General features: G+C 45.4%; 51 protein-coding genes, 1 tRNA gene and 1 pseudogene (2 of these 53 cut by a window edge). 38 read left to right on the forward strand and 15 right to left on the reverse strand.

Annotation, left to right across the window (positions count from 1 at the left end):
- Positions 1-760 carry the 5' end (the start) of a translocation/assembly module TamB domain-containing protein gene (locus L5M40_RS18615; protein WP_263176352.1) on the reverse strand. 3,230 nt of this gene lie to the left of the window's left edge, so the window shows 760 of its 3,990 coding nt (coding positions 1-760); it begins with the start codon at positions 758-760; its stop codon lies off the left edge, out of view.
- A complete protein-coding gene (locus tag L5M40_RS18620; protein WP_219252679.1) occupies positions 757-2,607 on the reverse strand; it encodes an autotransporter assembly complex protein TamA in 1,851 nt (616 codons plus the stop codon). Before L5M40_RS18620 ends, L5M40_RS18615 begins: the two co-directional genes overlap by 4 nt.
- 120 nt (positions 2,608-2,727) lie before the next feature.
- Between L5M40_RS18620 and L5M40_RS18625 the strand changes: the two genes are divergently transcribed.
- From L5M40_RS18625 to L5M40_RS18675, 13 genes are all read left to right on the forward strand, one after another.
- On the forward strand, positions 2,728-3,759 hold the full coding sequence (locus tag L5M40_RS18625) for an isoaspartyl peptidase/L-asparaginase family protein (RefSeq protein WP_263178582.1): 1,032 nt from the start codon (positions 2,728-2,730) through the stop codon (positions 3,757-3,759).
- Between the two features lie 387 nt (positions 3,760-4,146).
- Positions 4,147-5,151 carry an isopenicillin N synthase family dioxygenase gene (locus tag L5M40_RS18630; RefSeq protein WP_263257040.1) on the forward strand — a complete coding sequence of 335 codons (1,005 nt, stop codon included), beginning with the start codon at positions 4,147-4,149 and terminating at the stop codon, positions 5,149-5,151.
- An 18-nt stretch (positions 5,152-5,169) separates the two neighbouring features.
- On the forward strand, positions 5,170-6,330 hold the full coding sequence (locus L5M40_RS18635; RefSeq protein WP_173496602.1) for a trans-sulfuration enzyme family protein: 1,161 nt from the start codon (positions 5,170-5,172) through the stop codon (positions 6,328-6,330).
- A 287-nt stretch (positions 6,331-6,617) separates the two neighbouring features.
- Positions 6,618-6,977: a DUF4118 domain-containing protein gene (locus tag L5M40_RS22635; protein WP_411569090.1), complete on the forward strand. Its 360-nt coding sequence runs from the start codon at positions 6,618-6,620 to the stop codon at positions 6,975-6,977.
- A gap of 12 nt (positions 6,978-6,989) precedes the next feature.
- Positions 6,990-8,471 carry a TrkH family potassium uptake protein gene (locus L5M40_RS18640; RefSeq protein WP_263160957.1) on the forward strand — a complete coding sequence of 494 codons (1,482 nt, stop codon included), beginning with the start codon at positions 6,990-6,992 and terminating at the stop codon, positions 8,469-8,471.
- Positions 8,472-8,523: 52 nt separating this feature from the next.
- Positions 8,524-9,522 (forward strand): FAD:protein FMN transferase, encoded by a 999-nt coding sequence (locus tag L5M40_RS18645; protein WP_263160959.1) that lies wholly within the window; start codon positions 8,524-8,526, stop codon positions 9,520-9,522.
- Between the two features lie 225 nt (positions 9,523-9,747).
- Positions 9,748-9,828, forward strand: a complete 81-nt coding sequence (locus L5M40_RS22640; protein ID WP_105252297.1) for a potassium-transporting ATPase subunit F — start codon at positions 9,748-9,750, stop codon at positions 9,826-9,828.
- 8 nt (positions 9,829-9,836) lie between these two features.
- Positions 9,837-11,561, forward strand: coding sequence for a potassium-transporting ATPase subunit KdpA (gene kdpA / locus L5M40_RS18650; RefSeq protein ID WP_263160961.1), 1,725 nt, complete (start codon positions 9,837-9,839; stop codon positions 11,559-11,561).
- Positions 11,562-11,563: 2 nt separating this feature from the next.
- Positions 11,564-13,582 carry a potassium-transporting ATPase subunit KdpB gene (gene kdpB / locus L5M40_RS18655; protein WP_131525163.1) on the forward strand — a complete coding sequence of 673 codons (2,019 nt, stop codon included), beginning with the start codon at positions 11,564-11,566 and terminating at the stop codon, positions 13,580-13,582.
- Positions 13,583-13,591: 9 nt separating this feature from the next.
- On the forward strand, positions 13,592-14,191 hold the full coding sequence (gene kdpC / locus L5M40_RS18660) for a potassium-transporting ATPase subunit KdpC (protein WP_168824074.1): 600 nt from the start codon (positions 13,592-13,594) through the stop codon (positions 14,189-14,191).
- Positions 14,192-14,225: 34 nt separating this feature from the next.
- Positions 14,226-14,987, forward strand: a complete 762-nt coding sequence (locus tag L5M40_RS18665) for a TorF family putative porin (RefSeq protein ID WP_168824076.1) — start codon at positions 14,226-14,228, stop codon at positions 14,985-14,987.
- 2 nt (positions 14,988-14,989) lie between these two features.
- Positions 14,990-17,650: a sensor histidine kinase gene (locus L5M40_RS18670; RefSeq protein ID WP_263171263.1), complete on the forward strand. Its 2,661-nt coding sequence runs from the start codon at positions 14,990-14,992 to the stop codon at positions 17,648-17,650.
- A 49-nt stretch (positions 17,651-17,699) separates the two neighbouring features.
- Positions 17,700-18,383: a response regulator gene (locus tag L5M40_RS18675; RefSeq protein WP_028760150.1), complete on the forward strand. Its 684-nt coding sequence runs from the start codon at positions 17,700-17,702 to the stop codon at positions 18,381-18,383.
- Between the two features lie 171 nt (positions 18,384-18,554).
- On the opposite strand, the gene L5M40_RS18680 is transcribed toward L5M40_RS18675, so the two are convergent.
- The gene (locus L5M40_RS18680; RefSeq protein WP_263185144.1) at positions 18,555-18,734 is read right to left on the reverse strand and encodes a hypothetical protein; all 180 of its coding nucleotides are present in this window, start codon (positions 18,732-18,734) and stop codon (positions 18,555-18,557) included.
- A 215-nt stretch (positions 18,735-18,949) separates the two neighbouring features.
- Here L5M40_RS18680 and L5M40_RS18685 point away from each other — a divergent pair, with 215 nt between their 5' ends.
- From L5M40_RS18685 to L5M40_RS18720, 8 genes are all read left to right on the forward strand, one after another.
- Positions 18,950-19,366: a CBS domain-containing protein gene (locus L5M40_RS18685; protein ID WP_028760149.1), complete on the forward strand. Its 417-nt coding sequence runs from the start codon at positions 18,950-18,952 to the stop codon at positions 19,364-19,366.
- 122 nt (positions 19,367-19,488) lie between these two features.
- The gene (hrpA, locus tag L5M40_RS18690) at positions 19,489-23,364 is read left to right on the forward strand and encodes an ATP-dependent RNA helicase HrpA (protein WP_411569089.1); all 3,876 of its coding nucleotides are present in this window, start codon (positions 19,489-19,491) and stop codon (positions 23,362-23,364) included.
- A gap of 604 nt (positions 23,365-23,968) precedes the next feature.
- Positions 23,969-24,127 (forward strand): nitrate reductase, encoded by a 159-nt coding sequence (locus L5M40_RS18695; RefSeq protein WP_028760147.1) that lies wholly within the window; start codon positions 23,969-23,971, stop codon positions 24,125-24,127.
- A gap of 43 nt (positions 24,128-24,170) precedes the next feature.
- On the forward strand, positions 24,171-24,428 hold the full coding sequence (locus L5M40_RS18700) for a chaperone NapD (protein WP_028760146.1): 258 nt from the start codon (positions 24,171-24,173) through the stop codon (positions 24,426-24,428).
- 2 nt (positions 24,429-24,430) lie between these two features.
- Positions 24,431-26,920: a nitrate reductase catalytic subunit NapA gene (gene napA / locus L5M40_RS18705; RefSeq protein WP_263257077.1), complete on the forward strand. Its 2,490-nt coding sequence runs from the start codon at positions 24,431-24,433 to the stop codon at positions 26,918-26,920.
- Between the two features lie 10 nt (positions 26,921-26,930).
- Complete coding sequence (locus L5M40_RS18710; RefSeq protein ID WP_105252303.1) at positions 26,931-27,416, forward strand: nitrate reductase cytochrome c-type subunit; 486 nt, start codon at positions 26,931-26,933, stop codon at positions 27,414-27,416.
- An 8-nt stretch (positions 27,417-27,424) separates the two neighbouring features.
- Positions 27,425-28,012: a cytochrome c3 family protein gene (locus L5M40_RS18715; protein WP_028760143.1), complete on the forward strand. Its 588-nt coding sequence runs from the start codon at positions 27,425-27,427 to the stop codon at positions 28,010-28,012.
- Positions 28,013-28,213: 201 nt separating this feature from the next.
- Positions 28,214-28,585, forward strand: a complete 372-nt coding sequence (locus L5M40_RS18720; RefSeq protein ID WP_263257042.1) for a DUF1801 domain-containing protein — start codon at positions 28,214-28,216, stop codon at positions 28,583-28,585.
- Between the two features lie 124 nt (positions 28,586-28,709).
- Here the strand turns inward: L5M40_RS18720 and asnS are convergent, their stop codons facing one another.
- On the reverse strand, positions 28,710-30,110 hold the full coding sequence (gene asnS, locus L5M40_RS18725) for an asparagine--tRNA ligase (RefSeq protein ID WP_105252305.1): 1,401 nt from the start codon (positions 30,108-30,110) through the stop codon (positions 28,710-28,712).
- 150 nt (positions 30,111-30,260) lie between these two features.
- Here asnS and L5M40_RS18730 point away from each other — a divergent pair, with 150 nt between their 5' ends.
- Positions 30,261-30,596 carry a hypothetical protein gene (locus L5M40_RS18730; RefSeq protein WP_263257043.1) on the forward strand — a complete coding sequence of 112 codons (336 nt, stop codon included), beginning with the start codon at positions 30,261-30,263 and terminating at the stop codon, positions 30,594-30,596.
- 67 nt (positions 30,597-30,663) lie between these two features.
- On the opposite strand, the gene L5M40_RS18735 is transcribed toward L5M40_RS18730, so the two are convergent.
- Both L5M40_RS18735 and pabB read right to left on the reverse strand, forming a co-directional pair.
- Complete coding sequence (locus L5M40_RS18735) at positions 30,664-31,251, reverse strand: CoA pyrophosphatase (RefSeq protein WP_028760139.1); 588 nt, start codon at positions 31,249-31,251, stop codon at positions 30,664-30,666.
- A 31-nt stretch (positions 31,252-31,282) separates the two neighbouring features.
- The gene (pabB, locus tag L5M40_RS18740; protein ID WP_263257044.1) at positions 31,283-32,695 is read right to left on the reverse strand and encodes an aminodeoxychorismate synthase component I; all 1,413 of its coding nucleotides are present in this window, start codon (positions 32,693-32,695) and stop codon (positions 31,283-31,285) included.
- A gap of 119 nt (positions 32,696-32,814) precedes the next feature.
- On the opposite strand from pabB, the gene L5M40_RS18745 reads away from it, so the two are divergent.
- The 4 genes from L5M40_RS18745 to L5M40_RS18760 all read left to right on the forward strand — a co-directional run bounded on the left by L5M40_RS18745 (position 32,815) and on the right by L5M40_RS18760 (position 38,493).
- Positions 32,815-34,359: a fumarate hydratase gene (locus tag L5M40_RS18745; RefSeq protein ID WP_028760137.1), complete on the forward strand. Its 1,545-nt coding sequence runs from the start codon at positions 32,815-32,817 to the stop codon at positions 34,357-34,359.
- A 317-nt stretch (positions 34,360-34,676) separates the two neighbouring features.
- On the forward strand, positions 34,677-36,728 hold the full coding sequence (locus tag L5M40_RS18750; RefSeq protein WP_263257045.1) for an alpha/beta hydrolase family protein: 2,052 nt from the start codon (positions 34,677-34,679) through the stop codon (positions 36,726-36,728).
- Between the two features lie 224 nt (positions 36,729-36,952).
- Positions 36,953-37,411, forward strand: a complete 459-nt coding sequence (locus L5M40_RS18755; RefSeq protein ID WP_263257047.1) for a GNAT family N-acetyltransferase — start codon at positions 36,953-36,955, stop codon at positions 37,409-37,411.
- A gap of 146 nt (positions 37,412-37,557) precedes the next feature.
- On the forward strand, positions 37,558-38,493 hold the full coding sequence (locus L5M40_RS18760) for a M14 family metallocarboxypeptidase (RefSeq protein WP_263257048.1): 936 nt from the start codon (positions 37,558-37,560) through the stop codon (positions 38,491-38,493).
- Between the two features lie 237 nt (positions 38,494-38,730).
- On the opposite strand, the gene adhE is transcribed toward L5M40_RS18760, so the two are convergent.
- Positions 38,731-41,334: a bifunctional acetaldehyde-CoA/alcohol dehydrogenase gene (gene adhE, locus L5M40_RS18765; protein WP_263257049.1), complete on the reverse strand. Its 2,604-nt coding sequence runs from the start codon at positions 41,332-41,334 to the stop codon at positions 38,731-38,733.
- A gap of 318 nt (positions 41,335-41,652) precedes the next feature.
- On the opposite strand from adhE, the gene L5M40_RS18770 reads away from it, so the two are divergent.
- The 12 genes and pseudogenes from L5M40_RS18770 to L5M40_RS18825 all read left to right on the forward strand — a co-directional run bounded on the left by L5M40_RS18770 (position 41,653) and on the right by L5M40_RS18825 (position 53,178).
- Positions 41,653-42,285 (forward strand): YchE family NAAT transporter, encoded by a 633-nt coding sequence (locus tag L5M40_RS18770; protein WP_006081420.1) that lies wholly within the window; start codon positions 41,653-41,655, stop codon positions 42,283-42,285.
- Positions 42,286-42,563: 278 nt separating this feature from the next.
- Positions 42,564-44,558: a methyl-accepting chemotaxis protein gene (locus L5M40_RS18775; RefSeq protein ID WP_263176381.1), complete on the forward strand. Its 1,995-nt coding sequence runs from the start codon at positions 42,564-42,566 to the stop codon at positions 44,556-44,558.
- Between the two features lie 213 nt (positions 44,559-44,771).
- Positions 44,772-44,859: transfer RNA gene (locus L5M40_RS18780), tRNA-Ser, on the forward strand.
- 357 nt (positions 44,860-45,216) lie between these two features.
- A pseudogene (locus tag L5M40_RS18785) lies at positions 45,217-46,452 on the forward strand (tyrosine-type recombinase/integrase).
- A gap of 128 nt (positions 46,453-46,580) precedes the next feature.
- Entirely contained in the window at positions 46,581-47,411 is an 831-nt protein-coding gene (hepT, locus tag L5M40_RS18790) for a type VII toxin-antitoxin system HepT family RNase toxin (protein ID WP_263177392.1), read from the forward strand.
- Positions 47,412-47,718: 307 nt separating this feature from the next.
- Positions 47,719-48,030: a hypothetical protein gene (locus L5M40_RS18795; protein WP_263177394.1), complete on the forward strand. Its 312-nt coding sequence runs from the start codon at positions 47,719-47,721 to the stop codon at positions 48,028-48,030.
- Positions 48,031-48,133: 103 nt separating this feature from the next.
- Positions 48,134-48,781: a hypothetical protein gene (locus L5M40_RS18800; protein ID WP_263177396.1), complete on the forward strand. Its 648-nt coding sequence runs from the start codon at positions 48,134-48,136 to the stop codon at positions 48,779-48,781.
- Between the two features lie 118 nt (positions 48,782-48,899).
- Complete coding sequence (locus L5M40_RS18805; RefSeq protein WP_263257050.1) at positions 48,900-49,112, forward strand: helix-turn-helix transcriptional regulator; 213 nt, start codon at positions 48,900-48,902, stop codon at positions 49,110-49,112.
- A 39-nt stretch (positions 49,113-49,151) separates the two neighbouring features.
- Complete coding sequence (locus L5M40_RS18810; protein WP_263257052.1) at positions 49,152-50,594, forward strand: DUF3987 domain-containing protein; 1,443 nt, start codon at positions 49,152-49,154, stop codon at positions 50,592-50,594.
- A 351-nt stretch (positions 50,595-50,945) separates the two neighbouring features.
- Positions 50,946-51,623, forward strand: a complete 678-nt coding sequence (locus L5M40_RS18815) for an inovirus Gp2 family protein (protein ID WP_263257054.1) — start codon at positions 50,946-50,948, stop codon at positions 51,621-51,623.
- Positions 51,624-52,048: 425 nt separating this feature from the next.
- On the forward strand, positions 52,049-52,396 hold the full coding sequence (locus tag L5M40_RS18820) for a hypothetical protein (protein ID WP_071939734.1): 348 nt from the start codon (positions 52,049-52,051) through the stop codon (positions 52,394-52,396).
- Between the two features lie 38 nt (positions 52,397-52,434).
- Complete coding sequence (locus tag L5M40_RS18825) at positions 52,435-53,178, forward strand: hypothetical protein (protein WP_263177399.1); 744 nt, start codon at positions 52,435-52,437, stop codon at positions 53,176-53,178.
- 183 nt (positions 53,179-53,361) lie between these two features.
- On the opposite strand, the gene L5M40_RS18830 is transcribed toward L5M40_RS18825, so the two are convergent.
- From L5M40_RS18830 to radC, 8 genes are all read right to left on the reverse strand, one after another.
- Positions 53,362-53,646 (reverse strand): CopG family ribbon-helix-helix protein, encoded by a 285-nt coding sequence (locus tag L5M40_RS18830; RefSeq protein WP_011920070.1) that lies wholly within the window; start codon positions 53,644-53,646, stop codon positions 53,362-53,364.
- Positions 53,647-53,936: 290 nt separating this feature from the next.
- On the reverse strand, positions 53,937-54,659 hold the full coding sequence (locus L5M40_RS18835; RefSeq protein ID WP_263177400.1) for a lecithin retinol acyltransferase family protein: 723 nt from the start codon (positions 54,657-54,659) through the stop codon (positions 53,937-53,939).
- 79 nt (positions 54,660-54,738) lie between these two features.
- Positions 54,739-55,305: a site-specific integrase gene (locus L5M40_RS18840; RefSeq protein ID WP_263177401.1), complete on the reverse strand. Its 567-nt coding sequence runs from the start codon at positions 55,303-55,305 to the stop codon at positions 54,739-54,741.
- A gap of 108 nt (positions 55,306-55,413) precedes the next feature.
- Positions 55,414-55,821, reverse strand: a complete 408-nt coding sequence (locus L5M40_RS18845; RefSeq protein ID WP_263177402.1) for a DUF2787 domain-containing protein — start codon at positions 55,819-55,821, stop codon at positions 55,414-55,416.
- Positions 55,822-56,016: 195 nt separating this feature from the next.
- Positions 56,017-56,430, reverse strand: coding sequence for a DUF2787 domain-containing protein (locus L5M40_RS18850; RefSeq protein WP_263177403.1), 414 nt, complete (start codon positions 56,428-56,430; stop codon positions 56,017-56,019).
- Between the two features lie 244 nt (positions 56,431-56,674).
- Positions 56,675-57,031 (reverse strand): type IV toxin-antitoxin system YeeU family antitoxin, encoded by a 357-nt coding sequence (locus L5M40_RS18855; RefSeq protein WP_263177404.1) that lies wholly within the window; start codon positions 57,029-57,031, stop codon positions 56,675-56,677.
- Between the two features lie 139 nt (positions 57,032-57,170).
- Positions 57,171-57,533 carry a hypothetical protein gene (locus L5M40_RS18860; protein ID WP_263177405.1) on the reverse strand — a complete coding sequence of 121 codons (363 nt, stop codon included), beginning with the start codon at positions 57,531-57,533 and terminating at the stop codon, positions 57,171-57,173.
- 40 nt (positions 57,534-57,573) lie between these two features.
- Positions 57,574-57,671: the 3' portion of a RadC family protein gene (gene radC / locus L5M40_RS18865; protein ID WP_263177406.1), read on the reverse strand. Its footprint extends 409 nt past the window's final position; only the last 98 of its 507 coding nucleotides appear in the window; the start codon falls outside the window, past its right edge; the stop codon is at positions 57,574-57,576.

Here is a 57,671-nt window from a genome sequence, read left to right on the forward strand (position 1 = left end):
TACTGGGATCTGCTGCATTCGTTACCGCTGCCGTGCTAGTTTGCGTTGCTACATCGGTTGATGCAGGGATCAGTACGAATAATCCTTCGCTGGATAGCTGTTTAACCGACAAACCTTCGGTAAACCATTGTGCTTCTGCGTTAAGACGATTAGCGGTAAATTGCATATCATCCACTTGGATATTAACGCCATTGAGTTCAGCAGAATCTAAAACAATATCAAAGGGTAATAGGAGCTCGCTGGGTTCTTCATCAAGTGGCGCGACTGGCGCTTCGTTTGAGTCTGCAGAAAGCGCTAGGGTATCAATAGTGACATCGACTTTAGCCGCAGATAAGCTATTCATGCATAAGCGTTTCTGCAGTAAACAGGCGGGCTGCCACAGTAAATGCAGATCCTCAAGTTGCACGTTCATTCCGGCCATAGACCAAGCCGCGTGAGATAGGGCTAAGTCTTTGTTAATGGAACCAGAGGTATAAGTCAGTTCAAGATCGGGTACAAATTGATCGGCTAAACCCACGGTAATGCGCGAGCCAAATTCAGTGCCGAGTAATAGGGCGATTAACACTAAAAGCCCTAATGGCACATAGATAATAATCCGAGTCCAGAGTTTGAACTGCCGCCACAGTCTTTGAATGAATGACACCGATGGGGTGACAGAGGTCACTATGGTTTCAGTGGCCTCGGCTTCATTGACTTCAGTGATGGGATTATCAACGATATCTTGTTCGCTTGGCTTATTATGCTCTGGGGGCTGGCTCATAGATCTGTCCCCATGGTTAGGTGAATTCGCCATGATCTTTCAATGGTCTCAGTTTCTTTCAATCCGACCCCTAAATCTAATTTGATTGGACCAATCGGGGAGATCCAATGGATACCGCCACCGACAGAGACGACAGGTTCAAATTGATTATTATCGAAGGCGTTACCCGCATCGATAAATGTGCCGACCCGCCAAGTGGGGGTCACATAATATTGATATTCCAAACTACCAACCATTAAATAGCGGCCACCGATAACCTCGCGATTGGTTTTTCCATCGTCAGCAACATAGTCTAAATAGGGGCCGAGTTCTTGATAACCATAGCCGCGCACACTCTGATCGCCACCGGCAAAATAGCGTAGTGATGGTGGGATAGAGGCAAGATCATTCTCGTTAGCTAAGTTGGCAGCTAAATCAATACGAGCAACGATTCTGTGGTTATCGAAGAAGGTATCAATCCATTTAAATTTAGCTTGCAAGCGGGCTAGGCGGGTTTCTGATCCTAAATAGGGATCGGCATAGTCTAGGCTGTAAATTTGTCTAAACCCGGATTTAGGATCCAGTGAGTTATCACCCCTGCTAGTCCGAGAAAAGTTAATTCCTGCCAGATAAAACGACGGCATATAATCGACGTCAGACTGAGTATATTCTTCGCGTATGGCCTCCAACGAATAACTCATTAGCCATTGATTTTCTAGTCTTTGCTGACGTAATAGTCCCAGAAGGTACTTAGTCGACTCGAGCTGGCCTGTGTTACTAAAATCACGATTCTCGGCATCATATACTTGAGTCACACCGTATTTGTCCCGCAGCAAACCGAGGCGGATCTTTAATTGATCGTCTAAGGGATGTGTGAGCGGAATCGTATAAGTGGTTAATAACTTTGGTCTATCGGGCGACCATTCGAGACTGGTTTCTTGGGAATGCCCGTATTTATTGATTTGTGGTGTACGCCAAGTCACGCGCACCCTCGGATCAAAGGCTTGATCTGTTTTGCCAATATCACCACCAAAACCGAGTTCAATTGCGTGACTTGCCTTAGGCGTTAATTCGACTCGCATTGGAATATGGTTATCTTCGACGTTATCGATTTGCGGGATCACTTTGATATTGGCGAAATAACCAGTATCTAATAACTGACGATTCAAGGCGCTTACACGGCGAGTTGAGTATGAAGCACCTTCTTTAAAGGGGATAAGATCCTCTAATATATCGGGTTCTAAGCTATGGCCATCGAAACTGACTTGGCCAAATCGGTAACGTTTGCCTGAATCAAAATGCAAACTTACCTGTGCGGTATTAATATCGCGGTTAACTTTAATTTGTGATTCAGTAAATTCGCCATCGAAGTAACCTCGTGCCAAGGCTAAGGTGACCAGTTGCGATTTTACGTCGCTGTAAACACCGTGATTTAACACATCGCCGGGTTTAATGTTGACCTTTGCGAGCCATTGATCGAAGGCTCGGTCATCAAGCATTTCACCACTAAAATTAATATCGACCCACTGAACAATGGTTGGCTCGCCGGGGCTGATTTCAAGTTTTAATTCCCACGGTCCCTTGTCATGCTCAATCAGCTTTTCTTCTACTTCACTGTGATAGTAACCCATGGATTCTAAGGCGGTGCTGATATTGTCATCGACATTAAACAAAAAGGCACGGCGCTGTACCTCTGATTCAGGTAAAGCGCCTAAGTGAGCAACTATGTTGCTTCGCAGCGCTTCATTCACGCCTGTAACAGATAATTTGATAAAATCATCTGCTGCCGCGACTGATGTGACTGAAATCAGACTCAGAAACAAGCAAAGACGAATGTAATGTGAGGTGATTTGCAAAAATGGCTGCACTTTATAGTCCCTGTGATTTGGCATCATTGTCGCCAGAATAAAACCAACAGGCAAGGAGATGATTGAAATTACACGATGAAATGGTTACAAAGGACGCTACTTTTTAAGGGGATGTAAAGAATGAAAACAAAATTAGCCACCTTTAGTTTAATTATTTCGGGCCTACTTTTTATGTCACATAACACCTTTGCCAATGATAAACCGTTCGCCATTGCGATCCATGGCGGCGCGGGGACGATTTCTAAAGCTAATCTCACCCCTGAACAACGCCAAGCCTACAAAGATAAGTTAAAGGAAGCGGTCGATAAAGGCTCAAAAGTCTTAGAGGAGGGCGGTGACAGCTTAGTGGCAGTACAAACCGCAATTAATATCCTTGAAAATAGTGCTCTGTTTAATGCTGGTATAGGTGCGGTTTATACCTATGACGGCGGACATGAATTAGATGCCTCTATTATGGATGGCAAAACCATGAATGCCGGCGCTGTCGCTGGAGTGCGTCATATTGCCAATCCAATTGACTTAGCCTTGGCCGTGATGAATAAATCTGAGCACGTGATGCTCTCGGGCGCAGGAGCGGAAGAATTTGCCCTGACTCAAGGCTTTACTTTAGTGCCAAACCGTCATTTTGATACTGACGAGCGTTATCAGCAATTACTCGATGCACGGCAAAAACTGCAAGTTGCGGCTAAATCTGAACAAGTTGCTAATGTTGAGATGAAGGACCTCGATTACAAATTTGGTACCGTTGGTGCTGTCGCCTTAGATAAAAAGGGTAACTTAGCTGCAGGTACATCGACCGGTGGTATGACGGCAAAACGCTTTGGTCGTATCGGTGACTCTCCTGTCATCGGTGCTGGCACTTATGCTGAAAACGGTGTTTGTGCCGTATCGGCAACGGGTCATGGTGAATTCTTTATCCGTTACCTCGTCGCGGGGGATATTTGTGCCAAGGTGAAATATCAGCAAAAATCCATCATTCAGGCTGCAGATGAAGTTATTAATCAACGTCTTATCACTGCTGGCGGTTCAGGTGGTGTGATTGCAGTCGATCAGCGTGGCAATATTGCTACGCCATTTAATACCGAAGGTATGTACCGCGCCACCCGTAGTAATGGTGAGCCAGCCCAAGTGCTGATTTGGCATGATCAATAATGTCATTTGTAGAAGTATCTAGGTTTATAACTGACATGACTTAGAAACGTTAAAACTTCGAAACCTTAAAAAGCGAGTGCCGCAAAAGTGGACTCGCTTTTATTTTTATATCTTAATGGTACTAATGTATTGAAAAATAACCAGATAAATATCATTAAACAGTATGGCTTATGATGTTTATCTGAGTGGTTCGGTTTGAGTTGGCCTAATAATTAGCGCTGTTTTACCCTTTGAAATTCAAATCTAGCAGTATAGAAGCCTAGATGTCTATATATCCAAATGATCTATTATTACCATTTAATATATCAAATAGTTATTAATTCATTATCCATCGACCCATAAAGGCATAGAATTCGGCTCAGACAATGCATTAAATGGGAGTCATTGATGGAACAATTACCGATATTGAATTTAAGTGATTGGCATGCCGGTGGACAACGTCGTAACGCTTTTATTACTAAGCTTGCCGATGCAGCCAGAAGAATAGGGTTTTTCTATCTCACCGGCCACGGCATTGAGCTTGCTAGACAGCAGCACGTACTTAAGTTAGCGGCAGATTTCTTTGCGCTGCCCGTCGTAGATAAACTTGCGGTGAAAATGGCTAATACACCGCATTTTCGCGGTTATACCCGTTTGCAAGGTGAATTGACCTTAGGGAAACCGGACTTGCGGGAACAGTTTGATATCATGCAAGAAGAAGTGGCTAACCCTCAGCAGTCTGATGTGCCTATATGGTGGCAGCTACAGGGGCCTAATCAATGGCCGTCACAATTACCACAGATGAAATCGACTTTATTGGCATGGCAACAGGATTTAGCCGATACCAGTGTCACACTATTGAGGGCTTTAGCTGTTGCGCTAGAGCAGCCAGAAAGCGCCTTTGATGCCACGATCGAAGCGGGTCCTTATCAGCATATGAAGCTTATTCGCTATCCCAGCGCGGATGGACAGACTTCAGGCCAAGGTGTAGGGGCACACAAAGATCCTGGCTATTTGACCTTAGTGCTGCAAGATAAGCAATCCGGTTTAGAGGTTCAGACTGACAACGGTTGGTTAAGCATACCGCCATTAGAAGACGCCTTTGTGGTGAATATAGGTGAATTACTTGAGTTGGCTTCTAATGGGTATTTAAAGGCAACCAACCATAGGGTGACTAGCCCGCCTGCTGGGGTCGAGCGCTACTCATGCGCCTTTTTTATGGCAGCGCAGTTGAATGCGATAGTCCCTTTGTTACCTTTGCCAAAGCATTTGGCGAACCAAGCTCAAGGACCGGCAAGCGATCCATTAAATCCACTTTTCCACCAAGTGGGCCAGAACGTATTAAAAGGGCGTTTACGCTCTCATCCCGACGTTGCTCAAGCACATTACGCCTCATTCGCTCATGCCATTTAATGGTTATTAGGATCTATTATGCAATTTAAAACTAAATTACTTCACACCCATTATGCCGCTGATAACTCGACGGGCGCTCTTACAACTCCTATCTATCAAAGTAGCACCTTCGCCTACGGTAGTGCCGAGGATGGTCGAGCCCGTTTTGCAGGTGAGCAACCGGGCTTTATCTACAGTCGCATGGCGAATCCGACAGTGCAGGCGCTTGAATATCAATTAGCACAACTGGAAGGGGCTGATGAATCACTCGTTGTTGCGAGTGGGATGGCGGCAATCAGCAGTATTTTCTATGCCTTAGCGAGTCAAGGTGATGAAATCGCATTTATCGACCCCGTATACGGTGGCACTGCGGCATTTTTAATCCAAACGTTAACCCGCGCGGGTATTACTGTGCGCCGTTATCAAGATGATGATCATTTATTGGCAGAGATTACCGCCGAAACAAAAATTATTTTATTTGAGCCCATCACCAATCCGACCTTAAAAGTCAGTGACTACCGTAAGGTTAAGCTTGCCGCCGAAAAAGTGGGCGCTATAACCATTTGTGATAATACGTTTTTAACCCCGTATTTATTCAAACCGCTGGAACATGGCATTGATATCGTGATGCACAGTGCCACTAAGTATTTAAGTGGCCATGGCGATTTAATCGCAGGTGTTGTCGCTGGACCTAAGGCATTAATGCAACCTATTCGCACTATAGCGCTTAAACATATCGGCGCCGCGATTGGGCCACAGGAAGCCTATTTATTACAGCGAGGCTTACGTACCTTAGCACTTCGAATGGATGCTCATCTTGCGGGCGCGGCTAAGGTCGCCGCTTTTCTTGCAACCCATCCGAGCGTTGCAAAAGTTTATTACCCAGGGCTAGCAGAGGATCAAGGTCATCAAGTTCTGAGTGAAACCATCAACGCCTTTGGCGGTATGGTGAGTATTGAGCTCGAAGGGGGCTTTAATCGAGCGGCGCAGTTTTTAGATCATTTGAACTTGTTTACTCAAGCGGTCAGTTTAGGCGACTTAGAGAGCCTTGCCTGCCACCCCGCTAGCACTACCCATGCCGCTATGGATGCTGCGAGTCGGCTAGCTTCAGGGGTGAATGACAACCTGATTAGATTGAGCATTGGCGTCGAAGATCCTCAAGATTTGATTGCCGATCTTGAGCAAGCCTTAGCCATTTAAGCATATTGATACTAGCCATCCCCAGTTAAATTGATTGGGGATTTCAAAAGTATAATGTTATTAATTTCGTCTATATAAAGTTAATTCCCGTAATTTTTTACGTTTTTTTTACGCGTCAGAATTGTTTTCGTCTGTTAAAGTGAAAATCTGTATGACATAACGACTTACATTTTGATGGACAAACTAAGTGTTTTTAAACTCTCTGTTAGGTTGAGCTTTATTTCTGAGTGCTTACTCGCTATTTGCTTGTATTTACCCTCTTGGAGGGTGTCATCTAAAGCATTATTATTGTACTCCAACTCGTTGTCGTTATGATTACACTTCAATGTTGTTTTCAATATGCGTATATGGCTGCATTTTTTGAAGCTATTCGTGTTCATTTTTTATTTAACGCTCCTTATTATTCCCTCCCAATGATAGATGTGGCTGTTTTTATCAATCTAATCGCTTTTATTGTCATAACCATTGTCGCGACGATAAGTCAACTTGCAATCCACCTTAGACGACAACAAAGAGTATTAGGGGAAGATCTATTTCCTAACCTAACTCTGTTATCGATTGCATATGATTTTAGAACAGGACGTGAGCGCTTGTATTTTATGATGCCTAATAAATTATTCATTAAGTCTTTCACGATAAATATCTAAAGGTGAGTTGGAATGATTGCAGTCAGTGGAATACAGAAATTTAGCTCTCGATTTCATACCATAATTCATCTATGTAGCTTTTTGATTGTCATATATAGCTTCACCATGTTGATGCCTATCGCTGTTGCATTATTTTATAAAGATGGATATATCACTCCATTTTTAATCACATTCCTCCTTTCCCTTTTTATTGGTGTGGTCGGTTGGAAGATTACAAGTGAGGAAAATAAAAATCTGCAAAAACGTGATGGCTTCATGGTCGCTTGTTTATTTTGGCTGATATTTTCCTTAATGAGTGCATTACCTTTTCTTCTTGATAGACGATTGGACTTGAGTTTAACCGATGCCATGTTTGAAGGTGTGTCTGGCATTACGACGACTGGAGCCTCGATTTTTTCAGATATTGATGAACTACCCAAATCGATTTTATTTTATCGAGCACAGCTTAATTTCCTCGGTGGGTTAGGGATAATTGTTTTGGCCGTTGCAATTATGCCATTTCTTGGTATTGGTGGCGCAAAATTATATCAGTCTGAGATGCCAGGTCCCATGAAAGAGGAAAAGATGACGCCCCGCCTTGCGGATACGGCTCGAAATTTATGGGGGCTTTATAGCGTACTTGCCTTAGGTTGTGCAGTTGCTTATAAACTTGCAGGAATGAATTGGTTTAATGCCATATGTCATAGTCTATCTACCGTTTCATTGGGTGGATTTTCCACACATAGTGACAGCTTAGGATATTATAACAGTGCTGCAATTGAGCTTGTGGGTGGTGTGTTTTCAATACTTGCAGCAATCAATTTCGCCTTATACTACATAGTGTTAGTTCGGCGAAGCTTCAAGCCTATTTGGTATAATGCGGAGGTTCGATTTTTTATTCTCATATTATCTATCGTTGTTGGGATCGCTTGTTTAGAGCTGAATCGTACTCAAACTTTTGATATTAAAGATTCATTGGTACATGGATTTTTTCAAACAGTTTCAGTTATGACGGACAATGGATTAGGCTCTGCAGGTTATCCTAATTGGCCCAGTCATATTGTGCTTTTATTATTAGGCGCGAGCTTTTTTGGTGGATGCTTTGGTTCTACTTGTGGCGGTATTAAAGCTGTCAGATTTTTACTTTTGTACCGTCAAGGGATCCGAGAAATTCATCAATTGGTTCATCCTAATGCCATTTTAACAACAAAGATCAGTGGTCAAGTCGTTTCAGACAGAGTCATTCGTTCAGTATGGGGATTATTTTTCCTGTACATATTTTTTACTTGCGTTTTTGTATGGGGATTGGTCGCCATTGGACATGATTTTGCCACCGCCTTTGGAACCGTCGCCGCGTGCATTAATAATATGGGGATTGGTTATGGTGACACTGCATCTGGATTTGGCACGTTAAAAGATGCGGCTAAATGGCTGATGTGTGTCGCTATGCTTTTTGGGCGATTAGAAATATTTCCTGTACTCATCATTTTCTCACGGGCATTCTGGCGATTTTAATTTTAAGTGTATTTTATGGTTAATTTGTCGAATTGACTGGGAGGGTCATTAAATGAAATGGTTATTGAGATGTATATTACTCATTATGCTAGTAGGGTGTCAGAAATCGCCAGTTTATACCAAGTTAGAAGGCCTTGCGCAGGGGACGAGTTGGCATGTGACATTTTGGAGTAAAGACAAGTTAAATAGTACAGAGATAAATCGCGAGATTGAGCGGCAATTGGCAGAAATAGATCTTTATATGTCTACTTATCGTTCAGATTCAGTGATTTCTCGTTTTAACAGTATGCACTCCGCTATGGCGGTCGGGGATGATATTTTAGGGCTCATAGGGATAGCCAAGGAGGTCACTTCAAAAACGGAGGGTTGTTATGATTTGACCATTAAACCATTATTCGATTTGTGGGGATTTACCCATAACCAATTAACCATTCCTACAGAAAGTGCACTTCAACAGACATTAACCTATGTAGGCTTACATCATTTAAGTATTGATAATCAAATGTTAACTAAAGATTTGCCAGAGGTACATCTTGATTTATCTTCGATTGGACAGGGATATAGCGTAGGCAAAGTTGCAGATGTGCTAAAGCGATACAATATCGATAATTATTTGGTAGAGATTGGCGGCGAAATGGTCGTACACGGCAGTAAGCTCGATGGTTCTGCTTGGAAAATCGCGATTGAAAAACCGCTGCCCGAACAGCGAACAATGCAAAAGGTTCTGCTTATTGATTTCCCTCAAGCGATCATGACATCGGGTACATATCGTCATTATTTTGATCATTTAGGGCAGCGTTATTCACATATTCTTGATGCGCGAACCGGTAAACCCGTAACCCATAACACAGTATCTGTAACTGTATTGGCAACGGATCCGGCTAGAGCAGATGCTTGGTCTACAGCGCTATTATGTTTAGGAAGTCAAGAAGGATTCGTCGTCGCTAATCAGAATGATATAAAAGCATTATTTATTGATGACAATAAAGGTGTACTTAAAGAGATTAAGACTGATAGCTATAATAAAATGAAAAATATAGAGCTTAATTAATCTACAATATCATCGCTTGGTCATGTGTTAATGCCAGTTAGTATTTCTAGCTGGCATTTTTATTTTACTTTTATAGCTAATGCCATGGTTTATTGTGGCCTTATTTACCACTGATTATGATGACTTTTACGTATTCTTTACGGGATTAGTCATTTGAACTCTAGAGACTTTACGCGGTTAATTCATATATTTGTCCTGTTACTCACTTTCTTAAGGACAAATTATATGGACTGGATATTTCTAATACTTTCCATAGCACTTTTCATCTACTTAGCAGTGGCAATGTTTGCCCCTAATAAGTTTTAGGAGTCGTTATGTTTGAAATTACCCTTATTTTTACTACTGCGCTTGGGCTCGCATGGCTGTTGGGATCCTATATGACAGGAGTTTTCTCTGGTCAGTCCCATTTTTCAGATCGTTTATTTAATCCCATTGAAAAGTGGATTTATCGGGCTATAGGCGTAAATGCCCATTCGGGGATGACATGGAAATCTTATGGTGCGGCGTTTCTTATCAGCAACTTGGTACTTGGCATTTTGGCGTTTCTTATCCTTAAATTCCAACATGTGTTACCACTTAACCCCGATGGTATAGGACCATTATCTTGGGATCTGGCGTTGCACACTGCGGTGTCATTCCTCACCAATACCAATCAACAGCACTATTCCGGGCAGGCTCAGCTCAGTTATCTATCCCAAGGATTTGTCATTGTCACGCTGCAATTTGTCACTCCAGCCATGGCGCTGGCTGTTTGTGTGGCGATTTTGCGGGGAATGTTAGGCGGGTTGAATAATGACAGCGCCAAAGAGGGCGAGGCTCGAAATCTGGGTAACTATTATGTTGACCTAGTGCGCGGTGTACTCAGACTTATGCTGCCATTAGCGGCTATTGTGGCGCTGTTACTGACTTGGCAAGGCGTACCGAGTAGTTTTGACGGTGCGCAAAAAGTGAACACCTTAGATTCTGCATCACCTATTACTGAGCAGGTCGTTCCGATTGGCCCCGTTGCATCTATGGTGGCCATTAAGCAGTTAGGTACTAATGGCGGGGGCTGGTATGGCCCCAACAGTAGTAACCCGCTAGAAAACCCAACGCCAGTCAGTAATGCAATCGAGACCATTGCCTTAGTGCTGATCCCTATGGCCGTCGTCTTTATGGCTGGTGGAATGCTAAGACGCAAAAAATTTACCTTGATGGCTCTGGTGGCTATGGGTTTATTAAGCGTCAGTTTTCTTGGGGCAACTGTGTACAGCGAGTTGCAACCCAACGCTGCCTTTGTGGGATTAAGCGCCCAAGGGCCTAATATGGAGGGTAAAGAAGTTCGCTTTGGACCTGAGCTATCGGCGCTATGGGCTTCTTTTACCACACAAACCTCTAACGGTTCGGTCAATGCCATGCACGATTCCTTCAATCCAATAGGGGGATTGATGACGCGATCAGGCATGTTACTCAATGCGATATGGGGCGGTATTGGCTGCGGTTTTGTTAACTTTATCGTTTATGTGTGGATTGCTGTTTTTTTATCGGGATTGATGATTGGCCGTACGCCAGAGATATTTGGTCGTAAGCTCGAAACCCGTGAAATCACCCTTTTGGGAAGTCTATTAGTTTTACCTACCTTGTGTGTCTTAGGTTTGACGGCGATCACTGTGGCTATCCCGAGTATTACGGGCAACAGCAACCCCGGCTTTCATGGAATTTCGCAAGTCTTTTACGAATATACCTCCGCTTTTGCTAATAACGGTTCGGGTTTTGAAGGTTTAGGTGATAACACGCCTTGGTGGAATATCAGTTGCGTTATCGCCTTACTGCTCGGTCGATACCTGCCGCTGTTTTTACCGCTGGCAATTGCGGGGATGATGTCGAGTAAAAGAGTGAGCCCCGATAGTAACGCGAGCTTGAAGCTCGAGAGTCCCACCTTTTGTTTCACCCTTATTGCCGTGATTTTAATCATTAACTTCCTGTCTTTCTTACCTGCAGCTGTATTAGGGCCTATTGGCGAAGCTTTAGAACTTGCCACTATGAGTCTGGAGAAATAGTCATGCATAAACCTGCTCAAATATTAGATAGCGCCGGCGTGAAGCAAGCTGCCTTTGGTGCTGTAAAGAAAATGTCCTTAGTGAGTATGGCTGGTAACCCTGTGATGTTCGTAGTGATGGTCGGCGCTTTACTTGCCGCTTTGATCACAGGACAAAAGTTCTTCAATGGCGAGACTGTTGGTTTTGAGCTAGCCACGACCCTTATTCTTTTGCTTACCGTGTGGTTTTCTAACTTTGCGGAATCCGTGGCAGAGGCAAGGGGGCGCGGACAAGCTGCTAGCTTAAAGTCGGCGAAAGAGGCCTTGCAGGCTCGGCGCATACGCCACGGTGAGTTGGAATCAGTATCCGCAACTTTGCTTGTCAAAGGCGATAAGGTGAAGGTTTTACAGGGTGATTATATTCCTGCCGATGGTGAAATCATTGAAGGGATAGCCACTATCAACGAATCGGCGATTACCGGTGAATCTGCGGCTGTGCTGCGTGAAGCAGGCACAGATCATTCCGGTGTGATTGGCGGCACTAAGGTACTTACGGGTGAAATTACCGTGCTGGTTGCCAACGATCCTGGGAATAGCTTTTTAGATCGTATGATAGGGCTGGTCGAAGGGGCGAAGCGTCAGAAAACACCGAACGAAACGGCGTTGACTGTGCTACTTGCATCATTGACTGCGGTTTTCCTTATCGTGGTGGTGACTTTGCCACCCATGGCGGGTTTCGTCGGTGCAAGCCTTGATTACACTATGTTAATTGCGCTGTTAGTGTGTTTGATCCCAACGACGATTGGTGGCTTGTTACCCGCCATTGGTATTGCAGGCATGAACCGCGCCTTAGCCGCCAATGTGGTCGCTAAATCGGGTAAAGCCGTGGAAGTTGCGGGGGATATCGATACGTTACTGCTGGATAAAACTGGCACTATCACTTTCGGTGATCGTCAAGCGACCGCATTTTTACCCGTGAAAGGCATTGCAGCTGAGATGTTGCGTGATGCGGCGGTACTGTCTTCCCTCGATGACCCCACCCCTGAAGGGAAATCTGTACTCAAATTGGCCATAGATTTGGGCGCGGTATTGCCCGTCAAACCTACGGATGCAACTTTTATCCCATTTACGCCGGAGACTCGGGTTTCTGGGGTGATTTTAACCGATGGTATTCAAGGCATTAAAGGCGCTGGCGATGCGATGCAGTTTTGGGCGCAGCAGCATCAAATTCACTGGCCTGAATCAGTTAACGCGCTTATCCGCAAAGTGGCTTTGCAGGGGGGGACTCCCTTAGTCGTCGCCAGTGGCACGCACATTTTAGGGGTTATAGCCTTAAGTGACGTGATTAAGCCAGGCGTTGCGGAGCGGTTTGCCCGTTTAAGAGCGCTCGGTGTACGGACCATCATGGTGACAGGGGATAATCCGCTAACGGCTGGCGTGATTGCCGCCGAAGCTGGGGTTGATGATTTTGTCGCTGAAGCTAAACCTGAGGATAAACTTGCCCTTATTCGCGCAGAGCAGGCCAAAGGTCGATTAGTGGCTATGGTGGGGGATGGTACTAACGATGCGCCGGCATTAGCGCAGGCCGATGTAGGTCTTGCGATGAACTCAGGTACCCAAGCCGCTAAAGAAGCTGGCAATATGGTGGACTTGGATTCAGATCCCACTAAATTACTGGCTATCGTTGAAGTCGGAAAACAATTGCTGATCACCCGCGGCGCCTTGACTACATTTTCTCTCTCTAATGATGTGGCTAAGTATTTTGCCATTATTCCAGCGGTATTTGCGGGGGCTTTGCCTGCGATTGGTGCACTGGATCTGATGCAGCTTCACAGCCCAACCTCAGCCGTACTCGCAGCGCTCGTATTTAACGCTCTTATCATTCCCGCCTTAATTCCATTGGCATTAAAAGGCATCAAGCTCAGACCCATAAGTGCAGAAAAATTACTGCGAAATAACATGCTGATTTATGGCTTAGGTGGGGTGATTTTACCCTTTGTCGGCATTAAAGCACTCGACTCAATCATTGCACTTATGCTCTAGGAGACAGTAATGAATTCAATCGTATATACCACTAAAACCCAGCATGCCGTTATGGGATTGAGAGCCAGTCTCGCCCTGTTATTTGTGTGTGGTGTTGTCTATACCGGCACTGTGACTCAGCTCGGTGGCGCTTTATTTCCCGTACAAGCTAAGGGCAGTGTGATCCACAGGGATAATGTTGCTATGGGTTCTGAGTTCATCGCTCAGCCCTTTGTTAATCCGGCCTATTTTTTTAGTCGGCCGAGCGCTGTCGGTTACGATCCTATGGCGACAGGTGGTAGTAACCTTGCGCCGAGTAACCCGGCGTTACGTGAACGTGTGATGGCAACAAGCCAAGAAATCCAAGCCAGAGAATCCGTTCAGGCCGCTGATATCCCTGTGGATTTACTCGCCACATCGGGCGCGGGACTGGATCCCCATATTTCACCCGCAGCGGCCAAACTGCAAGTTGCGCGCGTGGCTCAGGCTCGACAGTTAGCCGAACCACAAGTGTTGACCTTAGTGGCGCAATTTATCGAACCACCGCAGTGGGGCATTTTTGGGCAAGCGCGCGTCAATGTGCTCAAGCTTAACCTCGCTCTCGACCAGATTGCTAAACACGCTCAATAAAACAATATTCTACTGAATTTAAGGATAAATTTTTATGTTACCGATTAAGTCAGCTCCTTGTTCGCGCCTCTGTGCGAGTGTGATCATGGCATTATCTTCACTCTCTATGGGCGCGCTTGCCAGCACTGAGACTCATGGGGGCAATGCCTCTTGGCAGAGTCAAGGGAGTGTGATGCTCATAAGTGATTATGCGTTTCGCGGTATTTCTCAAACTGATGAAGGACCTGCAGTTCAAGCAGGGTATACCCTAAGCCATGATTCTGGCTGGTATGGCTCGCTTTGGGGCAGTAACATCGAATTTGGGGATGGAAGTTTAGAACTCGACTTGTCCGCTGGCTGGGCTAAAGATTGGGATAATGGCTTAACAACGGACCTAGGCGTGATACGTTACCAATACTCTCAGGACGATACCGACCTGAGTTATAACGAAATTTATGCTGTGGTAAGCTACGCCGATGCTAAGTTAGGGCTGGTTTATTCTCCTGATTATTTTGGCGAGAATGTGGACGATTTTCAGTATGTTTACGCCAGTTATGAACCGCAGCTGTTCTCTAATGTAAGTCTAGTACTGCATCTTGGGAGCAATTTTTTTGCTTCTCAGCAAGATATGGCACTGTTTTTAGGTTCTATGGCCGCTAGCAATAGCCACTATTTAGATTGGCGAGTTGGGCTGAACCTCAATATGACTGAGCAGGATGTGTTGAGTGTCGGTTATGTCGATACGGATTTATCGCAGAGTCAGTGCCAGTCCCTGTGTGATGCGCGCTGGATAGTGAGTCTTTCAAGGAGTTTCTAATCGTGGTACCAATCAGTCAAACACAGCAAGCCAATGCGCTCTTAAGTCAGATACAGCAAAATGATAAAGGTAAACTGACGGTTTTTCTTGGGGCGGCACCTGGCGTGGGCAAGACCTATGCAATGCTCAGTGCGGCAAGGGAAATGGCCCAGCAAGGTGTCGATTTGCTGGTTGGACTGGTGGAAACCCATGGGCGTGCCGATACCGAGGCCATGGTAGCGGGTTTTGAGGTATTGGCACGTAAACCCATTGATTATCATCATAATCGTTTAACGGAATTCGATTTGGATGCAGCGCTGCTTCGTCGGCCTAAGCTTATCTTAGTCGATGAGTTGGCCCACACGAATGTCCCCGGTAGTCGCCATAAACGGCGCTATCAAGACGTCGCAGAATTATTAGCTGCGGGCATTGATGTCTATACCACAGTCAATATCCAACATTTGGTCAGTTTGAATGATCTGGTTTTGCAAATTACTCAAGTGCGGGTACGGGAAACCGTCCCCGATCGCTTCCTTGATGAAGCCCATGAAATTATATTTGTTGATTTACCGCCATCAACACTCATCGAACGCTTACAGCAAGGCAAAGTTTATCTGCCAGAGTATGCTCGCTCGGCTTTAGATGCTTTTTTTTCGGTCTCGAATTTGACTGCACTGCGCGAATTGGCAATGAAAAAAGTCATAGAGCGAGTCGATGCAAAACTGATTTGTGAACTCGATGCCAAAGCACAGGGAACGGATTTTGTTCTCAAAGACAGATTGCTGGTTTTAGTGAGTAACAGCAGTGATCATCAGTATTTGATCCGCATAGGTCGGCAGATTGCCGAGCGGCGGCAAATTCCTTGGTTAGTGCTTTGGGTCGATACTGGCAAAGCGCTGGGCCTTTATCAGCGGAAAAGGCTAAATGAGGCCTTTGCTTTAGCGAAGGAACTTGGCGCGCAGACTGAAGTATTACGCGACACGAGCAGTTATCAGGCCATTTTACCTTACATAGCCCTGCATCGAATTAACACAGTATTAGTCGGCGCGGGTGTGAAACGCACCTATCCTTGGTGGCGTAAAAGGCTGTATCAACGTTTGATTGAGTCTGGTTTACCTGTTGAGGTGAGTGTCTATCACGCACCCGAAAACCAAATGCAAGTACGAGATCCCATTACGCCTAAAGCCAGTTTTGGTGATCTTCGAGGCCATATTCTTGGGCTGATTGGCGTGGTGGTTATTTTTCCGCTGGTGGCATTTTTAGATACTTGGCTCAGTAATGGCAATCTGGTGTTGTTATATGTTTTCTTGATTGTCAGCATTGGTTTAACCTATGGCGCTAGGCCTGCCATGGCAACCGCGGTGTGGTCTTTTTTCAGCTTTAATTTCTTTCTTACTGATCCCAAATTTACTATGAATGTAAATAGTCAGGATGATATTGCCACTTTAATCTTTTTGATGTGTATAGGGCTTATCAGTGGACCGGCGGCATCTCGGATCCGAAATCAGTTTATTTTGCTGCGTGAGTCAAATCGTTATGCTGAAACCTTAAAAGATGTTGCCCAAGAATTATCGGTCGCCGATGATGAAAAAGCCCTTTGGCAAACGATAGGGCGCAAGATTGCTGGTTCAGTGAATGCCGATTGTTATATTGTTTTGCAGCGTAAAGACGGTCAGCGATCCTATTTACCGCTGCTGAATACGCCATTTAACGACCTTGATTTAGCCGCAATCGATTGGACCTTGCGCCATGGGCAAGCGGCGGGGCGTTTGAGCGATACCTTGAGCGCATCGGGTGTGAGTGTGTTCCCCATTGAACTAGAAGGTACGACGATTGGCGCGGCGATTTTAGATTGGCAACCTACGGTCAACGAACTCAGTCCGTTTGATAGAGAGCTTATTCTGGCCATGTTACAGCAAGGCGCTAATACATGGCGGCGTATTCAGTTAGTGTCAGATCTTGAATCAGCACGGGTGAAAACAGAAATTGAGCAGTTACGTTCCGCATTATTATCGTCAGTGTCTCACGATCTAAAATCACCACTCTCAGCCATGATGGGGGCGGCGGAGAGCTTAAAACTATTGAATAAACAATTGCTAGAGGCTGACCGCAACGAGCTACTTGATACTATTTTGCAAGAAAGCCGTCGCTTGGACAGCTATATCCAAAATCTACTCGATATGACACGCCTGGGTCATGGCACTTTGAGCATAGAGCGTGATTGGGTTTCGGCAGATGACATTATTGGCAGCGTACTTGGCAGGCTTAAACGTTATTTCCCTAACGCAATCGTTGAATATCACAGAGAAAAAGAGCCCCCACTCCTATTTGTGCATGCGGCGCTGATTGAACAAGGATTATTTAACATTCTAGAGAATGCCGTTCGATTTTCACCACCAGAAGAGCCTATTTGTATTGAATTGACCATTTCTAATCACCGTTGCTGTATTGCCATTGAAGACAGAGGGCCGGGGATTCCCGCCAGTCATAGGGATCAAATTTTCGATATGTTTTATGTGGTTGCCGATGGCGATAAGAAAAAACAGAATACAGGTATGGGGCTGGCTATTTGTAAAGGCATGATAGCTGCACACGGCGGTAGTGTTCGCGTTACCGATTGCCTACAGGGGCAAGGCACTCGTTTTGAAGTTGAATTGCCGTTAGACTATCCCGTTCCTGGCTAATCATTTTTAGCCAAAATATTCTTAATAAACCACAGAATGGACTAGAGACGTGGCAATAAAAATCGTGGTTATCGATGATGAGACCCAAATACGCCGCATGCTGCGGATTGCACTCACCAGTGAGGGCTATGACGTTACCGAAGCTGAAAATGGTCAGCAAGGACTCGCGGCTGTCGCACGCCAGCAACCTGAATTAGTTATTTTGGATTTAGGCTTGCCGGATATGGAAGGCCATCAAGTGCTACAGGAGTTACGGGGATGGTCCGATGTTGCTGTGATTGTATTGTCGGTTCGCAATCAAGATAAAGAAAAAGTCGCAGCATTAGATGCAGGCGCGCAGGATTATGTGACCAAACCCTTTAGTGTGGAAGAGTTACTGGCAAGGGTGCGAGCGATTTTAAGGGACCATATCAAACCTGAAAAATTACCCATATTAGATGACGGCAAGTTGCAGATTGATTTAAGTCGCAGGCTGGTTAAAGTTGATCATCAAATTGTCGAACTCACACCCAAGGAATACGCAGTATTGTCTAAATTGGCGTCGTCACCTAACTGCGTTGTCACTCAGACTCAGTTGCTCAAAGAGATTTGGGGGCCCGCTCATACAGAAGACACACATTATCTACGAATTGTGGTCAGTCACTTAAGGCAAAAATTAGGCGATTCCCCGAGTGAACCTCAGTATGTGCGGACTGAGCCCGGTGTAGGCTATCGCTTTTATATCGACTTATAGCTTGTATCAATAGCGAATTAAAACGCGTTGGAATGACAAGTAAAATGATCACCGAAGACGGATGGCATTACCTGCCATCATTGAAGCTCAATCGGATACTTGCCTGATTTCAGTTTCTAGCATTCGCTTCAGTTAACTCTAAGTCGCTATTTCTGGCTGCCTTTGTTGACGCTATTTTTGTCCTGTTAGCTCTTGTTGACATAGGATTATACCAATCGTATTAAATATCTGTTCATTCAGCGGGAGTTCAACGCGCTTTAGACAAGGCGAAGGCTTGAAGGCATAGTGGTGCTCTGTCGAAAGCCTTAAACGCAGTATAAAGCGCGTTGAAACCCGCCCTTCGGGAGTCACACAGGCATCCCACTCCGGTGTTGCATTGACTTAAAAGGGAATAACCATTTCTGCGTCAATGCACCTTGGATTGAAATACCTGTGAGGCTCTGAACTGATTAGATATTTAATTTGATTGGTATTATGCACTAGATAAGCCCAATCGATATAAATCGCACATTCTTGCCGATATTTTGACTAGACTACAAACGTAGGGTTAATTCGAGGGAAAGACTATGGACTTAATTAAAATCCGCGACCATATGGATCGTCAGCCCGTGTTGCTGCGCGCTAATATGTCGCTCGCGACTGCGGTCGAAAAGCTGTTAGATAATAATAAAATGGGCGCAGCAGTGGTTGATGATACGGGCGATTTGGTGGGCTTTTTATCCCAGCAGGATTGTTTGGCTGTGATGATTAAAAGTAGCTATCACTGTGATATGACCTCAGTGGTGAAGGATTGCATGCGCACTGAAGTGCTGTTCGTTGGGCCAGATGACAGTATTTTGCAGCTCGCCGAACAAATGCTAGGGCCTAAACCTAAAGTGTATCCAGTGGTTGAACATGGCAAAGTAATTGGCACGATTAATCGCACCAATGTGCTCAAAGCCATGAATATCTATATGCAACAATGTTATCTGTCACCGGTTTAATCTAAGTCGAGCCAGTGCGAAACTGACACGCCATATACTGAGTGCAGAGTAAATTAGCAATACCATTACGCCACTTTCCTTGCTAGGATCGCCGTTTTTGATGCTAGCAATGGAATTTGGATTTGAACTCAGACAAACATCCGCTATCGAACGCCTTTCTTAATCTTTGTTATCAGAGCGACGCGTCGCGGATCCGTCGTCGTTTATTTAAGCTCAATAAAGAAGCCGACTCAGATAAAAAGACCCAAGTCTTAGCTCAGCTGAGCGAGCAAGCGCAGGCGGCGTTTGAGAAGGTTGAGCAGCGTCGTAACGCTCGGCCTAAAATCCACTATCCTGAAAACCTGCCCGTTTCCTTGATGCGCGATGATATTGCACGCGCGATTGCGGGCAATCAAGTGGTGATCATCGCCGGTGAAACGGGTTCGGGTAAAACGACCCAGTTACCTAAAATCTGTTTGGAATTAGGCCTAGGTTGCCGTGGCATGATAGGCCACACCCAGCCACGACGTTTAGCAGCCCGCAGTGTGGCGAGCCGAGTCGCCGAAGAATTACAAAGTCCGCTCGGTGAAGTGGTTGGCTTTAAAGTGCGTTTTGCCGATGCGCTTAAGAGTGACTCTTATATCAAGTTGATGACCGACGGTATTTTACTGGCGGAATTAACCTCCGATCGTAATCTTGATCAATACGATACCATCATCATAGATGAGGCCCACGAGCGCAGCCTCAACATCGATTTTATTCTGGGCTACCTCAAACAAATTCTCAAAAGACGCCCCGATCTCAAAGTTATTATCACGTCGGCGACCATAGACGTTGAGCGTTTTTCTAAGCATTTCAACAATGCACCTATTATCGAAGTGTCGGGCCGTACCTTTCCGGTCGAAACCCGTTACCGACCTTTAGTGCAAGATAGCGATGCCGATTTAGATCAAATCGAAGGCATTTTTGCCGCCGTCGATGAACTGGTGGCCGAAGGGCTGGGCGATATTCTGATCTTTATGAACGGTGAACGGGAAATTCGCGATACGGCCGAGCAATTGAGTCGGCGTAATTACCGCGATACCGAAATTTTGCCGCTGTACGCGCGTTTATCCTATGGCGAGCAGTCCAAAGTTTTCAGTAGTCACAGAGGTCGGCGGATTGTATTAGCGACGAACGTGGCGGAAACTTCGTTGACTGTGCCGGGCATTCGTTACGTTATTGACCCTGGTACGGCGCGTATCAGCCGTTATAGCTATCGCACTAAGGTGCAACGTTTACCGATTGAACCTATCTCGCAGGCGAGTGCCAATCAGCGCCAAGGCCGTTGTGGCCGTGTAGGGCCGGGTATTTGTATCCGTTTGTACGATGAGGCGGATTTTAATAATCGTCCGGCGTTTACCGATCCTGAAATCTTGCGCACTAACTTGGCTTCGGTCATTTTGCAGATGCTGGCCATCGGTTTGGGTGATATCGCCGGTTTCCCCTTTATCGAGCCACCCGATCCACGCCATATCCGCGATGGTTTCCTGTTGCTCGAAGAATTACAAGCGGTTGAGAGCAAACACGGCAAGCTAGTGCTGACACCACTTGGGCGCAACTTGGCGCAAATTCCTGTGGATCCGCGTTTGGCGCGTATGGTGGTCGAGAGTCAGCAGTTAGGTTGTTTGAACGAAGTGTTAGTGATTGCCGCGGGCTTATCGATTCAAGATCCCCGCGAACGTCCGATGGAGAAGAAGCAAGCCAGTGATGAAGCCCATCGCCGTTTTGCCGATCCCAGTTCCGATTTCGTCAGTTGGATAAACCTGTGGCAGCACTTAAAAGATCAACAAAAAGAGTTATCTGCTAGTCAGTTCCGTAAAAAGTGCCGCGATGAATATTTGGCCTATTTGCGCGTTCGCGAGTGGCAGGATTTATACGCCCAGCTTAAACAAGCCGTGCACGATTTAAAGTGGCGCTTAAACGATACGCCAGCTAATTATGACAGCTTGCACCGCGCGCTCTTATCGGGCTTATTGAGTCATGTTGGTTTTAAAGATAACAATAACGAGTACTTAGGTGCCCGTAATCGTAAATTCTTTGTGTTTCCCGGTTCGCCACTGGCCAAAAAAGGCCCTAAGTGGATCATGGCGGCTGAGCTTACCGAAACATCGCGCCTATTCGCTCGCTGCTGCGCCAAAATCGAACCCGAATGGCTAGAGCCCTTAGCGGCGCATTTGATCAAGAAAAGCTATGTGGAGCCCCATTTTGAGGCAAAACCTGGTAGCGTTATCGCCCTTGAAAACCAAGTGCTCTATGGCTTGACGGTGGTGCATCGCCGTAAAGTGCAATATGGCCCCATCGATCCCGTTGAAGCGCGGGAGATTTTTATCCGCAGTGCTTTGGCAGAAGGGCAGTTGCAAACTCAAGAAGCATTTTTTGTGGCTAACCAAAAGTTGCTTGAAGACATTGAGTCCCTTGAGCACAAATCCCGTCGCCGCGATATTTTGGTGGACGAGCAAGTGTTGGTGGACTTTTACGAGCCGCGGATCCCGGAAGGGATTTACAACGCCCAGCTGTTTTTTGGCTGGTGGAAGAAGGTAAAGCGCGAGCAACCGGATTTACTCGATTTCAGCAAAGCACTGTTAATGCAGCGCAATGCCGACCATATTTCGACCTTGGATTTCCCCGATACGTGGCACAAGGGCAATTTGCGCCTGCAGCTGAGTTATCATTTTGAGCCTGCCGCCAGTGATGACGGCGTGTCTGTACACATTCCGGTGGCGCTGCTTAATCAAATTGATGACAGTGATTTTGATTGGCTAGTGGCAGGGCTGCGGGAAGAAAAGTGCATCGCGCTGATCAAATCTTTGCCTAAAAGTTTACGACGTAACTTTGTGCCCGCGCCTGACTATGCCCGCGCTTGTGTGCAGGCCATGGTGCCTTTTAGTGCCAGTTTGCTTGAGGCTATGTGCAAGCAATTATTGCGCATGAGTGGCACGCGTATATCGCCGGAAGATTTTGATTTAACGCAACTGCCTGCGCATTTGCAGATGAACTTTAAAATCGAAGACGATAAAAACAACTTAGTGGCCGAAGGTCGGGTGCTCGATACCTTAAAAGCCGAGTTGCAGGGCGTGGTGGCGAAGGCCATTCGTCAGGTAGCGGATAAAGGTATAGAGCAAGAAGCGTTAACTGAGTGGTCCTTTGGCGATTTGCCGCAGCAGTATCAGCAGCAAAAAGGCAATTACCAAGTGCGGGCGTTTCCGGCGCTGATCGATAAAAAAGACAGTGTTGCGATCAAATTATTTGATGATGAATTTGAGGCCTTAGATACCCATCGCCAAGGTCTGCGACGGTTATTGCTGCTAAACATTCCATCACCGGTGAAACACTTACAGCAAGCTTTGCCGAATAAGGCGAAATTGGCGATGTATTTCAATCCCTTCGGTCAAGTGCAAATCTTGATTGATGACATTATTGCCGCCGCTGTGCAGCAATTGTTGGATGAAAAAGCCCTCGATGTGCGTAATCAAGCCCAATTTGAGCAGGCAAAGGATTGGGTTCGCCAAGAACTCAACCCGACCGCCGAGCAAATCGCCTTGAAGGTTGAGCAGATTTTGACCTTGTATCAGAGCATTAAAAAGCGTCTTAAGGGTAAAATTAGCTTAGATATTGCCTTTGCTATGAGTGATATTCAAAGCCAATTAGACAAGTTAGTGTTTAAAGGGTTTGTCGAATCCTGTGGTTGGAATCGTTTAGCTGATGTGGCACGTTACTTAAAAGCGATTGAAATCCGTGTTGAGAAGTTGCCCGTTGATCCGACCCGTGACCGTTTGCATATGCAGAGCATTAACAAGGTACAGGAAGCATTGAACGCACAACTGGCGAAAGTGCCACGTGCTATGCCGACACCACCTGCGTTAATCGAGGCGCGCTGGATGATTGAAGAGTACCGTGTCTCTTGTTTTGCACAGGTGTTAGGCACGGCATATCCGATATCTGAAAAGCGCATTTTGAATCATATTCAACAGGTTTAATAGACTGATTTAAAGGTCGAGCTGAGCGCCTTTGTCCGATTGATGTAACAATAACGCGATCAAGAAATGACTAAACAAACCGAGAAAACTAACCATTTTCTCGGTTTTTTATTTTCCCTATGCTTACGCTTCTCACGCGATATACCTCCAGTGGTGCGCCATAAAATGAGCGCTTTTTTGGGTGGCAGCGATGCTTTTATGCCGAATATCTTTCTTTTGGGATCAAGTCGTTATCTCGCATGTTTTTACACCTTTCTACTGCCTACTCCTTTATGAATACTCAGGTTTTTTTTGAGGGTTTTCTGTTGTTTTCTCGTAGTGATTTATCCATTTCAGTCGTTTGTTAATCATAAAATCAATTCAATAATCTGGCTTGTAATTGAAAAAAGCATTTAAAAACTGAGATCTGACGAATACTCACATCAAATTGATGATCTGGATCAAGCATCATCCGCTTTACCAATTTGGAGGTATACATTTTGTTAACAACTAAAAGGTATGATCGCTTCGTGATCCAAAGATGCAATAGATATACATAAAACCTGCCGCTGGCGATTTTTTGCAGCGCATTCAAAGTGGCAGGAACACACCTCTTGGAGGATGCATGAGTGCTAGCACCGCAGAAGAAAAATCCTTAGAACTGAAAATCTTTATCTTTTTAACCGTGTTTCTCGCACCGTTATTGTCCGTACTACTGGTCAGTGGTCTGGGCTTTGCTATTTGGTTCAGCCAAATTTTGACGGGTCCACCGGGCGCTGGTTAAACGTAACATCATCAAATAGTTAAAAATAAGAGTGGAATGTCGGATGAGCAAAGAACTCCATATCACCAGTTTAGTGGTGCAGGTCTTACCGCAGAAAATGGCAGATGTTAGACAACAGATAATGACCATTGAAAATGCCGAACTTTCCGTCAACAACGAAGTGAAATTGGTCGTCGTGATCGAAGGCGAGACGCAACGCGCCTTGATGGACAGTATCGAAGCGATCAATGCCATTCCGGGCGTGTTATCAGCCACTATGGTTTACCACCAGAGTGAAGTGCTCGAAGAGGGTGAAGAATGAATATGAACAGACGTGACTTTATCAAGGCCAATGCGGTGATTGCCGCTGCAGGCGCCGCAGGTTTAGCCTTGCCCGCAGGCGCAAGCAACTTAATTACCAGCTCAGAACAAACCAAATTAGAGTGGAATAAAGCCCCTTGCCGTTTTTGCGGCACGGGCTGCTCTGTGATTGTCGCAACTCGCGACGGCAAAGTGGTTGCCACCCATGGCGATGCCAACAGTGAAGTGAACCGTGGGCTCAACTGTATCAAGGGCTATTTCCTGTCGAAAATCATGTATGGCAGCGATCGCTTAACCACGCCTATGCTGCGGATGACAGATGGCAAATACGACAAGCACGGTGAGTTTTCGCCCATCAGTTGGGACAGTGCCTTCGACATCATGGCGCAAAAATGGAAAGAAACCATTAAAGCCAAAGGGCCAACTGCTGTGGGCATGTTTGGCTCGGGCCAATGGACTGTGTGGGAAGGTTATGCTGCCGTTAAGTTGATGAAAGCGGGTTTTGGATCGAATAATATCGATCCGAATGCGCGTCACTGCATGGCGTCAGCCGTGGTCGGGTTTATGCGCACCTTCGGTATCGACGAACCTATGGGTTGCTATGACGATATGGAAGCCGCCGATGCCTTTGTCCTTTGGGGCTCGAATATGGCGGAGATGCACCCGATCCTCTGGAGTCGAGTGACAGACAGACGTCTCAGTGCTAGCCATGTAAAAGTGGCCGTGTTGTCGACTTTTGAACACAGATCCTTCGATTTGGCCGACTTGCCGATCGTGTTCACCCCGCAAACCGATTTAGCCATTTTGAACTACATAGCTAACTACATCATTCAGAATGATAAAGTGAACTGGGACTTCGTGAAGAAACACGTTAACTTCCGTCAGGGCACAACAGATATTGGTTATGGTTTACGTCCGACACATCCCCTTGAGAAAAAAGCGAAAAATGTTAAAACGGCGGGGGATTCAACCCCAATTGATTTTGAGACATTTAAAGCCTTCGTGGCGGATTATAGCGTCGAAAAAGTCAGTAAGTTGTCGGGTGTACCTGAGGATAAACTGATTGCACTGGCCAAGCTGTATGCCGATCCCGACATCAAAGTGACCTCATTTTGGACCATGGGTTTTAACCAACATACCCGAGGTGTGTGGTGTAACAACCTGATTTATAACATTCATCTCTTGATGGGTAAAATTTCAACCCTAGGTAACAGTCCATTCTCTTTGACGGGTCAACCATCAGCCTGTGGCACGGCCCGTGAAGTGGGGACGTTTTCCCATCGTTTACCCGCCGATATGGTCGTGACCAATCCTGAGCACAGAAAGCATGCCGAAGACATTTGGAAGATCCCAAGCGGCATTATTCCACCTAAACCCGGTTATCACGCCGTCGAGCAAAACCGTCGTCTAAAAGATGGCGACTTAAATTGCTACTGGGTGCAAGTGAACAACAATATGCAGGCGGGCCCAAACATCAATGAAGAAGGTTTACCGGGTTACCGTAACCCTGCCAACTTTATCGTGGTGTCCGATGCCTATCCGACGGTGACGACTCAAGCTGCCGATTTGATTTTGCCCACCGCTATGTGGGTGGAAAAAGAGGGCGCCTACGGTAATGCCGAGCGCCGCACTCAGTTTTGGCATCAAATGGTGCAGGCACCGGGTGAGTCTCATTCGGATCTGTGGCAATTGATGGAGTTTGCGAAGCGTTTCACCACAGACGAAGTCTGGCCTAAGGATGTATTAGCGGCGAACCCTGAGTTCAAAGGGAAAACCCTATTCGAAGTCCTTTATCAGAACGGTAATGTTGATAAGTTCCCACTTGCGGATGCCGATCCTAAGTATTTGAACGATGAGGCTAAACACTTTGGCTTCTATGTCCAAAAAGGCTTATTCGAGGAATATGCGACCTTTGGCCGCGGCCATGGCCACGATCTCGCCCCATTTGATGTTTACCATGAGGCTCATGGTCTGCGTTGGCCTGTGGTCGATGGTAAAGAAACCAAGTGGCGCTTCCGTGAAGGCACAGATCCTTATGTTAAAGCAGGTAAGGGCTTTGAGTTCTACGGTCATCCCGATGGTCGTGCGGTGATTTTCGCGCTGCCCTATGAACCTGCCGCAGAAGCGCCCGATGAAGAATATGATATCTGGTTGTCGACGGGTCGAGTGTTGGAACACTGGCATTCGGGTTCTATGACCCAACGTGTGCCTGAGTTATATCGTGCTTTCCCCGATGCCGTATGTTTTATGCACCCCGAAGATGCGAAGAAACGCGGTTTGCGCCGTGGCGATGAAATTCGCGTGGTGTCCCGTCGCGGTGAAATTAAGACCCGAGTCGAAACCCGTGGCCGCAATAAACCGCCCGTGGGTTTAGTGTTCGTGCCTTGGTTTGATGCTAGCCAGCTCATTAATAAAGTCACTTTAGATGCGACAGATCCCTTGTCAAAACAAACTGACTTTAAAAAGTGTGCGGTGAAGATCGTCAAGGTTTAAGGAGAACACGATGAAAACCCTAAAATTAGTCTCAGCGATCGGTTTATTGGTATTTGGCTCATTCATCATGACAAGTGTGTCTGCCGCCAGTATTCCCGAAGATAAAATTGATACCCTGCGCCAAGCGCCTATCAATGTCGAGCCTACGCCACCTGCGATGCAAAGTGTGCGTAATACCGATGTGAAGGAAGTGCGCAGTTATCCCATGCAACCACCGGTGATCCCACACAAGATCGACGGCTATCAGCTTGATCTTAAAGTGAACAAGTGTATGGCTTGCCATGCTCGTAACCGCATTGGTGATTCGCAAGCGCCTATGGTCAGCGTCACGCATTTTATGGACAGGGACAATAACTTTTTAGCCGAGTTATCGCCGCGCCGCTATTTTTGCACTCAGTGTCATGTGCCGCAGTTAGATGCCAAGTTACTGGTCGAAAACGACTTTGTGGATATGGAACATCTGATCAAAGCCAACACTGAGCAGAAAAAACACTAGGAGTTAGCATGTTAGATAAACTGAAAAAAATCTGGCAGGTACTCAATCGTCCGAGTGTGCATTACAGTTTAGGTTTTTTGACCTTAGGTGGTTTTGTGGCTGGCGTGATTTTCTGGGGCGGATTTAACACTGCCCTAGAAGTGACCAACCAAGAAGCTTTCTGTATCGGTTGCCATGAGATGGAAAATAACGTCTATCAAGAGTTACAGACGACGATTCATTTCACTAACCGCAGTGGCGTGCGGGCGACGTGTCCTGATTGCCACGTACCGCATAACTGGACCGATAAAATTGCCCGTAAGATGCAGGCATCTAAGGAAGTGTGGGGTAAGGTTTTTGGGACGATTAATACCCGTGAGAAGTTTGAAGATAAGCGTCGTGAACTGGCAGAACATGAGTGGGCAAGGTTAAAGGCCAATGATTCGCTCGAGTGTCGTAACTGCCATAACTTCACTTACATGGACTTTACTCGCCAATCACCCAGAGCGGCGCAGATGCACTCAACGTCACTGGCAAGCGGCGAAAAGACCTGTATCGACTGCCACAAGGGGATTGCTCATCATCTCCCTGACATGGCCGGTGTGAAGGGGTTTTAATCTAGGGCGCAGTGTTTATCCGTGTGACTTAGCCTTGCTAAGTTGGACAACTCCAGCAAAAGGCCAAGCGTACTCCACGCTTGGCCTTTTTATTTGCACGTCACTATTTTTTAGGGATGCTTCAATAGGGTGTTATTCAGTCCGATTAGCGCGCTACAATCTGACTGAGATAGTCTTGCTTGTATGAGAGGTAAAGAGATCATGATGGAAGATCAGCCGCAACTTGAAAAACTGTTAGAAGATATTTTATGTATCAGTCCGAGTCTGTTTGAAATAGTGCAGGGGGTGAGGCAGGAGGTCAAAACTGCCGCTACCACATCGTCGCGGGCCATTACTGAAGCCGTTAAATACGGCGGTATACTCTTTAGCACCAAAGCCAGTTTTTGTGGTGTGTTTGCCTATAAACAGCATGTTTCATTGGAGTTTAGCTTAGGCGCGAATCTTAGCGATCCACATCAGGTACTTGAAGGCAGTGGCAAGTTTCGTCGCCATATTAAGTTGGTGTCAATCGATGATATTGCTGCCAAGCGAGTCGCGGAATATATTGCGCAGGCGTTGAGTCTGGCGGATTAATGGTTGTTTGCCGCGTGATGTGACTAAAACGGACGAACAAAAAAGGAGCTGAATATTCAGCTCCTTTCGTTTTGCTAAGGCTTAATAGAGATGTCTTAGCTATGCAGTCCCAAGTTAAGGGAGATTAGAAGTTCGCAGTGCGCGGTGCACGTGGGAAAGGGATAACATCACGAATGTTGTTCACGCCCGTCACGTAAGATACTAAACGCTCAAACCCTAGACCAAAACCTGCATGTGGCACTGTGCCATAACGGCGCATATCACGGTACCACCAGTAATCTTCTTGGTTCAGATCCATTTCGGCTAAACGCATATCCAGCACGTCTAAACGCTCTTCGCGTTGAGAGCCACCGATGATCTCACCAATACCTGGGGCTAACACGTCCATCGCGGCAACGGTTTTGCCATCGTCGTTTAAGCGCATGTAGAAGGCTTTGATATCTTTTGGATAGTTCTTCACTACCACAGGGGCTTTGAAGTGTTCTTCAGCTAAGTAACGCTCATGCTCAGAAGATAAATCGATGCCCCAAGACACAGGGAACTCGAAGGTTCTGCCACAGTTTTGCAGAATTTCAACCGCATCCGTGTAATCCACTTGAGCAAAATCGCTTGAAACGAAAGATTGCAGACGGTCGATCACAGTCTTATCAACGTGTTGGGCGAAGAAGGTTAAATCGTCCATACGCTCAGTCAATACGGCATTGAACGCGTATTTCAACATAGCTTCGGCAAGGCCTGCGATGTCGTTTAAGTTGGCGAAGGCGACTTCAGGCTCAACCATCCAGAATTCCGCTAAGTGGCGGCTAGTGTTTGAGTTTTCAGCACGGAAAGTCGGGCCAAAGGTATACACTTTTGACAGTGCACAGGCGTAGGTTTCAGCATTCAACTGACCTGATACGGTCAGGAAAGCTTCTTTACCGAAGAAATCTTTATCGTAATCGACTTTACCCGCTTCAGTACGCGGCAGGTTTTCCATATCTAAGGTCGATACGCGGAACATCTCACCGGCGCCTTCGCAATCTGATGCTGTGATAAGTGGGGTCGATACCCAAATAAAGCCTTCTTCGTGGTAGAAGCGGTGAATCGCTTGGGATAGACAGTTACGTACGCGAGCAACGGCACCAATAATGTTAGTACGTGGGCGTAAGTGCGCTAATTCGCGTAAATGTTCAATTGAATGACGCTTAGCGGCCATTGGGTAAGTGTCTGGATCATCAACCCAGCCAGCGACTTCAAGTTCAGTCACTTGCAGCTCAAATGCTTGGCCTGCACCAGGAGATTCCACCACGTCGCCAGTCATTACAACAGAGCAACCCGCAGTCAGCTTTAACACTTCGTTGTCGTAATTATCTAAGCTATTGGGCACGACACCTTGGATAGGATTAAAGCAAGAGCCGTCGTAAACAGCTAAAAAAGAGATGCCGGCTTTAGAGTCACGACGGGTTCTGACCCAGCCACGCACTGTGACTTTAGAACCGACGGCGTGCTCACCTTTAAATACAGATGCGACAGATGCAATGCTCATTGTTGCTTAATTCTCCAACGAAACGTTTTATATGAAAATTTTGGAGGTTTATATTACCTTGCTGGTGGCTTTTCTCAAGCTGAAAAAGGTATCCTGAGGTTAATAATATCGATATTGAGCGATATAGTGAGTTAAACGGCGGGAGGCGGTATGAGCAAGACTAGAATATTTCAAATTATCCTTGCGACCTTATCCATTTTAGGCTGGGCAATAGCCGTCTATGCGCTATTAGTGTTTAGTGATGCAAGGCCAGACCGTGAAGTTGGGGCCTATTTGACTCGTGGCGCGACATTTAGAGTCCATTGGGACCCACATGAAACCCAACTATTGCAGTATTTGATTTGGGTTTGTGGCGGTATTAGTTTGGTCAGTTTAGCGTTTAACTATTATGTCGCCCTCCACAGTCGTATGGGTTATTGGTTTAATATTCCCATGTTGCTGTTAACCTCTATTGTCGCCGGTTTGTATATCCACTTGGTGGTTTAAGCTAGGCATCATTGTTTGGCTAATTTAACAGTTTGGCTTTTTAACGGTTTAGCAATGGCAAGTGAAGTCAGAGGATATCGGCAGGAATGCTTAATTGGCGGCACAGATGGTCGATAATCGCGGCAGTCGCACCCCAGATAAACCGTTGTTGATAGGGAATAAAATGCACGCTGTAATAGCGCCCTTGGCGTAAAAAGCGTTTTTGGTGGCGATTATTCGGTTCAATAAAAAAGCTTAATGGCACGGTAAAGCAATCGGCTACCTCACCGGGATCGAGTTTTAAATCAAATGCCTGCTTGATAATGCCTATCACAGGAGTGATTTCAAACCCTGTGAAGGTATTATGGGCTGGAAACGTGCCCACCACCTCGACGTTATGCCTTGAGAGTCCAATTTCCTCTTCTGCTTCCCTTAATGCGGCCGCAATCGCATCAATATCATAGGGCTCAATTTTACCGCCTGGGAAACTGATCTGCCCCGGATGGGCGCGCAGATGCATAGGTCTTTGGGTTAAAATTAGATTCAGCTCACCGTTCATCTCCAGCAGTGGGATCAAAACCGCGGCTTTGCGCAGTCCAAGGTGAGGGAATGCCGCCGGATCTTGCCGCGCTAACGGGTGCAGATTAAATCTGAGTCTAAATTCCGCTTGATCCATCGACGTTCTCGTGACTGTTTAGTATTAAAGCTTACGGCTTTTGTGATGCAGCGCCAAGCAAAGGTAAAATACGGCTGATCTTATCAAAGGTTTCTTGGTACTCGGCATCCACTTCTGAATCCGCCACTATGCCGCCGCCCGCCCAGCAATAGAGTTTGCCCTGCTCAGACACAATAGTGCGAATGGTGATGCTGGTATCCATTTGACCGTCTTGGCTGATATAACCCATAGATCCACAATAAAGGCTGCGCCGTGAAGGTTCGAGCTCTTCGATAATTTCCATGGCACGAATTTTAGGTGCGCCGGTAATTGAGCCGCCGGGAAACGCCGCGCGCAGTAAATCACTTGCCGTGAATCGGCTATCAAGCTTGGCCGTCACCGTACTGACTAAGTGATGCACGGCAGGAAAACTTTCAATCTCAAATAGATGCGGTACACGTACTGAGCCTGCTGCCGCCACTTTGCCGATATCATTGCGCAGTAAATCGACAATCATGACATTTTCGGCGCGATCCTTTGGTGAGTTTGCCAGTGTATTGGCGGCTTTAACATCTAATGCGGGATCGGTATGACGCGGCAGTGTGCCTTTGATAGGTTTGGTTTGAATATCGTCACCGCGAAGCTGAATAAAGCGCTCGGGTGAAATCGATAAAATCGTGTTTTGCGGCAGACGCATAAAGGCCGAGAAGGGTGCTTTATTGGCATTGCGCAGTTGGCTATAGGCTGACCATTCATCGCCTTGATAATGGGCTTCGAATCTTTGGGTTAAATTTATTTGATAGCAATCACCGCTGTGCAAATAGGCTTGAACTGCTGCAAATTTGGCCGTGTATTGAGCTTTGTCTATCTGTGCTGTCCATGGGCCTGTGAGCATGAATCTGGCAGAGTTTGGCTTTTTGGCGATTTTATCTTGAATTTTATTCAATTCAATATCGAGTGCTGCTTCACCTAAATAATGCAGTAAATGCCAACACTGGGCTTGGTAATCAAAAACTAACGCCCAGTCGTAAAAGCCGATGTTCATCTCTGGCAGTTGAATATCTTGCTTGGCCGTTATCGGCAGGGATTCAATTCTGCGGCCCAAATCGTAGCTAAAACTGCCCATTGCGCCACCACTAAAGGGCAAGTCGCAATCAAAAGATTTTGAATACCAATGATTTAATAAAGTGTTGAGCAGGTCGAAGGGATCACGGTTTGGGTCTATTGCCTCGGGTAAGCTCAAGCTCGTATCGATGAGCTTTATATCGCTACGTTCACCCTTGGTTACTAACGTTGCGATAGGATTGGCGCAAATAATGTCGAATCTGGCGTCTTGATGCGGCGCGTTCGCCGAATCTAACAGAATTGCCCAAGTGTCATTTGCAAAGTGTTCAAACAGTGCTGCGGTACTTAATGTCCAGTCAAGTTGGCGTGATGCAAGCTGTTTTGACGCCCTAATTGCCATCGATTAACCCTATTCAAAATGTGATGTAGCCCAAAAAGATGTGAAAGAGTATCATATTGGCCCAGAAAGAATTAAACAAAAACAAGTTAGGCCGCAAAGGCTGCTGGAGCGCTCCTACTATGTCATCTCACCATAAAATGTCTGAAACTTCTGTGATTAAACAAGCCGACTTTATTGAAAGTGTGGCGGATGCTTTGCAATACATTTCTTATTACCACCCGAAGGATTTTGTTGATGCCATGAGCCAAGCTTATGAGCGTGAACAAAGTGCGGCGGCGAAGGATGCAATTGCCCAGATCTTAATTAACTCGCGTATGTCGGCCGAAGGTAAGCGTCCTCTGTGTCAAGATACTGGGATTGTGACCACTTTCGTGAAAGTGGGTATGGGTGTCCAATGGGACAAAACCGATATGACGATCCAGGAAATGGTCGACGAAGGTGTTCGTCGTGCCTATACCAATCCTGATAACCCACTGCGCGCATCAATAGTGTCAGATCCTGCGGGCAGCCGTAAAAATACCAAAGATAACACCCCATCTGTAGTGCATATCGACATGGTGCCAGGCAACCACATCGAAGTGGCGATTGCGGCTAAAGGCGGCGGCAGTGAAAACAAAGCTAAGATGGTAATGTTAAACCCATCTGATGATATCGCCGCTTGGGTAGAAAAAACGCTACCGACCATGGGCGCGGGCTGGTGTCCACCGGGTATGCTGGGTATAGGCATCGGCGGCACGGCGGAAAAAGCGGCCGTATTAGCCAAAGAAGCGCTGATGGAAAGCGTGGATATCCATGAGTTGATGGCCCGTGGCGCGCAAACGACCGAAGAAAAGCTGCGTTTAGACATTTTTGAGCGCGCGAATAGCTTAGGCATAGGTGCACAAGGTCTTGGCGGTTTAACCACAGTGTTAGACGTTAAAATTAAATCGGCGCCCACCCACGCGGCGTCAAAGCCAGTGGTGATGATCCCAAATTGCGCTGCTACACGCCACGTACATTTCCATTTAGATGGCTCAGGTCCAGCTGAATTGACGCCACCATCATTGGCCGATTGGCCAGAAATCACCCGTGAAGTGGGTGATGATGTGCGCCGCGTGAACTTAGATACAGTGACTCAAGCGGATATCGAGCAGTGGCAGAGCGGTGAAACCATTCTGCTGAGCGGTAAAATGCTCACAGGTCGCGATGCTGCCCATAAGCGCATTCAAAGCCTGATTGAAAGCGGTGAAGGTCTGCCAGAAGGCGTGGACTTTACCGGTAAGTTTATTTACTACGTTGGCCCAGTTGATCCAGTGGGTACTGAAGTTGTCGGCCCTGCGGGCCCAACCACAGCAACTCGTATGGATAAATTCACGGACTTAATGTTAGAGAAAACGGGCTTGATGGGCATGATAGGTAAAGCTGAGCGCGGCCCTGCGACAGTTGAATCAATCAAAAAACACAAAGCGGTATATCTGATGGCCGTTGGCGGCGCTGCGTATTTAGTGTCTAAAGCGATTAAACATTCTCGTGTCGTGGCCTTTGCTGATTTGGGCATGGAAGCGATTTACGAGTTTGATGTGCAAGATATGCCAGTGACTGTGGCTGTGGATTCGCATGGTGTGAACGCCCATGAAACTGGCCCTGCAATTTGGAAAGTGAATATCGCCAACGCGAAAGCGTAAAGGTGAGGATGCAGCGGATTGAACTTGATGGCTTTTTAAGCAAAATAGCTTAAGTTTGAGCTCTGATATCTGTTCTTGAGGTAAAACACTGCGCCACTGACATTTTGTCACAAAAAAATACGCTCAGGTTCGCCATTTGGCTTGCCTGAGCGTTTTTGTTTCGATAGTGTGGCAAGCTTATCTTCGAAAGATACGATCTCAGATCGTTTTTTAACATTCGTGCGGTTGCAACTCAGTAGAACTATTGCAATTTCAATAGAACCCTTGCAATGATTGGCGCAACTATCGAACCAGTTTAACCAAAGACGGACATAACAATGAAAATAGCTCCTCTCCTATTGGCGCTCGGCGCTGCGGGACTGGCGTTATCAGCCCAAGCGGCCGATCCAACGCCTTTTACTGTGCAACAACTCATTAAACTCAATAAGATGCACTCTGCGACTGTGTCCCACGATGGCACTAAATTAGTTTATGGTCTTAAAACGGTAAACGATAAAGGAGAGGCCAGCTCGGATCTGTATCTATTAGATTTGATAGACACGAAGGCGAAACCACTGCAATTGACCTCTGCCACGGGCACAGAGCACGATGTGAGCTTCGCCAATGACGACAAGTCGATTTATTTCCTTGCTAGTCGCAGTGGTTCAAGCCAGTTATTTCAACTGCCATTAACGGGCGGTGAAGCGGTACAAGTTTCTGATCTACCTTTGGATATTGATGGCTACAAATTATCAAACGACGGTAAACAAGTTGTACTCAGCATGCGTGTATTCCCCGAGTGTAAGGACTTAGCTTGCTCAAAGGATAAATTTACCGCCGAAGCTGAGCGTAAATCGACTGGCCGTGAATACAAGCAGTTAATGGTTCGCCATTGGGATACGTGGGAAGACCACGCCCGTAACCATTTATTTGTTGGCGCTGTAAACGGTGAAAAACTGACTAAAGTAGTGGATGTGACTCAAGGTTTAGATACTGAAACGCCGCCAAAACCTTTCTCGGGTATGGAAGAAGTAACTTTCACCCCAGACGGTAAGTTTGTGGTTTATAGCGCGAAAGCCCCTAGCAAAGATCAAGCTTGGACCACTAACTATGATTTGTGGCAAGTGCCAGTGACAGGTGGCACCGCAACCAACTTAACCAAAGACAATCTTGCATGGGATGCGCAGCCAACATTTTCGAGCGATGGTCGTTACATGGCCTATTTAGCAATGAAAAAACCGGGTTTTGAAGCAGATCGCTACGGCATTATGTTGCGCGATACTAGCACAGGCCAAACCAAAGAAGTGGCGCCATTATGGGATCGCAGCCCAAGCTCACTGATGTTTGCTCCTGACAATCGTACCTTGTATGTGACGGCACAAGACCTAGGTCAAGTCTCAATTTTCCAAGTGAATACCCAATTTGGCGATGTGCGTTCTGTCTACAGTGATGGCACGAACAGTTTAATTGCGGTCACTAACGAACAACTGATTTTCGATAGCAAAACCTTAGTTGAACCGGGCGATCTCTATAGCATTACGACTGAAGGTGAAGGGCTTAAACGTCTGACCGAAGTGAATAAAGACAAATTGGCCGAGATCAAGTTTGGTAAGTTTGAACAGTTCAGCTTTAAAGGTTGGAATAATGAAGACGTTTACGGTTACTGGATCAAACCGGCGAACTACCAAGAAGGGAAAAAATACCCAATTGCCTATCTCGTTCACGGTGGGCCGCAAGGTTCATTTGGTAATGCCTTCAGTGGTCGTTGGAATGCCCAATTATGGGCGGGTGCGGGTTATGGCGTCGTTATGGTAGATTTCCACGGCTCTACCGGTTACGGCCAAGCCTTTACGGATTCAATCAGCCAAGATTGGGGTGGTAAGCCATTAGAAGATCTACAAAAAGGTCTAGCGGCGGTGAGCCAGCAACAAAAATGGCTCGATCCGCAAAACACCTGTGCGCTCGGCGGTTCTTACGGCGGCTACATGATGAACTGGATCCAAGGTAACTGGAACGATGGTTTCAAGTGCTTAGTTAACCACGCGGGTCTGTTCGATATGCGTTCTATGTATTACGTGACCGAAGAAGTGTGGTTCGCAGAGCATGAGTTTGGTGGTACTTACTCAGATAACAAAGCGTTATATGAGAAGTTTAACCCAGTGAATTATGTTGAAAACTGGAAAACACCCATGCTGGTTATCCACGGTGAGAAGGACTTCCGCGTCCCTTATGGTCAAGGTTTAGCGGCATTCAGTTTTATGCAGCGCAAAGGGATCCCATCAGAGTTATTGATTTTCCCTGATGAAAACCATTGGATCTTAAAACCTGAAAACTTAGAGCAATGGTATGCTAATGTCTTCGGTTGGATGGACCGCTGGACTAAGCAATAACGACCAGTGCGTTTATGGGCTTTGCAGCGACGAAAGCCCATAGAAGCAAGGCTCGTCCGATAGGGTTATCATCGGCGAGTTGACTATTAGAGTGTTTTAAGCGGAGCGCTTTAAATAAGCTAAGCGTTTTCAATTAAGTGCACTTTGTTCAGCGTTTTAACAAAGCCAGAACTCTGTTCTGGCTTTTTATTATGTCATGAAATGTTTTTAATCAAGGAGTTAAGATGAACATTCGAGCCGCAACCTTAACTGACATCCCTGAAATAAGCGTATTGCTCACTCAATTAACCCAAGAATTTATTGCCCCAACTTGCACCGCAGAGGGCGCTGCAATCTTAGTTAATGCCATGTCGATAGAGGCGATTGGTAGCTACTTTGCTATGGGTTATCAGTACCATGTTGCCATAACTGACTCGGGCCAACTCGCTGGCGTAGTGGGGATGAAGGCGAATAGCCACTTGTACCATCTTTTTGTCGCCTCCCATGCACAGGGGCAAGGCGTGGCGCGAATGCTGTGGGAACATGCCAAAGCTCAATGTTTAGCCCAAGGCAATCCGGGGGTGTTTACCGTGAACTCGGCGCTGAATGCGCAGGCTGTGTACTTAGGCTTTGGCTTTGTGCCTCTTGGACCCGAGCGAGAACGCGGCGGGATCCGTGATATTCCCATGCAGCTATTGCTTTAGGTTGACTGTACTCATTTATCATCCGAACACGAGCACTATCACTCGACTGAATAGTAACTCAACGAAAAAGCTTGAACGAAAGCACTAGAGTGCAAAGAACTTGAATAAAAAGAACTTTACCGAATAGAACTAAAAATAGAGGAATTATGGCAAATTTAACATTTTATCCCATCGGCACCGTAGGCGAAAAATGGGGCGAGGCTGAAAAAGCTGCATGGCTTGCAAGCGCCAAAATAAAGCGTTCGTATCAGGACGATGTCGTGACGCCACTCAAGGCGATGGAAGCTGCACTCTTGGCACTTGGGCTTACCGTTGTGCAATATGGCGCCTTATCGATTAATGCCGATCGTTACCCATTATTTGCGGTAAAAAGCCAGCAGTTTGATCCACAAAAGCCAACCGTGCTCGTGACTGGTGGCGTGCACGGTTACGAAACCAGCGGTGTTCATGGTGCCCTGGCATTTTTAGCGGATAAGGCGGCTCATTATGTTGATCGCGTCAATCTTGTGATCGCCGTGTGCGTGAGTCCTTGGGGTTACGAAACCATCAATCGTTGGAACCCTAAGGCTATCGATCCTAATCGTTCATTTTATGCCAACAGTCCAGCGGAAGAATCGGCGGCCTTGATGGCCTTAGTCGCATCCGTAGAGCAAGATTTTGATGTGCATGTGGACTTACATGAAACCACTGATTCAGATGAATTAGAATTTCGTCCTGCGCTTTGCGCCCGTGATGGTAAAGAGTACCTCAAAGGTACTATCCCAGATGGTTTTTATGCTGTGGGTGATACAGAACACTCAATGGATGCCTTTCAGAAAGCCATTATTGACGGTGTGAGTAAAGTGACGCACATTGCTCCTGCCGATGAGAAAGGCGAGATCATTGGCTCGACTGTGGTGCAGCACGGGGTGATTAACTATCCACTTAAGTCATTAGGGCTTTGCAGCAGTGTCACTGGCTGTATCTATAACACAACGACAGAAGTGTACCCAGATAGCCCAACGGCCACGCCAGCTGAATGTAATCTGGCGCAAGTTGCGGCCATCACCAGCGCCATCGATTATGTGCTGGCGCAGCGTTAGTCGTAGTTTGTTGTGATGCTCAGCTAAGTGGTGATTAGCTTAGTGATCGTAAGTTGAGTGATGCCCAGTTGAGTTAGCGGCTAGTGAAGTCATTTTGCGTGCGATCGATTAACGCATCGACTCCCTAATTAGGTCATTCACGGAACATCACGCAATAAAAAGCCCTCATTCGAGGGCTTCTTCATTTATGTCGCGCGGCTTTTATTAAGCACGAGCCTAGCATTGGCAGGCGATAACCTAGTTGTTGTCGCTATAGTCACGGCCATAATAGCTATCGAGGAACAGTTGTTTCAGCTCGTTAATCAATGGGTAACGTGGGTTGGCACCGGTACATTGATCATCGAACGCATCTTCGGCTAATTCATCTAACTTGGCGAGGAAGTCGGCTTCGTTGACACCGGCTTCTTGGATAGAAGCAGGAATGCCAATCGTCTTCTTGAGGTGTGTGATTTTCTCAAGCAATTTTTCGACTTTTTCTTCATCCGTCTTTCCGCCTAGTTTCAAGTGATCTGCGATGGCAGCATAACGGCACAGGGCTTTTGGCCTGTCGTATTGGCTAAAGGCCGCTTGCTTAGTGGGCAGATCCGTTGCGTTAAAGCGTATTACGTTGTTGATCAGCAGCGCATTGGCTAGGCCATGGGCGAGATGGAACTCGGCGCCCAGTTTGTGTGCCATTGAGTGGCAAATCCCAAGGAAAGCGTTAGCAAAGGCGATACCCGCAATAGTGGCGCCATTGTGGACCTTTTCACGGGCGACAGGTGATTGTGACCCCAAGTTGTAGGCATCGGGTAAATATTTGCACAGTAAGTCGAGGGCTTGTAGCGCTTGGCCATCGCTGTACTCATTCGCCATCACGCTGACATAGGCTTCTAATGCATGGGTCACCGCATCTATGCCACCAAAGGCGGTGAGGGATTTAGGCATGTCCATCACAAGATTTGGATCAACAATCGCCATATTGGGCGTGAGTTGATAGTCGGCAATCGGGTATTTTTTACCGGTAATTTCGTCTGTCACTACCGCAAAAGGTGTGACTTCTGAGCCAGTGCCTGAAGTCGTCGGAATTGCCACCATCATGGCTTTGGTGCCCATTTTGGGGAATTTGTAGATACGTTTACGAATGTCCATAAAGCGCAATGCTAGATCGGCAAAATCCACATCTGGATGCTCGTACATTACCCAAATAATCTTAGCCGCATCCATTGGTGAGCCGCCGCCGAGCGCAATTATCACATCGGGTTTAAAGCTTTGAGCGACCTTAGCGCCTTGACGGACTATGGCTAAGGTGGGGTCGGCTTCAACATCGTAAAAAATTTCGGTTTCAAGGCCTTGGGCTTTTAAAATCCGCATGGTTTCATCGCAATAACCGTGATTGAACAAAAATCTGTCTGTGATGATTAAGGCGCGTTTTTTATCGCTCAGTTCTTCGAGCGCGATGGGTAAACTGCCGCGGCGGAAATAGATAGATGCAGGAAGTTTATGCCACAACATGTTTTCGGCCCTCTTAGCGACGGTTTTTTTATTGATCAGATGACTAGGGCCAACGTTTTCTGAAATCGAGTTGCCACCCCAAGAACCACAGCCTAAAGTGAGCGAAGGTGCCAGTTTGAAGTTGTACAGATCGCCAATGCCGCCCTGTGAGGCTGGGGTGTTGATCAAAATACGTGCTGTTTTCATTCTAAAACCAAAGGCATGCACACGTTCTGTTTGGGTATCTTGGTCGGTATAAAGCCCTGATGTGTGGCCAATGCCGCCGAGCGCGACTAAGGCTTCGGCTTTATCCATGGCATCGTTAAAGTCGATGGCGCGGTACATGCCAAGTAATGGCGATAATTTTTCATGGGCGAAGGCTTCGCTGTCGCAAATGTCGGTGACTTCACCAATCAACACTTTTGTCCAGTGTGGCACTTCAAAGCCCGCCATTTTCGCGATACTGGCAGCGCTTTGGCCAACGATATCGGCATTCAAACCGCCATTTTTTAAAATGACCTGCTGCATCGCCGCGGTTTCATCCTTCGATAGCATATAGCCACCGTGGGTTGTGAAACGCTCTTTAACCTGCTCATAAATACTGTCGACCACAATTACCGCTTGCTCTGACGCACAAACCACACCGTTATCGAAGGTTTTTGACATGAGAATCGAACTGACTGCGCGTTTGATGTCGGCGGTTTCATCGATAACAATAGGCGTGTTACCCGCACCTACGCCAATAGCAGGTTTACCGGAAGAGTAGGCGGCTTTCACCATGCCTGGGCCTCCCGTTGCGAGGATTAAATTGACCTTAGGGTGAGTCATTAATTGATTTGATAGTGCAACGCTGGGTTCATCAATCCAACCAATAATGTCTTTGGGTGCGCCCGCGGCTATGGCAGCATCAAGCACTAATTTTGCTGCGGTTGTGGTTGAAACTTTGGCCCTAGGATGGGGCGAGAAGATAATTGCGTTACGGGTTTTAAGGCTGATTAAGGCTTTAAAAATGGCAGTCGATGTGGGGTTCGTGGTGGGGACTATGCCACAGATAATGCCTACGGGTTCAGCAATGGTAATAGTACCGAAGGTGACATCTTCAGATAAAATTCCGCAGGTTTTTTCATCTTTATATTTGTTATAAATGTATTCGGAGGCAAAGTGGTTTTTAATTACTTTGTCTTCAACTACACCCATGCGGGTTTCTGCGGCGGCCATTTTGGCCAGCGAGATACGCGCATCGGCAGCGGCAAGGGCGGCTGCACGGAAAATTTTATCGACTTGCGCTTGGCTGAATGTCGCATACTCGGCTTGTGCTTTCGCCACTCGCTCGACCATGAGATCCAGTTCTTGTGCATTGGTCACTGTCATGATTAATACTCCTAAAAAGATTTAGTGAATCAAGGCATTCACTAAATCCTCTTTATGGTAGAAAATTACACCTAAAGCCGCGTTGAAAGTGTGATATCAACGACAATATCGTGCTTTTATGTAATAAAACTACACTTAGGGTAACTTGTTTGTTTAAAATTGCGCTGAAAATGCATCGGCTTCGATAACTAAATATTATTCGAAGTTGTGATTTAACCTCAAAAATCTCATTTTTCAGTCAATAGCGCTTGAGATACTATACTTGCCCTCAAGCTTATTTTGATGAAGACGGCGTGACACGCACATAAGGATAGTCCCTTGGAGTTAACTCTTTACGTTAAATTTTTTCTTGGCCTCGTTGCCATCATTAATCCGGTTGGCTTGTTGCCTGTGTTTGTGAGCTTAACCAGCCATCAAACGGAGGCTGAGCGGAATCACACGGGTAAAGTAGCGAACTTTGCGGTTGTGGTAATCCTCTTAGTCACGATTGTGGCGGGGCAGCACATTCTGAATATGTTCAGCATTTCGTTATCTGCCTTTAGAATTGCTGGTGGCAGCCTGATTGCCATTATTGCGATGTCAATGTTGCAAGGTAAGTTAGGCGAAGTGAAGCGTAACCAAGAAGAAGACCGTGAATCCTCGGCGATGGAATCTGTGGCGGTTGTGCCTTTGGCTTTACCACTGATGGCGGGACCTGGCGCTATCAGTTCGGTGATTGTCTTTGCCGCTGAGCATAATTCATTGTCGAACATTATTGCGATGTTCATTACTGTGATAGTGTTTGGTTTAGTGAGTTTTGGCCTGTTTAGAATGGCATCTATCATTTATAAGATCCTCGGCAAAACGGGTATTAACGTGATTACCCGTCTCATGGGACTCTTGATGTTATCTATTGGTATCGAAGTCATTGCGGCTGGTGTGAAGGGATTATTCCCACAGCTTTTCAGTTAGAGTCATTTTCAGTCACAGATTAAGTGTTCCTTTCTCTAGAAAAACGCATTGGAATTTTCAATGCGTTTTTTATTTCTATCTGATCCTTGTTTGACGTTTCTCAAGTTTGCTCTGCGATTAGCAAAATCTAAGCTATTGATGGAATATGGGGGAAATCCTCGTTTATCAGGATATTAGCTTGTACAATTTCCATAAACCTTAGTCGTCCTACGGTTGATATTATGCTATACCTAGTGTTCGGTATTTGGATCTAAAACTAAGTTTAAAAGGATATTTCTATGAAATGGCAATGGATTGGTAATCTCAGTCTAAAACAAAAATTATTAATGGTTGTCTTGCCTCCACTGTTAGCCTGTTTTTTATGTGGCACGCTTTACCTCATTGAAAAATATGAATATAGAAAAGATTTAACCTTAGTAGTGCAATTAAGCGAGCTAGCCGTCACCAACAGTAATTTAGTGCATGAGTTACAAAAAGAGCGCGGCATGAGTGCTGGATTTATTGGCTCAGCAGGAAAAGCGTTTGCGGGTAAAATTCCTAGTCAAAGACAATTAACGGATACGCAGCTCGGCCTCTATCAGCGTTTTATCACTGAGAACCATCTGCCGGAGATATTTGCCTCAAAACTTAGAGAGCTAAACGCTCAACTCGGGCGTTTAAATGCAATCCGCTCACAGGTGGATAGTTTAAGTATCAGTGTCGCCGATGAAGTTGCCTATTACACTGAGTTAAATAAGTTATTACTGACAATAGTCGATGAAACCGCAAAAACGGGTGCTAATCAAGAAATCGCCATTAAAGCGACGGCTTTTAGTGCTTTTTTGCAATTAAAGGAAAGGGCGGGGATTGAAAGGGCGGTACTCAGCTCAACCTTTGGCCAAGCTGGATTTAAGCCTAAGGTTTATGCCAAATTTATCACTTTGGTTTCGGAGCAAAATACCTATCAAGAGCGTTTTTTAGCGCTAGCAAATTCTGATTTATTATCCTCGTTTAACCGTTTACAGAGTTCAGCTGCAATGCATGACGTTGAGCTGTTACGTCAAATCGCATTCGAGCAAGATAATCAAAAAATCCTGCAACAAAGTCCCGAAGAGTGGTTCAGTAAATCGACCGCCCGGATTGAGCTATTACGTGAGTTTGAACAGCAAGTCTCGGCAGATTTACTTAATACCACCCATGAAAGATTAACCTTAGCGAATGAGAAAATGTTCTTAGTGCTCGCGACCTTAATCTCAGTATTGGCGATAGTCTTGATATTGAGTCTATCTGTTATCCGTTATTTGCATGACAGTGTGCATCACTTATATTCGACCATCACGCAAGCCCGTAAACATTACGACTTAAGTGTGCGTCTGACTCACTCTAGCTCCGATGAATTCGGTGAACTCGCCATCGCCTTTAACGATATGATGAGTGATTTTGAAAAGGTGATCCTACATGTACGTTCCAGTGGCGCTAAATTGCAACAAGCTGTGGCGCAAATGGATCTCTGTACCCATGCCATGGAGCAAGATGTGATGGCGGGCCACAGTGAGGCAGAACAAGTAGCCTCCGCTATGACAGAAATGAGTGCAACAGTGGCCGAGATTGCCAGCAATGCAGTGCAGGCATCCGAAGCGTCTTCCGCCGCCAATATAGAGGCTAAAGAAGGCAACCTCGAAGTCGGCCGAACCAGCAAAGCGATCAAAGCGTTAGCCGACGATATTAGTGGAGCTTCTAAAGCCATTAACGATTTAGACCGTGAAATTCACGGCATAGTGGTAGTGCTTGAAGTGATCAGCAGTATTGCTGAGCAAACTAATTTACTCGCGCTTAATGCCGCCATTGAAGCTGCTCGCGCAGGGGAAATGGGTCGCGGTTTTGCTGTAGTTGCAGACGAAGTCCGAAGTTTAGCGCAGCGCTCACAAACCTCGACCTCTGACATTAAAAATATGACAGATAGATTGAAGGCGGGAGCGAGCATTGCAGTAAAAGCCATGGACAGAGGATTAGCTCAGGCTAATAGCAGTGTCCATGAAGCTGAACAGGCAGGTATCGAATTGAAACGTATTGTGGAGCAAGTAGACATTATTGACCGCATGAACGAGCAAATTGCTACAGCAACTCATGAGCAATCGGCGGTATCCGAAGACGTAAATCGTAATGCACTGAAGATCAGTGAGATTTACCTTAATACTCAAAGGATCTCCGATGAGCTTAGGGAGCTGACCAAAGCTCTGACGTTTGACGCGAATTCAATGTCAAAAGAAGTGCACAAATTTACCGTCAATTAACGGTATAAAACGGTGAAAAGATTCAAGAAATCACGGCGGTTTGTTTAGCAATTGTGCAACCGCCTGAAACTGAGTCTTTTTTACTTGACCCCCTTTAGGCTTTTGCGTACAGTACCGCTCCGTTAACGATGAAAGCCTCTCGGCAAGGCTATACGAAATCGTTAGTGATTCTTGAACGTGAAAGATTAACCACGCTAACATAAATCGACATATGGTGAGGTGTCCGAGTGGCCGAAGGAGCACGCCTGGAAAGTGTGTATACGGTAACGTATCGAGGGTTCGACTCCCTCTCTCACCGCCAAATTCAAGTTTGAAGACGTCCTAGGGCGTCTTTTTTCTTATCTGTATTTTATAAAAATAAATAGCTTACCATCCTATATTGTTTAATACCATCCTACAGCATCCGAAATCTTTAGTAATGCCAAAAGTAATGCCAAGGAAATTTGGCAAATTTATGCATTACTTTTCACTTCAAAAAATACCCATTTTTTATGCCGTTTTTTTACTTGATTTTCTCGATTTTATAGCCCAGATTTAACTTGGCAATATCCTGATTTATCTGAATTTATTCAGTGATAAGTAATGCTTGATTTTAGAGTGCGAAATAATGCCAAAATCAAGCATTACTTTGGGGCTTAATTTGAGGGAGGAGAACGGTATGGGAAGAAGTACAAATAAGCTGACTGCAAAAGCGGTGCTCAATGCTAAAGCGGAAGCAAAGCCCTATAGATTGTCAGATGGTGGCAATCTCTATCTCTATGTGCGCACAGCAGGGAAAACATGGGAATTTCGATACATACGCCCCTCCACCAGCAAACCCACCTATTTTGGTTTAGGCTCATATCCTGACGTATCCTTAGCTGAGGCGCGAGATAAAGCGCTAGAAGCGCGAAAAAACTTGGCCGAAGGCATCGACCCTCAATTACTTAAAGTTGAAAACAAATTAAAAGCGGCAACAGAGAACGCTCAAACTCTCAAGCATATTGCGCAAATGTGGATGGACTCAAAGCAGGGAAGCATTAAGCCTAAAACCATCGAAGGCAATTGGCGCAAGCTTGAGCTGTATGCCTTCCCTAAGCTGGGGAGTATTGCGATTAGTAGACTCACGGCTCCTATAGCCATTGCCGCGCTCAAGCCCCTTGAACAGAAGGGGCATCTTGAAACGGTTAAACGTACCGCTCAGTTACTGAATGAAATCATGAACTATTCGGTTAACTCTGGTTACATTCATGCCAATCCGTTGTCGGGTATTTGAGAAATTTTTAGAAAAAGCAAAGTGGAGCATCTGAAGGCATTAAAACCAGCAGAGCTAGCTGAATTACTGCAGACCGTCGCAAACGCCAATTTATTGTTAACGACCCGGTGTTTGATTGAATGGCAATTGCACACAATGACCAGGCCAAATGAAGCGGCCGGAGCCCGTTGGGAGGAAATCGATTTTGATGCCAAACTTTGGACTATTCCTGAATCACGCATGAAAATGAATCGTGAGCATATTATCCCGCTTACAGAGCATACCCTCGCGATACTCGAAACTGTTAAGCCGATTAGTGAACAGAGCCAATTCGTTTTCCCGTCATCTAAAGATCCTAAAAAGCACACAGATCCTGAAACTATAAACAAAGCATTAGGGCGAATGGGATTAAAGGGAAGAACAACGGGTCATGGTTTACGCTCGCTGGCGAGCACTACCTTAAACGAACAGGGCTTTGATGGTGATGTCATTGAGGCCGCGTTAGCCCACGTAGATAAAAACCAAATCCGCAGCGCCTATAATCGCACTACCTATTTAGAGCGACGGACCAAGTTAATGGAGTGGTGGAGCAATCATATTGCCACTGTAGCAGTTGGCTCTTTGTCAGTAACAGCTACTTCAAAAAAATTAGGGGGATGACCTATTAAGGCCGAATAGATATTACCTCCCTGAGTCAAAAGGTTAGAGGACGCGATACACGAATCTAACCTGTTAAGTCCGACTCAGGGTTGTTACTCTTACTTCATGACTAACCTAAAGCCAAACCTATGACTATCGAGCAGAGCCAGCATTTGCACCAACTAAACGCTTTAGCTGCAAGCCATTCTGAGGTGGCAGCATCATGGCTTTATGGTTCGCAGGCGAAAGGAAATGCTAGCGAGCATAGCGATTGGGATTTAGGCGTTGCATTCGACCCGGTAGAGGCGGACAGTGCGCTTGATACTCGAATTAGAGCTGAACTGCTTGCTATAGATTGGCAAAGAGCATTAGGGCTAGCCGAAGGGAAGCTTTCTGTTGTCGATATCAATCTAGCACCAATCCCTCTGGCCTTCGGTATCATTAATGCTAACAAACTTATCTTTAGTCTAGATGAAGGCCGAAGAATGCAAGAAGAGTCTCGCATAATGTCGCAAATGGAACTCGATTATTCAGCCCCAAGCTACTTTATTATTTTGGATAATGGCTATATCACGTCATTGCGTTTAAGTCTTAGCCAGTACCAAGCCGAGCTTGGAGAGTTACGTCAATTACTTAGTCAGCGTTCCTTATCTAATCTCGAATATCGAGCAGCAGAGCGTACACTACTGGTCTCTATTGAAGCTTGCATTGGCATTGCAAAACATTGGGCTAAGGCACTGGCTGGACATAGCCCGCAGGATGCCTACCAAGCATTTGAGATCCTGTGTCAACGAGGAGCACAACCAGCTGATGAATTAAATAGCTGGCGTAAAGTGATAGGCCTGCGTAATGCACTGGTACATGATTATCTGAATATTGACCCTGAGATCATCCGCAGTGTGATCTCTCAAGGTTATAGCGATAGATTATTCGTCTTTGCAGAGCGGGGATTGGAATGGTTATCTTTGAAGAATAACTAAGGTCTGATTGGGTTGCACTGGCTCACCTAAAGATTGAATTGATGAATGGGGCTCACCAGACTCTTATATATAGAAATGAAAATTACTAAAGTGAACTTGTTTGCTTAAACTTCCAAGGTGTAGAGTGCTAACCCTTGGCACATTACGAAAACCCACTTTAAGTATATTTTTATACATAGTCACGAAGACAGGTTGAAAATATTCACAAGTTAAGCCATCTAGTGAGGGAAAAGTTTAAAAAACAAATTCATTTTATCTGCTATTTCTGCTATTAGTAGCAGAAATAGCAGATAAAATGGATGTGTCAATGCAAAAAATTGTAGAGTTATCGAAGGTGGACTTAAATGCTAGCCGAGAAGAAGTTATACAGTACCTTTTACCTGTCTTAATTTTTTCTCCTGCTAATATTAATGTTTGGGCCGTATATGAAAGGAGTTCGTATAAAAATCGTAATGGGCCATATCTGGATAGAGAGGATTCTATGTCTAGAAAAGTTGCAAGGGAACGATTGAAGCGTAGTGAATCATTCTCAGTGGCATCATTTATTCCGAAAACAGAATATCTAAGATTAGGGAGTGATGACTTAACCGTATTAATAAAAACGGAATCGTTAATTTGAAATTCATTACTGAATTCTACTTGTATACTGAAAATTTCGAACTTGAATTGATGAGTGGTGAACAGTATATAGAAAATATGAAACACCTATTAATGCAAAAGATTTGCGGATAAATTCTCAGTCTGATTTCTATGACTATAAATATAATATTAAATTTTTCTTTACAAGAAAAAGCTTTGAATTTTTATTCAATACACATTTTATTGTAAATGAGCTAGAAGACTTACCAACTAAAATAGATTCAGTTTATGTTTTTGAACGTGATATTCTTTCATTTGTTAATCAAGATTTCGAACGAGAGATAGATACCCCTGACATTCCCGAAACAAGTCCTTACTATATTAAAGATTTCCTAAGTAATAAATCCGATCTGGACCAATTATCTATCTTAGGTTTCCGTTATTATTGGGGGAAAACGTCTAAGCAGCCTAAAGCTAAAGGATTGGTAGAGTTGATTATTAATCAACTCAGTTATTCTCAAAAAAAGGCAGAAGCGGCGGCTTTTTTTCTCAACCCTAATCCCGATGGCCTATGTGGTAAAACTAAATCGATTGCAGACGGTAGCCAGTTTCCATACTTGACTTACTGCTTCGAGCGTTATTGGCATGGTCATGAATTTTACGATAAAAAAATAACATGTGAAATACAAGAGTTTTTAGGGGAAGAAGGTTTTACCGCCGATAATGCCAAATATGCTGAATTATTTTTGAGACCGAGTAAATTTCTTAGGGGACCCAAAAAACGTAAATAATACAATGAATAATGTACTTTAGGTGAGCTGGGGGGACCGTTTTCACCCCGTTTGTGCATGCTTGATAACCATCTAATCTCAGGGTTGTAGACGTTTATTCACAACTCTGAGGACAATTATGAACACTACTTTCACAAGCAATTCCATTATTAGACTGAAGACCTTGGTTCAGCTTACAGGGCTTTCGCGTTCAACTATCTACGATAAACTCAATCCGAAATCCCCCAGGTTTGATCCACTTTTTCCGCGAAAAGTTTGCCTTGGTGCTCGTGCCGTAGGCTGGTACATGCAAGAAGTCGAACAGTGGCTGCAAGGTAGAAGATTTTGCTGACCCTAAAAATTTGACTAACTTATAGAATGAAGGTGAATTATGAATAGTTATTATTACCAGAAATTATTTCCAATCTCCTACGGTTATGTTCCAAGTCTAACCGTCGCTCCTAAGATGGAGAAAGCGTTTGAAGAAGCAAGAGAATTGCTGCAAGCACCAGATGGTATGACCTTGGCTTGTCAGTTAACGTCGATGGCAACCGCTATGCAAGGGGTGTTCAATGTTGAAATTCCTACTCGGAAAATCGGTCCCGTATCACTCATGGTAATGACCATAGCACAATCGGGTGAACGTAAATCGACCGTTGATAACTTGTTCATGGGAGAGATTAAAAGTATTGAAAAAGAACAAGAGGCTGTTTATCAGAAAAGTTTAAAAGAGTACAACATTCAGATGGATATACATAAGGAAAAAAAAGCAAAATTAAAAAAGGCTATTACCCTGGATAATGCTGAAAATGAACAGATGACGCAGCAATTGGTAGCATTATCTGAACAAGAACCTACAAAACCTCGAGCCCCTAGAGTGATATATGTGGATACCACCAATGAAGCGTTACTTGATGGTTTAAAAAATGATTTGCCTAATGTGTTTTTTGGCACCAGTGAAGGAGATCTAATATTTAAAAGTAGGGTTATGAGCAACGCTGCTATTTTTAACCCGATGTGGAGTGGTGATGATATGACGGTAAATCGAAAAACCTCACCATCTTTTAAATTAATCGATATTCGGCTATCTATGCATATCATGGTGCAACCAGATACGTTACAGAACTTTTTGAATAAGTCTAACGTTAATGTTCGTGATAATGGCTTTCTATCTCGGATGTTGGTTTGCGCTCCACCTTCTACTTGTGGTTTTCGCCAATCTTATGGTTATCAGTATTCCCGTGAGGGTATTGAAGAGTTTAATTGCAGGATTAGACAACTACTCGAGCAGTCTTTTAGATTAGTTGATTATCGGCATCGAACAAAGGTAGTTTTTTCTTCGGCAGCTGAAAAGATTTGGTGGAATATTTACAATGATATCGAAACTAAAATGGGCCCTGGTGGCATGTATGAATGTGCAAAAGATCATGCATCCAAGTTGCCAGAGAACATTGCTAGGGTTGCTGCCTTGATCCATTGTTTCGAACATCCGGGTGATTTTGAAATATCTGCAGAATCCTTGTGGTTAGCCATTGAGTTGTTAAGTTATTTCTCAAGAGATTTTATGCGAGTCTTTTGTCCTCCGCCTAAATATGTGCTAGATGCATATGCGCTGAACGATTGGCTGAAGCCATTTATTGATTCTGGAATAACACAAATAAGGAAAAATTATATTTTACAATGCAGTCCAAACTGTATTCGTAAAAAAGCCGACTTACAAGCTGCATTGGATTACTTAAAACAAAGCTACCCAATGGAGGAAATTATTATAGGTAAGACCAGAGTGATAGACTTATTTTACCATCAACCTCCTAATGATGCTTGCACATCTTAAATCTAGAGGGTTATTTGTAAGAGTTATTTTAAATTCAATAAATAATTTAATTTTTACGGTTTGCTTTAGGTTTTTATAATGGTTTGCATATTAATTCAGAGTGGTGATGACTGTTAGTTATAGTGATTTTTCTTGTGTAAATTTAAAATATTGTTTTAATCTGGTTGGTTTTGGATAATTTTCATTTAGGGTTTAAGTAGTATTATATCTGTGCTTATATATTGCTTGTTTAATGTTTTAATTTAGTTGTCTGGTGTGCTACATGGGTGTTTTTATTCATCGGAATTAGTGTGTTAATTTCGAGTGGTTAACTACACCCTTAAAATAGTGATCGGGAAAGGAGAGTTAGAAATGGGTAGTGTTTTTAATAGAAATTTAACGGTGCTAACAACACCTCAATATGATGGATTGCAAACACTTTCACTAAAGAATGGTACAATTGAAGAGTATCTATATAAAATTCGCTCAGTTATGGATTGCGTTGTGCTGAATTATTCAAAGGTATTTGCGGTAAGAGTTGATCTACGATTTCCTGATATGTTTGAATCGAGTGATACAGCAGTGATCACCCGTTTCTTCGAATCGTTGAAGGCTCAGTTAAAAGCGGATTATCAGGCGAAACTACGAAACACAACTGACGGTCAGGTTCATGCTAGTGAGTTATTTTACATCTGGGTTAAAGAGATCAGCGGAAGGGATAAGTGTCATTACCATGTCTGTTTGTTCTTCAATGGCCATGCGTATAAAAGTTTAGGAAAGTTTGAATTGGGTCGGGCTAATATGTATAACCGCATACACAAAGCTTGGGCGAGTGCACTAAGGTTAGATATTTTCAATGCTCAAGGGTTGATCCATTTCCCAGAAAATGCTCAATATTTACTGTGCCGTAACCAAGCTGATTTCACTTACATTTACCAAGACTTGTTTAAAAGATTAAGTTATTTTGCTAAAACTGACACGAAAATTTATGGGAATGGCAATCACAACTTTGGTTGTAGTCGTATCTCGGGTCGGTTACAAAGTTGGTGATTAACTTACTTAGCACGATTGCTGCGAGTACAAATAGGGAAGTAAAGGGCAAGGGGCTCAAATCCCTTGCTTTTGTGTTTATAGAGAGTAGCAGTATATTCATAATCGCTCATCCATGCGAAGACCTCTTTGCTGATGCATCTCTCAATAGCCGGCTTCTTTTTGGTGGCGGATACACAACACGGTCAATCGTTCGCTGCCATCATACTGGTACATTGCCAGATAACCGGTGTCACCAAAGTCGATAAGCAGTTCCCTAAAATAATAGTCATTGCCATAGATAGGACGACCACTTTCGGAATTACAATAAACTAGCTAACGAAGACGGTCACTTGTTGTGAATTTTTTGACATGCCTTGATATGAAGCCTGCTAAAATAATAGATGGTTTAAACGAAACAACCGATAGAGGCAGGGAGCAAAGCAATGACGATAAACTATCGAGCTATTCATACTCGCAGTCCATGGCGAAAAGCACGACATTCATCGGTAGAAATGGCTATTAAAGGCCCTGATGGAGCCTTAAACTTGTTGAGAAGAAAAGGGCGTGTCGGAAAAAAATGGGATGATTATGGTTCCGTGTCATGCGTCTTTGTGTGGGAATCTGGTGAAGATTCGGGGTATGCATTTAGGCTGAAAGCTACGTCAACGACAGATGTTGAAGGTGTGATAATTCCAATAGATAAATTGTTGGCCCATGAACAAACGAGTAGCTGTAGTCAGGTAGATATTGATAGGTATTTTTCGAGTCCAGAATTTACAAAATTTATGTGACGTTACTTATATGTTATTTAGTTAGCAAAGGAGTGTATATGGATAACAGTAAACTAATCAAAATATCTAACGAAAGTGCTGCAAAGGCTTTTATACGAGGAGAGTTTAGACGGCTTAGGGAGCTTTTTAATTCGGTGAATGATAAGCATAATTTAGCGTTTGAAAGAAAAAATAAAACATTGAAAAATTTTTATCAACTACAACTTGATATCAATCGAGAATCTTTGTCTGAGTTATTGATTGAACATAAAACTTTTAACAAGGGAAAAACCGCAGAGCTAACAGAATATATATATGTTGGCGCCACGGCTATTGACATAGAAGGTTATAAATATACAAAAGATGAACATTTTTATCCACTTTGCTCCCACATAGTGGATAAAAAACGGCCTATGCGAAATGATGGATATTGTATCAGAGCATTAGTGTATATATCTGAGCATGCAATGGCAAGAATGATTACTCGTAATAGTAAACAGAGCATTAAAGTCGTTGTTGATACGGTAGCAGGTATATTTAATGAGAATACAATTAGAATGATTTACTCAGATGCCGATGTGAAATTTGAAGATTTTGTTGTGGTTACAAGAAATTGCTATATACCTTTTGTTCGTCAAGAAAACTCAGGCATTCCAATAATGAAAACATGGGTACCGGAGGAACATTGGGATGATAACAATTACATGAGATTATCGAATTTAGCACATTCATTGACTGCAGGTGAAATTAGGGTTTTTGAGACTAGTGTATTTAACTCGGAAGTCTATCTATCTCCTAATTGATAGTGGAGTGAGCTGCAGATATATTATGGCGATTATTTTAGTATTGGACAGGCCTTTTTTATCATCAGTGATACAGTCTAAATTTAAAAGGTAAAGCGGTCAGTTAATTCATCGAGCGTCAGGCTTAAATACGAAGAGCTAAAGGTCAGCGTTCTAAATCAGCTAACGCAGTGGCAGTGAAGACTATTTGTGGCAGGTAGGGGCAGCCTTTTCATTTTCACTTCCCCAGGACTCCAGCCAACTCACCACTTCGTCACCGGTGACATGCAAGCCTGATGTCTGGTGCTCTTCCCATGCGCGTAACGCTTCTTGCTGCAGCGCCTCGCGCTTCTCTTCTCTCTCAACGTATTCACGGATCGCTTCACGCATCATCCAGTGTGATGAACGTTTACGAGTTTCGGCTAAATGCTCGACTCTGGCTTTAATATCGGCATCTAATTTAACCGACACGGGTTTGATTGTGCTCATCTGTTACTCCATAGGTAATGTTTAGTACTACTAGGTAATACCTTAGCATAACGTGGTACAAAAAATAATGATTACACGGTTTACTCATCTGCTCGAGCAACGCCATGAGATCAATGACGTTAGCAGGATAGTTTGTATCACTGAACTGGGCATAAATTTTGTGCTGGTATCGCGCTAATCTTTAGCATAAAAGCAAGAGGGGTGAAACGATAGCGGCGAGCTGTGCCGCTTCGTTTCTTAGGTTTGGATGATGTGTTACTGAGTACTCTCTCAATACTGCAGGTGAAGCATTAAAACCTTAGCCACTGCCATGCATCGGCTATTAGCTCAGTGCCCGCTTTTACGCCATTGATGCCTACTTCTGCAGTAGTCAGTATGGTGTTTAAGCTGGTTTCTATACTGCCGGTGACGAGCTTGATCCCAGCATCGGCTATCTCGCCTTGGCGTAAGCAAGCATAACTCTCACCCAGGGTTTGGGTGGTGCCTTTTAGTAGGGATTCGGCAGGCTTAGCAACAAGATCCCCTGGCGTCCCTAGCAGTGTGTTGACGTTATCGGGTAGCCCTAGGTATTCACCGGTCATCTTAGCGGCGGTAGACGCTAACACGACGTTTGCGACAGTTCCCGTGGCCAACTTCGACGCAGCGCTCCCCAGTAAGCCTGCTCTGGCAGAGCCTTGCAGCGCAATGTGGGTGAGATTACTGACTTGATTGGAGGTGCTGGTTCCCGCTAAGCATTCATTGACGAAGTGCTCGCAATTATTGGTAGCAACGCCGTATGGGCTGTGACCCAGCTGACTGCGTGCTAGCTCAATGGCCTGATGGGGAAACAGGCTGGACTTTTTCACTCTGACACTATGGCCACCAGCAAATTGCTGCAGATCGATTTCTTCGATGATGCCCTGTTTAGATAAGTGAATCACATTGCCACGGCCAACATAAAGACCGTGGTGTTCGGTTAAGCCAAGCGGATCGATATTGGTGACCAGATGATCACCGGGATGAAATGTATACATAGTATGTACTCCAAGAAAAACAACGCAGATACCCCTAGGTCGCATCTGCCAATGGGTTGAATAGGGCATGCTGATTGACTCAGATTTCCAGCTCGACAAAGTCCTTATCGATTTGCTGCTGAGTAATGCCGATATAACGCAGGGTGACCGCTTCCGATTGATGCCGCAGCATGCGCATCACCCGGCCAATGTCTTTGCAGGCTTGGTACAGGAGATAGCCGCGGGTTTTACGCATCGAGTGGGTGCCCAGGGCTAACTTGATATCATCACCGACAAAGGCAAACGCTTTGGCGACGGCGCGCCGTGTCAGCGGTTTGGCGGGGGCCTGCCGGTCTTTGGCTTGGCTCGACCGGTGGGATTGGAACAGGTAGATATGCTCGGGGTGACGCTGGTGGATCGCCTCAATCAACGCCAGCGTCTTCGGATTGAGTTTGATGCTGGCCCGTTTACCGGTCTTCTGCTCGATGATATTTAAGCGGTCGCCGTCGATATCGCTGAACTTGATCGCCAGTAAGTCAGAGATCCGCAGTGCCAGGTTAAGGCCGATATTCCAGACATCCGCCATCTGCTGACCAAAGTGACGTTCGAGCAGGTAACTGATAAGCTTGATGGTGTCGCGGTTCTTGACCGCTTCGACTTCGTTCATGCTTGGTTCCCTCAATTGGCTATGTGATCAATGTGGGCACCAGCACATCGCAAACCCGCATCGGGCCTGCGTTGCTTGGTTCCCAAAATACCTTTGTGGGCACCAAGTTCAGTCGGTGCTAACCTGAACCTGGTACACCTCCATCTCGACGTAGTTACAGAAGTTCTCCAGTAACAGTCGTACTTGGCTATCGGCGTGTTCCAGGTAGCAACGACCAAAGAAGCTGTTGTAGACCTGCTTCTCCTGAAACAGTACTTCCATTTCTTTCTCAAGCTCAGGGAAGGGCCCGCCGCAGTAAGCAAAGTCGGTGAAGTAATTGAGATACCAGCAATCCCCCTGACGGTAGAGGTTGATCTCCACTGGGTGATAACCACCTCTCTGTGCACTGTAGTCGGGATCGCGGTAGTTTAGGGTGACGATGTTGAGACTCGGGTTATTGAGTGCGGCCAGTTGCCGTTCTAACAACTCATAAAAAGGCTCTGGCAGTGGCAGGATGGTTTCGTGGTGTATTTTCATGGTGGACTCCAAAAACAAAAAGCCCGCTAACGACGGGCGTTGCAGGCGGGGTAGATTGTTGTTAACGACAGAGGCTTGACGTAATGACTTAGGGTAACAAGGGGGCGGGTGTGATGCGCTTGGCCCGTTGATTGCGATAGGGCAAAAACAGGTAGATATGGTTAGGATGCTCGCGCGAAATGAGGGCGAGGCTAGTTAATCCAAGCTCACCTGCACTTGATAGGCTTCCATCTGGTAGTAACTGACAAAGTTATCGCTAAACAACTTAATCAGCCCCTGTGATTCCCGCTCAGTAATCCAGCCACTAAATAGGCTATAGACCTGCTTGCTGTTAAAGCAGATATCGATGTCTTTAACTAGTTCAGGGAAGGGATGGCCACGAAAAGCAAAATCGGTGACGTAGACTAAACGCCAGTGATCTTGCTGTTTCTCAAGCCGCACTTCGACGGGATGAAAGCCGCCCGCTTCGGCGCTGTAATCAGGATCGCGAAAATTAAGGGTGATGGCGTTGGCGTCTTTTGGTGTGACTTCAGTCAGTTCCTTGTCGATCACTTGGTAAAAACGATCAGGCATCGCTGGTAGTTGATTACGCTTGATAGTTAATGTCATTGAATATTCCTTATTTAAAAACGGGCATACGCAAAAGCCAAGGCGCAGTCACGCCTTGGCTTTTGCTGTCTATGCGGTTGGGTTAATAGAACTAGTGTTGGCTAAGCGGTTTAATGTGAGTCGCTAAGGGCTACTTGATAGGGTTATTAAGCTGGGAGGTTAGGGCTAGGTGTTTACAGTTAGGGGATTGGTACAGGCTTACGAACTCGAACAAGTTATTGAGTGAGGGCGAGGTTGCTGGTGGTCAGTGGCTTAGCTTTGGTTTAGTTTCGGTTTGATAAATCGCAATATACAAATAGCCATGGCTGCCTAATGTGTCGGCCTCACAGGTAAAGCCGGCGTGCTCAATGGTGACGCAGTGCTGCTCAGTGGCATCAATATCGCCGGTGGCCACCAGCCGTTCAAGCTGTTTAACCATGGCGGGAAAGGCCTCGATAAATTGTTGTTTAATTGCTGGTGGAAATTCACCGACAAAGCTTGAACGGTCATTGAGATAATCCAAGTGCAGACCACGTAAAATCAGCCTTGCACCAAAGCGGGGAGATACTTTACGGGGCAAGCCCCAGGCGTGCTCAATATCGAAAAGTTTTAGAGTTGTCATAGTGACCTCAATGGTTGAAAAGAACTTTAGGGAGTAGGGGGCTCATTAGCTGACTAGCGAGAGCAGTGATAAATACCAGTGCTAGTAAGAGCGGTTAATACAGCCGACTAGTGGAGTGGGTGATGACAGGTAACGTTCTTTAGGTGTGTACACTCCAATTAGGCTGTTCATTACTGCCATGGTTGAAGTACACACCGTTGATCACACGCTGCCATTCACCTGTTGGCACACCATAACTATCACAGGGGCAAACATAGCGGCAAAAGCTGATCTTCTTGGGCAAGTGCTCAACCACATCACGGTGAAAAACAAATAATACGGTTTTATATAGCTCGCGGTGTGGTGCAACGACTGGCTTGCCAATCACTTGGCCCATGGCATTGAGCGGGCGTACAAACATCGGCAAAATCAGCTCAACTGTTAAGCGGTTACGCAGTTCAGGAAAAGCGGCGTAGGCTTCGGCGACACAGGCCTGAGAAAAGCTATCGGTAAATTCAATCATGATGGACTCCTTGATTTGGCGTGGCAGGTTTAAACGCTGGCTAAAGTAAGCCGCGCTCAGCAAAGGACACCGGCAAGCGGCCTACCACGATATGGTCAAGCACGCGCACATCGATAAGTGCTAATGCATCGGTTAACC

The organism is Shewanella sp. SM68 (assembly GCF_025653925.1).
Lineage (GTDB): Bacteria > Pseudomonadota > Gammaproteobacteria > Enterobacterales > Shewanellaceae > Shewanella > Shewanella oncorhynchi.

What these genes read in the sequence shown, in the direction of transcription:
- L5M40_RS18625 (WP_263178582.1), top strand. Translation starts at nt 2,728, where the DNA reads ATGAAAACAAAATTAGCCACCTTTAGTTTAATTATTTCGGGCCTACTT.
- L5M40_RS18630 (WP_263257040.1), top strand. Translation starts at nt 4,147, where the DNA reads ATGGAACAATTACCGATATTGAATTTAAGTGATTGGCATGCCGGTGGA.
- L5M40_RS18635 (WP_173496602.1), top strand. Translation starts at nt 5,170, where the DNA reads ATGCAATTTAAAACTAAATTACTTCACACCCATTATGCCGCTGATAAC.
- L5M40_RS18640 (WP_263160957.1), top strand. Translation starts at nt 6,990, where the DNA reads ATGATTGCAGTCAGTGGAATACAGAAATTTAGCTCTCGATTTCATACC.
- L5M40_RS18645 (WP_263160959.1), top strand. Translation starts at nt 8,524, where the DNA reads ATGAAATGGTTATTGAGATGTATATTACTCATTATGCTAGTAGGGTGT.
- L5M40_RS22640 (WP_105252297.1), top strand. Translation starts at nt 9,748, where the DNA reads ATGGACTGGATATTTCTAATACTTTCCATAGCACTTTTCATCTACTTA.
- kdpA (WP_263160961.1), top strand. Translation starts at nt 9,837, where the DNA reads ATGTTTGAAATTACCCTTATTTTTACTACTGCGCTTGGGCTCGCATGG.
- kdpB (WP_131525163.1), top strand. Translation starts at nt 11,564, where the DNA reads ATGCATAAACCTGCTCAAATATTAGATAGCGCCGGCGTGAAGCAAGCT.
- kdpC (WP_168824074.1), top strand. Translation starts at nt 13,592, where the DNA reads ATGAATTCAATCGTATATACCACTAAAACCCAGCATGCCGTTATGGGA.
- L5M40_RS18665 (WP_168824076.1), top strand. Translation starts at nt 14,226, where the DNA reads ATGTTACCGATTAAGTCAGCTCCTTGTTCGCGCCTCTGTGCGAGTGTG.
- L5M40_RS18685 (WP_028760149.1), top strand. Translation starts at nt 18,950, where the DNA reads ATGGACTTAATTAAAATCCGCGACCATATGGATCGTCAGCCCGTGTTG.
- L5M40_RS18695 (WP_028760147.1), top strand. Translation starts at nt 23,969, where the DNA reads ATGAGTGCTAGCACCGCAGAAGAAAAATCCTTAGAACTGAAAATCTTT.
- L5M40_RS18700 (WP_028760146.1), top strand. Translation starts at nt 24,171, where the DNA reads ATGAGCAAAGAACTCCATATCACCAGTTTAGTGGTGCAGGTCTTACCG.
- napA (WP_263257077.1), top strand. Translation starts at nt 24,431, where the DNA reads ATGAACAGACGTGACTTTATCAAGGCCAATGCGGTGATTGCCGCTGCA.
- L5M40_RS18710 (WP_105252303.1), top strand. Translation starts at nt 26,931, where the DNA reads ATGAAAACCCTAAAATTAGTCTCAGCGATCGGTTTATTGGTATTTGGC.
- L5M40_RS18715 (WP_028760143.1), top strand. Translation starts at nt 27,425, where the DNA reads ATGTTAGATAAACTGAAAAAAATCTGGCAGGTACTCAATCGTCCGAGT.
- L5M40_RS18720 (WP_263257042.1), top strand. Translation starts at nt 28,214, where the DNA reads ATGATGGAAGATCAGCCGCAACTTGAAAAACTGTTAGAAGATATTTTA.
- asnS (WP_105252305.1), bottom strand. Translation starts at nt 30,110, where the DNA reads ATGAGCATTGCATCTGTCGCATCTGTATTTAAAGGTGAGCACGCCGTC.
- L5M40_RS18730 (WP_263257043.1), top strand. Translation starts at nt 30,261, where the DNA reads ATGAGCAAGACTAGAATATTTCAAATTATCCTTGCGACCTTATCCATT.
- L5M40_RS18735 (WP_028760139.1), bottom strand. Translation starts at nt 31,251, where the DNA reads ATGGATCAAGCGGAATTTAGACTCAGATTTAATCTGCACCCGTTAGCG.
- pabB (WP_263257044.1), bottom strand. Translation starts at nt 32,695, where the DNA reads ATGGCAATTAGGGCGTCAAAACAGCTTGCATCACGCCAACTTGACTGG.
- L5M40_RS18745 (WP_028760137.1), top strand. Translation starts at nt 32,815, where the DNA reads ATGTCATCTCACCATAAAATGTCTGAAACTTCTGTGATTAAACAAGCC.
- L5M40_RS18750 (WP_263257045.1), top strand. Translation starts at nt 34,677, where the DNA reads ATGAAAATAGCTCCTCTCCTATTGGCGCTCGGCGCTGCGGGACTGGCG.
- L5M40_RS18755 (WP_263257047.1), top strand. Translation starts at nt 36,953, where the DNA reads ATGAACATTCGAGCCGCAACCTTAACTGACATCCCTGAAATAAGCGTA.
- L5M40_RS18760 (WP_263257048.1), top strand. Translation starts at nt 37,558, where the DNA reads ATGGCAAATTTAACATTTTATCCCATCGGCACCGTAGGCGAAAAATGG.
- adhE (WP_263257049.1), bottom strand. Translation starts at nt 41,334, where the DNA reads ATGACAGTGACCAATGCACAAGAACTGGATCTCATGGTCGAGCGAGTG.
- L5M40_RS18775 (WP_263176381.1), top strand. Translation starts at nt 42,564, where the DNA reads ATGAAATGGCAATGGATTGGTAATCTCAGTCTAAAACAAAAATTATTA.
- hepT (WP_263177392.1), top strand. Translation starts at nt 46,581, where the DNA reads ATGACTATCGAGCAGAGCCAGCATTTGCACCAACTAAACGCTTTAGCT.
- L5M40_RS18795 (WP_263177394.1), top strand. Translation starts at nt 47,719, where the DNA reads ATGCAAAAAATTGTAGAGTTATCGAAGGTGGACTTAAATGCTAGCCGA.
- L5M40_RS18805 (WP_263257050.1), top strand. Translation starts at nt 48,900, where the DNA reads ATGAACACTACTTTCACAAGCAATTCCATTATTAGACTGAAGACCTTG.
- L5M40_RS18810 (WP_263257052.1), top strand. Translation starts at nt 49,152, where the DNA reads ATGAATAGTTATTATTACCAGAAATTATTTCCAATCTCCTACGGTTAT.
- L5M40_RS18815 (WP_263257054.1), top strand. Translation starts at nt 50,946, where the DNA reads ATGGGTAGTGTTTTTAATAGAAATTTAACGGTGCTAACAACACCTCAA.
- L5M40_RS18820 (WP_071939734.1), top strand. Translation starts at nt 52,049, where the DNA reads ATGACGATAAACTATCGAGCTATTCATACTCGCAGTCCATGGCGAAAA.
- L5M40_RS18825 (WP_263177399.1), top strand. Translation starts at nt 52,435, where the DNA reads ATGGATAACAGTAAACTAATCAAAATATCTAACGAAAGTGCTGCAAAG.
- L5M40_RS18830 (WP_011920070.1), bottom strand. Translation starts at nt 53,646, where the DNA reads ATGAGCACAATCAAACCCGTGTCGGTTAAATTAGATGCCGATATTAAA.
- L5M40_RS18835 (WP_263177400.1), bottom strand. Translation starts at nt 54,659, where the DNA reads ATGTATACATTTCATCCCGGTGATCATCTGGTCACCAATATCGATCCG.
- L5M40_RS18840 (WP_263177401.1), bottom strand. Translation starts at nt 55,305, where the DNA reads ATGAACGAAGTCGAAGCGGTCAAGAACCGCGACACCATCAAGCTTATC.
- L5M40_RS18845 (WP_263177402.1), bottom strand. Translation starts at nt 55,821, where the DNA reads ATGAAAATACACCACGAAACCATCCTGCCACTGCCAGAGCCTTTTTAT.
- L5M40_RS18850 (WP_263177403.1), bottom strand. Translation starts at nt 56,430, where the DNA reads ATGACATTAACTATCAAGCGTAATCAACTACCAGCGATGCCTGATCGT.
- L5M40_RS18855 (WP_263177404.1), bottom strand. Translation starts at nt 57,031, where the DNA reads ATGACAACTCTAAAACTTTTCGATATTGAGCACGCCTGGGGCTTGCCC.
- L5M40_RS18860 (WP_263177405.1), bottom strand. Translation starts at nt 57,533, where the DNA reads ATGATTGAATTTACCGATAGCTTTTCTCAGGCCTGTGTCGCCGAAGCC.